A 48370-nucleotide genomic window follows, 5' to 3' on the forward strand; every position below is an offset into this window, starting at 1 on the left:
GGGTGATCTCGTCCACCGTGGCGGCGGTCTCCTGCACGGCGGCGAACTGCTGCTCGACCGAGGCGGCCTGCTCCTGCGCCGAGGCGCGGATCTCGGCCGCGGCCGCGTTCAGGTCCGCCGTCGCCGCCCGGTTCGTCCGCGCCAAGTCCGACAGACCCGAGACCATCGTGTTCAGCGTCGTGCTCAGACGGCCGATCTCGTCGCGCCCGCCGGCCGCCAGCTGGCCGGACAGGTCACCCTCGCCGACGCGGCCGACGAAGGCCATGACCGTCTCGAGCGGCCGCACCACCGCGCGGCTGATCAGCCACGTGATCAGGACCGCCAGCAGCACCGCGGCGGCCAGGGTCAGGTAGATCGAGAGGCGCGAGCGCTCGTAGACCTCCTGCGCGGCGCGCTGGCCCAGCGCCATGCCGCCGTCGAGCTGCGAGCGGAGGTTCTTGATCCCCTCGAGGAAGGGTGCCTGCAGCCGCGCGATCTCCGCGTTGCGGGCCTCGACCGCCGCGACGTCCTGCTGGGCGATGGCGGCGAACTGCGCCTCGCCCTGCGCCCTGACCTCGCGGAACGAGCCCTGGACCGCGGTCGCCGCCGCGGCGATGCGGTCCCAGGCCGCGACGCGCTCGGCGGACACGACCTGCGTCCGGTACTGGGTGGCGAGCTGGATCGTCGTGGCGAGCCGGTTCTCGACCTGGGCCGCGGTCTGGCGCCAGGCCGCCAGGGTGTCGCCGGCCTGGGTCGCGCGCCCCTGGGCCTGCATCAGCATCGTGATCACGGCCGTGCGGCGCAGGAGACCGAGGTCGCGCGCGTCGTTCCCGAGATCGTCGAGCTGGCGCAGGATCGTCATGTCCCGCCGGACGATCGCGTCGGTCGTGTCGCGCACCGCGCCGATCTGCTCCAGGGCGTAGAGGCCGAGCGCCACCACCACCACCGTGATGGCGAAGAAGCCGAGGAGGATGCGTTTTCCGATCGAGAGCGACACGGGCGGGGATGGCTCCGGTTGGGGCAGGCGGCCCGGTCAGGGCAGCGCGCGGCGCAGGAGGCGGGGGAGGTCGATGACGACGAAGTCGGGACGGCCGTCGCCCGCCGCCCCGGAGGCCGGGGCATAGACCGAGGCGGCCTCGTTGCCCAAGCGGTCGGGATCGGTCACCTCGGCGCCGGCCGCGGCGACCGCGGCGACCGCGCCAGGGGCACGGGCGATGCCCAGGACCCGGTCCACAGCAAGGGCGAGGGGCTGGGGGTGGACGCCGCGCAGCACGATCATGTGGCCCGCGGCCGCGTCGGCGTCGGACGCGGGATCCGGCCGGCCGAGGGCCCGGGCGAGGCTGAGCACGCCGACGATCCGCCCGGACAGGGCGACCAGACCGTCCAGCGCCGGCACCGCCCCGGGCATCGGCGTGGCGGGGCGCGACGGCAGGACCTGGGCGACGGCCGCCAGCGGCACGCCGTAGCGCTCGCCGCCGCAGGCGCAGACGAGGTGATCGACGCCCGAATCGGTCGCGGCCGCCGCGGCACCGCGCCGGGCGAGGGCGGCGGCGCGCTCGGCGCGCAGGTCCCGCTCCGGCCGCGGACGGCCGCCCTGTGCACTCGGGCCTGCGCCCATCAGGACCTCCTGCTGCCGGCGCCGCCGAGCGCGGCGCGGGCCGCGGCCGCGCTGGCCGCGATCTCGCCCGCGGAGGCGCCGTCGCCCTCGGGCAGCGCCGTGTCCGGCCCGAGGGCTTGACTCAAGGCGACGGCGTTGTCGAGGGCGCGGAGCGCCTCGTGCGGCCGTCGCAGCGCAATCAGCAGCAGGCCGAGGTGGTAGTGGGCCATCACGAAACCGCGGTCGAGGTAGAGCGCGGCCCGCAGCGCCCGCTCGGCCTCGGCGTCGCGTCCCAGGGTGCGGGCCAGGAGACCCTCGTAGAAGCGCAGGGCGGTGTCGGTCGGATCGCGGTCGAGGGCGCCCCGCAGCGCCCGCCAGGCCGCTCCGGTCTCGCCGGAATCGGCCAGCGCGCGGATCCGGTCGAGGTCGACGGCGTCCTCATCTTCAGGCCGGTCCTCCCGGGTCTCCGGCGCTGCGGGAGCCGGACCGGTGCCGGGTGCGGTGACCGGGTCCGGGGCGGGAACGGCCGCGGCGTCGGCCTCTGCGGCCCCGGACTGGCCCGGGCCAGGATCCGCCGGGGGCGGCTGCGTCGCCTGTCGCACCGGAGGGACGGGCTCCGGCGCGGGCGCACCGGACAGGTCGACCGGTGGCGCGACCGGCGGCGCCTCGGCGCGCGGTCGGTAGGCCACGGTCCCGGGCAGGCTGACGGCGTCGAGGAAGCTCGCGAAGGCGGGACTCGGCTCGGCGTGGCCGAGGAGCAGCCAGCCCTCCGGCCGCAGCCTGCGGCCCAGCCCGCGCACCACCGCGGCGACCGTCCGGGCATCGAAGTAGATCAGCACGTTCCGGCAGAGGATCAGGTCGAAGGGCTCGCCCTGCGGCGGCCCCGGCTCGACGAGGCTCAGCAGGTTGCCGCGCTCGAACCGGACCGGACCGCGGTATTCGGGCCGGAGGGCGTAGCCGCCCTCGCGCCGGATGCCCGGCGCGGGCGGCAGCCGGGTGAAGTAGCGGAGCCGGTCCTCCGGCGGCATGGTCCGGAGCGCCCAGCGGCCGTACTCGGCGGCGCGGGCCGTGGCGAGCGCCTCGACGCTGATGTCGGTGCCGAGGATCGCCACCCGCCACTCGGGCAGGGCGTCGCCGAGCAGCTCGTGCACCAGGATCGCTAGGGAATAGGCCTCGGCCCCGGTGGAGCAGCCCGCGCTCCAGATCCGGAGGACGCGCTCGGACGCCCGTGCCGCGATCAGCGCCGGCAGGATCGTCGCGCGCAGCGCGCTGAACTGCTCGGCGTAGCGGAAGAAGAACGTCTCGCCGACGGTGATCTCGGCCTCCAGCCGGGCCCATTCCGCCTCGCCGTCCGCGCCGCTCGACAGGAGGGCCGCGTAGGCGGCGCAGTCGGCCACGGCGGCGGCGCGGAACCGGCGGTGCAGCCGCTCGATCAGCAACTCGTCCTTGTCGGTGTAGTAGTGGTGGCCGGTGCGCGCGATGATCCGCGCCTTGAGCGGCGCGTAGGCGGGATCGGCAGCCAGGTCGGGACGGGGATTCCCCGGACGGGCCATCGCGCGGTCAGACGGCGTGCGGCAGCGCGGCGAGACGTTCGGCGGCGGCCCGCGCCAGGGCGTCGACGCGGGCCCGCTCCTGCACGGTCAGGAGGCGCTCCGGCGCCAGCGCGTGGACGAGGCGCTCGCCGAGGACGAGCTCGGCCGCGACGCAGCCGTTGAGCGTGTCGGCCGCCTCGGCCGGCCGGATCGCGGAATCCGGGACGGTCGCGAGGTCCGCCACGCGATCGACGAGGTACGCGACGGCCTCGCCCTGCATCAGCGCGAGATGGGCGTAGAGACCGGGCGTCGCGCCGGCCGGGCGCAGGCCGAGCAGCGCCGCGAGGTCGACGACCGGGACCGGCGTGCCGCCGAGATTGAGGAATCCGATGAGCCAGCTGCCGGAGGCGGGCGGCGCGTGCAGATCCGGCAGCGGCAGGATCTCGGCGACCGCGCCGCGGGGCAGGGCGCAGGCCGTGCCTGCGACATCCAGCAGGAGATAGGCCGAACCGCTGCTGGCCACCGCCACCCGCTCCCCTGTTGCTCGGTCGCGGCCGGGCCGGGACGGGTCGCGACATAGGCCGAGTTAACGCTGCCGGCAATTGTGCGCCGCACGGGCGCGATGACGCGGAACCAAGTCTCGCCTGAGCCGCTTATTTTCCGACGCAGCGGCAACGCGCCTGACGAGGCGCGGCGCTTTGCCTGCGCCGGTCTACGCCAGGGATTGACGATGAGGAAACTTCTGTTGGCCGCCGCGTCGCTGACGCTCCTCGCGGGCTCCGCCTACGCCCAGGGCAACTCGCCCTACAACGCCTCGGGCGCTCAGGCCGGCGGCCCGCGCGGCGGCCTGGAGCGCGCCGGCGAGGCGGCCGCGATGGAGCAGGGAGCTGCTCCGGCCGCGCGTCCGACGATGCGCAAGCGCATGAAGCACAAGCGGATGAAGCATCATCGCCGGATGCGCCACCACATGTGAGTGGCGAACACCGGGGCGCGCCGCAGGCGTCGTCCGGGTGGCTCGGCCTGTCGCACCCGCGGCAGGCCTTTTTTATGCCCGGTCGCAGGCGAAGTGCCGGTCGCGCGGGCCTGAAGCATAGTGCAGTCCGGACGACGCGTGCCGTCCGACGGTTGCCGGCCGGCGCGGCGCGGTCCAGAGTTGCGCGAAAGCCGCGACGCCCGAACATGTTCGCAAACGAACATCGCCCGGCAATCAGTACAGCGGTGCGACGGCCTCACGAAGGCGAGGGAGTATCGATGTCACGACCGCTCGACCGGAGATCCGACGACAGGATCGAGGCGACCGGTGTCGAGGGGCGGCGCAGCGCGATCGTCGCCTCGGTCCGCCAGCGCGGCTTCGTGACGATCGAGGCCCTGGCGGCGCAGTTCGGCGTCACCGTCCAGACGATCCGGCGCGACCTCAACGAGCTGAGCGCCGAGGGGCGGCTGGAGCGCTACCGCGGCGGCGGCGGCCTGCCCTCCAGCGTCGAGAACATCGATTACGCGGACCGGCGGGTGACCCTGCTGCCGGAGAAGAGCCGGATCGGCCGCCTCGCGGCGAGCCGCATCCCGTCGCACTGCTCGGTCTTCATCAACATCGGCACGACACCGGAGGCCGTCGCCCGCGAGCTGACCCGACACGACGATCTCAGCATCATCACCAACAACCTCAACGTGGCGATCTCGCTCGCCGAGACGACCGAGTTCCGCATCGTCGTGGCGGGCGGCACCGTGCGGAACCGCGACGGCGCGGTGCTGGGTCAGCTCACCTGCGACACGCTCAGCCAGTTCCGGGTCGACGTGGCGGTGATCGGCATCAGCGGCATCGACGGCGACGGGGCGCTCCTCGACTACGATTACGAGGAGGTGCGGGCGACCCAGACCATCCTGGCCCATGCCCGGAAAACCTTCCTGGTGGCCGACCACACCAAGTTCACGCGGCGGCCCATGGTCCAGGTCGGGCGCCTGGAGCAGGTCGACACCTTCTTCACCGACCGGGCGCCACCGGCCGAGATCGTCGCGCTCATGGAGCGCCTGGGGGTCAACCTGGCGGTCGCCGACAGCGCGGACGAACCGTAACGAACATCGATTTTTCGCTTGCGAAAGCCGACCGCCGCGTCAATATAGTGCCGAACCGCCACCAAGGCGGCCCAGGAGGAACCATGGCGGCTGCACCGCGACAGCGCGAGCCGTCCGACGCCTACGATCTCCTGATCATCGGCGGCGGCATCAACGGCACGGGCATCGCCCGGGACGCGGCCGGCCGGGGTCTGTCGGTCCTGCTGGCCGAGCGCGGTGACCTGGCCGGCTTCACCTCCTCGTCGTCGACGAAGCTGATCCACGGCGGCCTGCGCTACCTCGAATACTACGAGTTCCGCCTCGTGCGTGAGGCGCTCGCCGAGCGCGAGCGGCTGCTGCGGCTCGCCCCGCACGTGATCTGGCCCCTGCGCTTCGTCCTGCCCCACGACGAGGGCCTGCGCCCGGCCTGGATGCTGCGGCTCGGCCTGTTCCTCTACGATCACCTCGCGCGGCTGCGCACGCTCCCGGGCTCGCACGGGGTCGACCTGCGCAGCTCCGCCTACGGGGCGCCGCTGCAGCGGCGCCTGAAGCGCGGCTTCGTCTATTCCGACTGCTGGGTCGAGGACAGCCGCCTCGTGGTGCTCAACGCCATGGACGCCCGAGAGCGCGGCGCCACGGTGATGACCCGCACCGGTGTCGTCTCGGCCCGGCGCGAGGGTGACGGCTGGGTCGCGACGCTGCGCGACGAGCGCGGCGGCACCGAGCGGACGGTCCACGCGAAGGCCGTCGTCAACGCCGCCGGCCCGTGGGTCAGCGAGACGCTCGGCGGCACGCTCGGCATCAACAGCCGCGCGGCGGTGCGGCTGATCAAGGGCAGCCACATCGTGGTCAAGCGCCTGTTCGCGGGCGATCAGGCCTACATCCTGCAGCAGCCGGACAAGCGCATCATCTTCGCGATCCCCTACGAGCGCGACTTCACGCTGATCGGCACCACCGACGTCCCCTACGAGGGCGAGCCCGGCCCGGTCTCGATCTCCGAGAGCGAGACCGACTACCTCTGCGGCTGCATCAACCGCTCCTTCGACACGACGATCACCCCGGCCGACGTGGTCTGGAGCTACTCGGGCGTGCGCCCGCTCTACGACGACGCGGCCGAGAACGCGTCGGCCGTGACCCGCGACTACGTCCTCGACGTGGAGGACCAGGGCGGGGCGGCTGCGGTGCTGTCGGTCTTCGGCGGCAAGATCACGACCTACCGGCGGCTCGCCGAGCACGCGCTCGAGAAGCTGAAGCCCTACTTCCCGCACCTCGGGAAGTCCTGGACCGGCGACGCGGTCCTGCCGGGCGGCGCCATGAAGGACGCCGATTTCGACCAGTTCCTCGCCAAGCTGCGGGCCGAGACGCCGTTCCTGCCGGAGGAGACCGCCCGCCGCCTCGCCCGCGCCTACGGCACCCGGGCCCGGGACATCGTCGGGACGGCGCAGTCCATGGCGGATCTCGGCGAGGCCTTCGACGGCGGCCTCACGGCGGCCGAGGTCGACTACCTGCGCACCGAGGAGTGGGCGGTCACCGCCGACGACATCCTGTGGCGGCGCTCCAAGCTCGGTCTGCGCACCGGCGCGGAGAGCGCCGCGCGCCTCGCCGCCTACCTCGACCGCAGGGCCGAGGCCGCCTGACGCTTTCGAACCCGATCCGGCGACAGACCGGTCGGGCCATCTAGGGGAGGGAACGATGAGCCGTTACGTCGGGGCCATCGACCAGGGCACAACCAGCAGCCGCTTCATCGTGTTCGACCGGGAGGGCAGCGTGATCGCGCTCGCCCAGGCCGAGCACGCGCAGATCTACCCGGCTCCCGGCCACGTCGAGCACGACGCCACGGAGATCTGGACGAAGACCCAGAGCGTGATGCGCGAGGCCCTGGAGAAGGGCGGGCTCCAGCCCTCCGACCTCGCGGCAGTCGGCATCACCAACCAGCGCGAGACCACGCTGATCTGGGACCGGACGACCGGCAAGCCCCTGCACAACGCCCTGGTCTGGCAGGACACCCGCAACGACCGGCTGGTGGGCGAGTTCGCCCGCGACGGCGGCCGCGACCGGTTCCGCGATCTCACCGGCCTGCCGCTAGCGAGCTACTTCTCCGGCCTCAAGCTGCGCTGGCTGCTCGACCACGTCGAGGGCGCCCGGCAGAAGGCCGAGGCCGGGGACGTGCTGTTCGGCAACATCGACACGTGGCTCGTCTGGAACCTGACCGGCGGCACCGAGGGCGGCCTCCACGTCACCGACGTGACCAACGCCAGCCGCACGCAGCTCATGTCGCTGAAGACCCTCGACTGGGACGAGGGCATGCTGTCGACCTTCGGCATCCCGCGGGCGATGCTGCCGAAGATCGTCTCGTCGAGCGAGGTCTACGGCGAGACCAGGGCTCCGTTCGCGGGCGTGCCGATCGCCGGCATCCTGGGCGACCAGCAGGCGGCCCTGTTCGGCCAGACCTGCTTCGCGCCGGGCGAGGCCAAGAACACCTACGGCACCGGCTGCTTCGCGCTGATGAACACCGGCGAGGAGCCGGTCCCGTCGAAGGCCGGCCTCGTCACCACGCTGGCCTACCGCCTCGACGGCCAGAAGCCGGCCTACGCGCTTGAAGGCTCGATCGCCATCACTGGCGCCCTGGTGCAGTGGCTGCGCGACAACCTGCACATGATCAAGGATTCCGCCGAGGTCGAGACGCTCGCCACGACGGTCGAGGACAACGGCGGCGTCTACTTCGTGCCGGCCTTCTCGGGCCTCTACGCGCCGCACTGGAACGAGGGCGCCCGCGGCCTGATCATCGGCCTGACCCGCTACGTCAACCGCGGCCACATCGCCCGCTCGGTGCTGGAGGCGACCGCCTTCCAGACCCGCGAGGTGCTGCAGGCCATGGCCAAGGATTCCGGCATCCCCGTCAAGGAGTTGCGGGCCGACGGCGGCATGGTCGCCAACAACACCCTGATGCAGTTCCAGTCCGACCTGCTCGACGTGCCGGTGGTGCGCCCGAAGGTGGCCGAGACCACGGCGCTCGGCGCAGCCTACGCGGCGGGTCTCGCGGTCGGCTACTGGAAGGGCCTCGACGACCTCAAGCGCAACTGGGGCGTCGACAAGCGCTGGACGCCGAAGATGGATGCCGGCCAGCGCGAGAAGATCGCCGCCGCCTGGAGCCGGGCTGTGCAGCGCTCCTTCGACTGGAAGACCGACGAGGATTGAGACGGGCTCGGGGCGCACACGCCCCGCGCAGTCCCACTCGCGCCCGCATCCGGAGCCGCTGCGCGGCGGCCTCGAAGAAGGGCTCCAGATCGCCGCGGGATCCCCGGAGGCCTTCGAAGAGGCCTCCGAGGCGCTCCGGTACCGCAGGAGAGGGCGCCGGCCACGATCTGCGTAACCATTCGGTGACCGCCACCGGCGTTCACGCGCTCGCCAAAGCTTTGAACTTTCACAAAAAGCAGCGAACGGGGGAGACGAGACGATGACATCACCCTTCCTGGGCGAATTCCTGGGCACCATGACCCTGATCGTGCTCGGCGACGGCGTCGTGGCCGGCGCCCTGCTCAAGCATTCCAAGGGCGAGAATGCCGGCTGGATCGCTATCACGGCGGGCTGGGCCTTCGCGGTCCTCGCGGGCGTCTTCGTGGCCAACGCCACCGGGAGCGCCGACGCCCATATCAACCCGGCCGTCACCGTGGCGGGCGCGGTCAGTTCCGGCGATTTCAGCAAGATCCCCGTCTACATCCCGGCCCAGATGCTCGGTGCCTTCGTGGGCGCCGTGCTCGTCTGGCTCCACTACCTGCCGCACTGGGGCGCGACCCAGGATCCCGGCCTCAAGCTCGCCTGCTTCTGCACCGGCCCGGCGATCCGCGACGCGAAGGCCAACTGGATCTCCGAGATCATCGCGACCTTCTTCCTGATCCTGACGATCTCCGCCCTCGTGACCACCACACTGGGCTCGGCCGGCGCGATCCCGCGGGCCGTCGCGCCCTACATGGTCGGCATGCTGGTCTGGGGCATCGGCCTGTCGCTCGGCGGCACCACCGGCTACGCCATCAATCCGGCCCGCGACCTCGGGCCGCGCGTCGCCCACGCGGTGCTGCCGATCGCCGGCAAGGGCAGCTCCGACTGGGGCTACGCGCTGATCCCGGTGGCCGCGCCCCTGGTCGGGGCGGTGCTGGCCGGGCTCTTCGTCCGGGCGCTGGGGATCTGACGGAACGGCCGCACCCTCAACCACCGCGGGGCGGCCCGGCGTCGCGGCGGTTTGCGGCGCGCGGCCTTGGGCCTTAAGTCAGGGCGATCCCGACCGCGCCCCTGGGGCGCCTCCCCGCGGTGTGCCCCCGACCCATGGCCGTCGTCCTCGACACCCTGAAGAACGATCCGCGGCCGGTCCGCCTGCGCCACCCCGAGAAGGCGCACCGGCCCGACCAGCCCGTCCAGGCCAAGAAGCCGGACTGGATCCGCGTGAAGGCGCCCGGCTCCAGGGCCTGGTCCGAGACGCAGAAGATCGTGCGCGAGCACGGTCTGGTCACGGTCTGCGAGGAGGCGGGCTGCCCGAATATCGGCGAGTGCTGGGAGAAGCGGCACGCCACCTTCATGATCATGGGCGACACCTGCACGCGGGCCTGCGCCTTCTGCAACGTGCGCACCGGCCTGCCCGACGCCCTCGACCTGGGCGAGCCGGACAAGATCGCCGATTCGGTGGCCAAGCTCGGCCTGCACCACGTGGTCATCACCTCGGTGGACCGGGACGACCTGAAGGACGGCGGCGCCGAGCATTTCGCCCGGACCATCGCGGCCATCCGGCTCGCGAGCCCCGGCACGACCGTCGAGATCCTGACGCCCGACTTCCTGCGCAAGGACGGGGCGCTGGAGGTCGTGGTCGCCGCCAAGCCCGACGTGTTCAATCACAACCTGGAGACGGTGCCGGCCAAGTACCTCACGGTGCGGCCGGGTGCCCGCTACTTCCACTCGGTGCGCCTGCTGCAGCGGGTGAAGGAGCTCGACCCGACGATCTTCACCAAGTCCGGCATCATGGTCGGGCTCGGCGAGGAGCGGAACGAGGTGCTCCAGCTCATGGACGACCTGCGCTCGGCCGAAGTCGACTTCCTCACCATCGGCCAGTACCTGCAGCCGTCGAAGAAGCACCACGAGGTCGTGCGCTTCGTCCCCCCCGACGAGTTCAAGGCCTACGAGACCACCGCCTACGCCAAGGGTTTCCTGCTGGTCTCGGCCACGCCGCTCACGCGCTCGTCGCACCATGCCGGCGAGGATTTCGCGCGTTTGCAGGCGGCGCGTCTGGCCAAACTGTCGCCCGCGCTCTCGGCCTGAGGATATCCGAAGACCATGCCGTCCTTCCGGGTCACCCGCGCGGTGAAGCACACGCCGCAGCAGATGTACGACCTCGTCGCCGACGTGGAGCGCTACCCCGAGTTCCTGCCGCTCTGCGAATCCCTGCGGGTGATCCGTCGGCAGGACATGCCCGAGGGCGGGCAGGTGCTGATCGCCGAGATGGGCGTCGGCTACAAGGCGATCCGCGAGCGCTTCACCACCCGGGTCACCCTCGATCCGGCGAGTCTCAAGATCGTCGCCGAGTACATCGACGGCCCGTTCCGGCACCTGGAGAACCGCTGGCTGTTCAAGGACGGCCCCGACGGCGGCTGCAACGTCGACTTCTTCATCACCTACGAGTTCAAGAGCCGCACCCTGGGGCTCCTCATGGGCACGATGTTCGACCGCGCCTTCCGCAAGTTCACCGACGCCTTCGAGGGGCGGGCGAACCGGATGTACGGGGCGCGGGCTTAGCCGCCGTCCTCGCGCGCGCCGTGAAGCGACCCGGGGAAATGGGACGCCTCCGAATGTGGCGTTGCCCTGGATCGCTTCGCTGCGCTCACAAAGACGGTGCGCAGGGATGGCGTCAGGCCCGCAGCGACACGCGCACGTGCTCGGGCCGCACATACATCCCGATCCTCCGCGCCGGCAGGACCTGAAGCCGCGGCAGGGCGTCGAGGAGGCGCAGGGCGAGCGGCGCCCGGAACGGCACGTCGGCCGCCAGCGACGCGGCGATCACGCGGGACTGAATGGGGGAGGGCGCGGAAGCGCTCGGTGAAGCCCGGCTCGTCCATCGGCCGGAGGGGTGGATGGTCTCGCCGCGGAAGTCGCGCAGGAAGTCCGCGTGCTGCTCCAGAACGGTGACGTCGAGGCTCGCGCGGACGAAGAGCAGGCCGGCCATCGTCCGGGCGGGGCCCCCGCCGACGAGGCAGAGGCGGGTCGTCACCGTACCCGAGGGCCGTCCTTCCCGTGCCGCGATCAGTCGCCGAGGGCGTCCTCCAACAGACCGAGCGCGTCGGCCACGGCGGCGCGGCGGATGCCCGCGCGCCCGAGATCGCCGTAGCGCCGCTCCAGGTGGCGCGTGTCGCCATCTCGCCGACTGAGGCCGAAATGCACCAGCCCCACTGGCTTCTCGGCGCTCCCGCCCCCCGGGCCGGCGATGCCGGTGATCGCCACCGCGACGGAGGCCCGCGACGCGGCCAGCGCCCCGGCGGCCATCGCCCGCGCCACGGGCTCGCTGACCGCGCCGTGCCGGCGGATCAGGTCGATGGGCACACCGATCGCCTCGGCCTTCGCGTCGTTCGAGTAGGTGACGAAGCCGCGCTCCAGGACGGCCGACGAGCCCGGCACCGCGGTGAGCAGCCCGGCCACGAGGCCGCCCGTGCAGGATTCGGCGGTGGCGACGGTGCGCCCGTCCGCCGCGTAGGCGGTCACCAGCGCCTCGGCCCGGGCGAGAAGCTCTGCGTCGTCGACCATCGCGAACGGGCTCCCCTCGGGCGCCGCCGCCCTATCTCCTGTTGTGACCCATGGCCGAGCCCGGCTCAAGGACCGGCGGCCGCCGACTGGAGACAGCCCTTCCATGATCTTCCCCGCGACCACGGCCTTCTACGCCGGGCTGCTCGCCCTCGTGTACCTGGGCCTCTCGGGATGGGTGATCGGGGCCCGCGTCTCCGGGAACGTGCTGCTCGGCGACGGCGGCGACGACACGGTCCTCAGGCGCGTGCGCTCGCACGCCAATTTCGCGGAATACGTGCCGCTGGCCCTGATCGTCATCGGCCTGCTGGAGGCGAGCGGCGGCAGCCACGGGCTCGTCCGGGCGCTGCTTGTCGCCCTGCTGGTCGCCCGGATCCTGCACCCGATCGGGATGTTCGCGCCCCCGAACTCGCCGCGCCAGTTCGCCTGCCGGGGCGGCGGCATCCTGCTGACGATGGCAGTCCTGGGCGTCGCGGCGATCGCGCTGCTGGTGCGGGTGGCCTAACACCGAGCGCGACGCGCCCGGTCCTGGCCGCCCAGCCCTGGCCGCCCAGCCCTGGCCGCTCAGCCCTGCCGCATCGTCGTCTCGGCCTGCGCGTCGAGGGCGGGGCCGTCCTCCTCGGGCAGCCGGACAGTCGCGGCCGCCTGGGCGGCGAGCCCCTCCGCCCGGCCGACGAAGCCGAGCTTCTCGGTGGTCGTCGCCTTGATGGAGACCGCCGAGAGCGGGACGCCCGCGATGGCGGCGATGCGCGCGCGGATCTCCTCGCGGTGCTTGCCGATGCGGGGAGCCTCGGCGAGCACGGTGATGTCGAGGTGGTCGATGCGGCCGCCGCGGGCACGGACGAGGTCGCAGGCATGGGCCAGGAACTGGTCCGAGGAAGCCCCGCGCCAGCGCTCGTCGGAGGGCGGGAAGTGGGTGCCGATATCGCCGTCCGCGATGGCCCCGAGCAGGGCGTCGGTCAGGGCGTGCAGCGCGACGTCACCGTCCGAATGGGCGAGCACGCCGCGGTCGGCGGGGATCTTCACTCCGCCCAGCCAGACATGGTCGCCGGTGGTGAAGGCGTGCACGTCGAAGCCGGTGCCGAGGCGGGTCACGTAGGTGGTCATGGCGCGGGCTCCCGGCGCTGGCAATGCGGTGGTCTCGGTCGCGAAGGCGCGGTCCGCCTCGATCAGGTCGGCGGGCTGGGTGATCTTGCGGTTGGCGACGTCGCCCGCGAACACCACCACCGGCAGGCCGGCCCATTCGGCGAGGGCGCCGTCGTCGGTGAAACCGTCGAGGCCCTGCGCGGCGGCGTCCCGGTGGGCGCCGAGCAGGGGGCCGAACACGAAGGCCTGGGGTGTCTGGACCGCGCGCAGGTGCTCCCGCGGCGGGGTCTCGTGCACCCGGCCGATGCCGGGCGCGATGTCGACGACGCGCTTGACCGTGTCGGTGACCGGCACGCCGGGAACGGCCGCCCCGTGGTCGCGGCCGGCCGCGATCGCCCGGGCGATCAAAGCGGAATCCACGTAGGGGCGAGCGGCATCGTGGACGAGCACGATCTCGGGCGCGTCGCCGGCGGCCAGGGCCTCGAGACCGGCGCGCACGGAGAGCTGGCGGGTCGCGCCGCCCTCGACCGGCGGCGTGATCTTGGCGCGGATCGCGGGCGCGAGCTCCTCCAGGCAGTCGCGGAAGAACTCCGCCGCGTCGGCGGCGATCACAGGCTGGATCCGCGCGATCGCGTCGTCCGCCGCGAGCGCAGCCAGGGTGCGGGTGAGGACCGCCTGGCCGCCGACGCGGCGGTACTGCTTGGGGGTGCCGCCGCCGATGCGGATGCCGCGTCCGGCCGCCACCACCACCGCGGCGACGCCGGCTCCCGCGCTGGCGGGTCCGGTGGCTGGCGTGCCGGTGGCGGGCATGGGCAACGAGCTCGTGACGTCCTGAGGGGCGGAATGGCGGCCAGCGCGCGGGCCAGGCGTGCCGCCGTGACCCTGCCGCGGAGGGTGCCCGTCGTTTAAGCGGGGGAGGGCCCGAAATCAACGCGCGGTCCCGCTTGCCAGCGGACCGGCTTTGCCTCATTGTTGTGCAGAATGACGACTGACCAATATTTGAGCGCGCTGCGCCGTGCGGGAGCGACCGCGGAGGGGGCAAACGGGACCGATCCCGCCCCGCTCTGCCTGCTCGCGCCGCTCTCGGGCGTCACCGACCTGCACATGCGCCGCATCGCCCGCCGCTGCGGCGCCGACGCGGTCGTCTCCGAGATGGTGGCGGCCCGGGAACTCGCGCGCGGGTCCGGCGAGGCCGCGATGCGCGCCGAGGGCTCCGGGGTCGACCTGCACGTGGTCCAGCTCGCGGGCTGCGAGGCGGGCCCGATGGCGGAGGCCGCCCGGATCGCGGAGGCCGGGGGCGCCGACGTGATCGACGTGAACATGGGCTGCCCGGCCAAGATCGTGACGGGGATCGCCTCGGGCTCGGCCCTGATGCGCGACCTCGACCACGCCGAGCGCCTGCTCGCCGCGGTCCGGTGCGCGGTGTCGGTCCCGGTGACGGTGAAGATGCGCCTCGGCTGGGACGACGCGAGCCGCAACGCCGCGGATCTCGCCGCCCGGGCCGAGCGGCTGGGCCTGAACGCCGTGACGGTCCACGGGCGCACCCGGCAGCAATTCTACAAGGGCAGCGCCGACTGGTCGGCGATCCGGGCCGTCGTCGCGGCGGTGTCGATCCCGGTGATCGCCAACGGCGACGTGACCGACCTCGCCAGCGCCCGCGCCTGCCTGGACGCCTCCGGCGCCGCGGGCGTCATGATCGGCCGTGCGGCGACCGGCCGCCCCTGGCTGGTCGGCCAAGTCGCCGCGGCGCTCGCGGGCCGGCCGGCCGCGGAGCCGTCCCGGGCCGCGCAGGCCGCCCTGGCCGCGGAACACTACGCGGGGCTGCTGTCGCTGTACGGCCGCGACATGGGCGTGCGCCACGCCCGCAAGCACCTCGCCGCCTACGCCGAGACCGGCGGCGCGCTGGGTTCCGCGGAACGCGCGACCCTCCTCACCACCACCGACCCGGAGATCGCGCTCAACCTGCTGGCCCAGGCCTTCGCGGGCGCGACGAACCCCGTGCAGGAGGCCGCGTGAGCGACGAGCCCCTCCCGCGCGAACCCGGCACCCGGCGCGACACGGCCGCCGAGGCCGTCCTGAACGCGCTGCCGCTGCCGGTCCTGACCATCGGCGCCGACGAGCAGATCCTCCACTGCAACCACGCCGCGGAGGCGTTCTTCGACTACTCGGCGCGGCTGATGCAGCGCCGGCGGCTGCGCGACATCATCCCGTTCGCCTCGCCGATCATCGCGCTCGTGGCCGAGGTCCGACGGCGCCGCGCGAGCGTCAGCGAGTACCGGGTCGAACTGACCCAGCCGCGCCTCGGCCTGGAGCGCAGCGTCGACGTGTTCGCGACGCCGCTCGGCGACGACGGCGAGGCCGTGGTGATGATGCTCCAGGAGCGCACCATCGCCGACAAGATGAACCGCCAGCTCACCCATCGCGGCGCGGCGCGCTCGATGGTGGCGCTCGGCGCGATGCTGGCCCACGAGATCAAGAACCCGCTCGCCGGCATCCGCGGCGCGGCGCAGCTCCTCGAGAGCACCGGCGCCGAGGAGGACCGGCTGCTCACCCGCCTGATCTGCGACGAGTCGGACCGGATCGTCCGCATCGTCGAGCGCATGGAGCTGTTCGGCGACGAGCGCCCCTCGGATCGCGGCGCCGTCAACGTCCACGGGGTGCTCGACCAGGTGAAGCGCTCGGCGCAGTCGGGCTTCGCGCGGCACATCCGGTTCATCGAGACCTACGACCCATCGCTGCCGCCGGTGCTCGGCAACCGCGACCAGCTGATCCAGGTGATCCTGAACCTCGTGAAGAACGCCGCCGAGGCGATCGGCCCGGACGCGGTCGAGGGCGAGATCACCCTGTCGACCGCCTTCCGCACCGGCCTGCGCCTGCAGGTTCCGGGCTCCCGCGAGCGGGTCAGCCTGCCGATCGAGGTGGCGGTGCGCGACAACGGCCCGGGCATCTCGGCCGACCTGCTGCCCGACCTGTTCGACCCGTTCGTCACCACCAAGGCGCAGGGCTCCGGCCTGGGTCTTGCTTTGGTGGCCAAGATCGTCGGCGATCACGGCGGGATCGTCGAGTGCGATCCCGCCCCGCGCCGCACGGCGTTCCGCATCCTTCTGCCGATGTCGAGTGCCCGGGACGGGCGCGAATCGGCGGTCGATCCGTGATGTCGATCCCCGAATCCGGCCCCCCGTCGGAGGTCTGAGTAGAGAGTCATGCCGAACGGCCACATCATCGTCGCCGACGACGACGCCGCCATCCGCACCGTGCTGAACCAAGCGCTGTCCCGGGCGGGCTACGAGGTCCGCTCGACGGGCAACTGCGCCACCCTCTGGCGCTGGGTCGCGCAGGGGGAGGGCGACCTCGTCATCACCGACGTGGTCATGCCCGACGAGAACGTGTTCGACCTGCTGCCGCGCATCAAGCGGGTGCGGCCGGAGCTGCCGATCATCGTGATGAGCGCGCAGAACACCTTCATGACGGCGATCCGCGCCTCGGAGCGGGGCGCCTACGAGTACCTGCCGAAGCCCTTCGACCTGAAGGAGCTGATCGCCATCGTGGGCCGGGCGCTCTCGCGCCCCCGCGGCGCGGCGCCGGCCGGGGCGCCCCCCGAGAACGAGGACATCCCGCTGGTCGGCCGCTCGCCGGCCATGCAGGAGATCTACCGGGCGCTCGCCCGGCTGATGCCGACCGACCTCACCGTGATGATCACCGGCGAGTCGGGCACCGGCAAGGAGCTGGTCGCCCGCGCGCTGCACGATTACGGCCGCCGCCGCACCGGCCCGTTCGTGCCGGTCAACATGGCGGCGATCCCGCGCGACCTGATCGAGTCCGAGCTGTTCGGCCACGAGAAGGGCGCGTTCACGGGGGCGCTCCAGCGCTCCGCCGGCCGGTTCGAGCAGGCCGAGGGCGGCACGCTGTTCCTCGACGAGATCGGCGACATGCCCATGGAGGCGCAGACCCGGCTGCTGCGCGTGCTCCAGCAGGGCGAGTACACGACGGTGGGCGGGCGGGTCCCGATCCGCACCAACGTCCGGATCATCGCGGCCACCAACAAGGACCTGCGGGTCTCGATCCAGCAGGGCATCTTCCGCGAGGACCTGTTCTTCCGCCTCAACGTCGTGCCGCTGCGGCTTCCGGCCCTGCGCGAGCGCTCCGAGGACGTGCCGGACCTCGTCCGCCACTTCTTCGTGCTGGTCGAGCGCGAGGGCCTGACCCGGAAGACCCTCGACGGCGACGCCATGGAGCGGCTGAAGCGCTACCGCTGGCCCGGCAACGTCCGCGAGCTCGAGAACCTCGTCCGGCGGCTCGCCGCCCTCTACCCGCAGGAGACGATCACCGGCCCGGTGATCGAGGCCGAGCTCGACACGCTGCCGCTGGCGACACCCGCGGCGCCGGCCGCCAACGGCGCCGCCCGCAAGGCCAACGGCGAGTCGGAGACCCTGTCCAGCGCGGTGGAGCGCCACCTCTCGGACTACTTCTCCGGCTATCGCGACACGCTGCCGCCCCCCGGGCTGTATCACCGGATCCTGCGGGAGATCGAAGGCCCGCTGATCGGCGCGGCGCTCGCCGCCACCCGCGGCAACCAGATCCGGGCCGCGGAGCTGCTCGGCGTCAACCGCAACACCCTGCGCAAGAAGGTCCGCGACCTCGACCTGCAGGTCTTCCGGACGGCGCGGTAGGGCGATCCCAGGCCGATCCGGCCAAGATCCCTCATCCCGAGGCGCCCGACGCGCCTCGCGATGAGGTCCGAAACGGGATGAGCGCGCTCCGGCCCGCTCTCAGCGGCCCGGCAGGATCGGGTCGCCGCGCATCAGCGCGTGCAGCCGCTCCGTGTCGAACCCGTTGGGGATGCTGGGCACGGCCGGCTTCGGCGCCGGTGCGGCCTTCGCCGGAAGCGGGATCGACCCCGTCGCCGACGGCTCGGCCTGGGCGGCACGGACCACCGGCGCCGGCGCCAGATGGGCGAGCCGGTCGGCGCTGACGAGGGCGACGGTCGCCGTCGAGACGAGGACGAGGACGGCGCCGAGGAGGGAACGCAGGATACGCAAGCGACCACCCGGGACGCGACTTGAGACGGCAACAGATTTACGGCGCGGCCGTTAACGAAGCCCCACTCCAAGTCTTCGGGAGGCGATATTGACCAACGTCCAGGCCACCGCGAGCGACAGCCCGTTCATCCAGGGCCGCAACGCGCGCCTCTACGGGAAGCCCGTGAGCGAATGCCCCTATCCGGAGGGCTCCCAGGAGCGCGCCGCGTGGATGGAGGCCTACGAGGAGGCCGTGGTCTCGGATCCGCCCGAGAAGCCGTGACGGCGGAAAACGCGGCGGCCCGGCACTGCGAGCCCGCGCGTCCGGCTTGACCTCGCCGGGCGCGGCGCGCTTCGTGCGGTGCACCGCAACGCGATCTCCGAGCCTCGATGTCCCTGAAGCCCTCGCCCGACGCCACGCAGACCTTCGCGCCCGCGACGCGCCTCGTCCACGCGGGCCGCGACCCGGGCGAGCAGCACGGCTTCGTGAACACGCCGATCTACCGCGGCTCCACGGTCCTCTACCCGACCTACGACGCGATCAAGAACCGGCGCGGGCGCTACAATTACGGCACCTCGGCGACGCCCACCATGGACGCGCTGACGGGGGCCTGGACGGAACTCGCCGGCGCCGCCGGCACCGTCGTGACGCCCTCGGGCCTCGCGGCGCTCACCGTCGCGCTGATGGCCGCGGTGTCGGCGGGCGACCACCTGCTCGTCACCGATTCCGCCTACCGGCCGACCCGCCAGTTCTGCGACGGCGTGCTGGCGCGCTACGGCGTCGACGTGACCTACTACGACCCGGTCATCGGGGCCGGCATCGCGGCGCTGATGCGCCCGAACACCCGGGCCGTGCTGGTCGAGGCGCCCGGATCTCAGAGCTTCGAGATGCAGGACATCCCGGCCATCGCCGAGGTGGCGCACGCCCACGATGCCTGCGTGATCATGGACAACACCTGGGCGACGCCGCTGCTGTTCCCGCCGCACGCGCGCGGCGTCGACATCGCGGTCGAGGCCGGCACCAAGTACCTGAGCGGCGGCTCGGACCTGCTGATCGGCCTGACCTCCGCGAATGCCCGGTACTACCCGGCCGTGCGCCGCACCTTCGACCATTTCGCCATGTGCGCCGGCGCCGAGGACATCTTCCTGGCGCTGCGCGGCCTGCGCACGATGAATCTGCGGCTGCGCGAGCACGGCCGCGCCGGGCTGGAGATGGCCCAGTGGTTCCAGGCGCGGCCCGAGGTGCTGCGGGTGCTCCATCCCGGCCTGCCGGAGGATCCGGGCCACGCGATCTGGAAGCGCGACTTCGCGGGCGCCTCGGGTCTGTTCGGAGTGATCCTCAAGCCGGTGCCCGAGGCGGCGGTGGCGGCCATGCTCGACGGGCTGCAGCTCTTCGGGATGGGCTTCTCCTGGGGCGGCTTCGAGAGCCTCGTGATCCCCTTCGACTGCGCCGGCTACCGGACCGCGACCCGGTGGGCCCCCGGCGGACCGGCGCTCCGCTTCCACATCGGCCTCGAGGACACCGCCGATCTCAAGGCCGACCTCGACGCCGGCTTCGCGCGCCTCCGGGCGGCGTCGTAGGGCGGTCCCGTCCCCGACAGGCGGGGACCGGCGAACCTCGGGCCGGGACGCGCGGCGGGAGCGGCGCCACATCCGCGCATCGTGATGTGCGCGCGCGCCGTCGCGACCGGCGACGGCACCGCCGTATTTGACCTCGCGCCGCGTTCCTGATTGACCGGCCCGGCATGACCACGAGCCTCTCCGCCGGCGGCGCGCCGCGCCTTGCCCCCGTCGACCGGATCGGCCGCGGGCTCGACGCGCTGAGCCTCACCCATGCCAGGGCCGCCGCCGCCCTGCTGGCGCTGTGCCTGCTCCTGTTCCTGCCGGGCCAGATCTCGCTGCAGCCGATGGACCGGGACGAGCCCCGCTTCGCCCAGGCCTCGAAGCAGATGCTGGAGAGCGGCGACCTCGTGGATATCCGCTTCCAGGGCGAGGCGCGGCACAAGAAGCCGGTGGGGATCTACTGGGCGCAGGCCGCCGCCGTGGCGGCCGGCGAGGCGCTGGGCGTGCCCGGCGCCCGCACCCAGATCGCCCTGTACCGCATCCCGTCGCTGATCGGCGCCGTCGCCTCGGTCCTGCTCGCCTACTGGGGGGCGCTCGCCTTCCTGCCCCGACGATCGGCGCTGCTCGCCGCCGCCCTCTACGGCGCCTGCCTGATGCTCTCGGCCGAGGCCCACCTCGCCAAGACGGACGCGCTGCTCGCCGCCTGCGCCACCGCGAGCCTCGCCGCGCTCGCCCGCGCGTGGCTGGCGCCGCGGGACGGCAGGCCGGTCTCGCGGCCGACCTTCGCGGCGTTCTGGCTCGGCATGGCGGTCGGGATCCTGGTGAAGGGGCCGATGGTGCCGCTCTTCGTCGCGCTGCCGGCGCTCGGCCTGTCGCTCGTCGCGCGGTCCGGCCGCTGGCTGCTGCCCCTGCGGCCGTGGCCGGGCCTCGCCCTGACGCTCCTGCTGGTGGCGCCCTGGTTCGCGGCGATCGCCTGGAAGAGCGGCGGCGCCTTCTACGCCGAGGCGGTCGGGCACGACATGCTCGGCAAGGTCGGCGGGGTGGCCGAGCGGCACTGGGGACCGCCCGGAGCCTACGCGCTCGTGTTCTTCGCGACCTTCTGGCCCGGGGCGGCCTTCGCCGCCATGAGCCTGCCCTTCGCGTGGCGGGCGCGGCGGGAGCCCGCCGTGATCTTCCTGATCGCCGCGGTGCTGCCGGCCTGGCTGATCTTCGAGGCGGTGCCGACCAAGCTGCCCCACTACGTGCTGCCGCTGATGCCCTGGCTCGCGATCCTGACCGTGCTGGCGCTGAACCGGGGGGCGCTGGACCCGCGCCTGCGGGGCGCCCGCCTGACGGCCCTGCTGCTGCCGGCGATCCCGGTCGCCCTGACCCTCGGCCTCTGCCTCGCCGGCTGGCGCCTCGACGCCCACACGATCCCGTGGCCGGCCCTCCCGCTGCTCGCCGCGGCCTGCGCGGTCGCATTCCTGGCCTGGCTCGCCTTCGCGCACGGGTCGGCCGAGCGCGCGCTCGTCCTCGGCGTGCTGGCCTCCGCCCTGCTCGGGCCCGCGGTGCTCGGCGTGGCGCAGCGCTCGCTGCCGGCCCTGAAGGTCTCGCCGCGGCTCGCGGCCCTGCGCGAGCGGATGCCCTGCCCGAACCCGCTCGTGGCGAGCCTCGGCTACCGCGAGCCGAGCCTCGTCTTCCTCGTCGGCACCGGCCTCGCCCTGCCGCCCGACGGGGCCGCCGCCCGGTCCTTCCTCGAGGGCGGCGGCTGCCGCCTGCTCTTCGTGGAGTCCCGGGACCGCGACGATTTCAACGCGGCCTGGCCGGTGGGACGCGGCGCGCCCGCGCCCCTGGCGGAGGTCGAGGGCTTCAACCTCAACACCGGCCGCCGGGTCTTCGTGACGGCCTACGCGGTGGCGCCGTGAGCGGATCCCCCCATCTCAGCGTCGTCGTTCCGGTCAAGAACGAGGCCGGCAACATCGCGCCCCTGGTGGCCGAGATCGAGGCCGCCTGCGCGGGCCTCGCCTTCGAGCTGATCTACGTGGATGACGGCTCCACCGACGGCACGCCGGCGGCCCTGGCGGCGGCCCGGGCGGGGCGCCCCTGGCTGCGGGTGCTGCGCCACGCGCGGAGCGGCGGCCAGTCGGCGGCGGTGCGCAGCGGCGTCCTGGCGGCCCGCGGCGGGATCGTCGCGACCCTCGACGGCGACGGCCAGAACGATCCGGCCTTCATCCCCGCGCTGCTCGGGGCCCTTGAGGCGGCGGGACCGGGGGCCGGCCTCGCCCAGGGCCAGCGGCGCGGCCGCAAGGACGGCCGCTTCAAGATGCTCCAGTCCCGGATCGCCAACGGCGTGCGCGGCCGGATCCTCAACGATTCCACCCGCGACACCGGCTGCGGCCTGAAGGTCTTCCGCCGCGCCGTGTATCTCAGGCTGCCGTATTTCGACGCCCTGCACCGGTTCATGCCGGCCCTGGTCGCCCGCGAGGGCTTCTCCGTCGTCCACCGCGACGTGGTCGACCGGCCGCGGCTGACGGGCGTGTCCAATTACGGCCTGTTCGACCGCCTCTGGGTGGGGCTTCTGGATCTCGCCGGCGTCTGGTGGCTGATCCGGCGCAAGCGCGCGGACCCGCGACCCGAGGAGATCGCCGGCCCCGCCGGCGCGCCGGCGGAGCCGCCGACCGGCCAACCCGCGGACCAGGACGTCGGATGCTGATCCAGCTCGCCCACGATCTGCCGGCCTATTTCTACGACGTGTTCGTCACCCGGCTCGACTTCTGGCTGGTGTTCGGAATCGTCGCCCAGGTGGTGTTCGGATCGCGCTTCATCCTGCAATGGATCGCCAGCGAGCGGGCCGGGCGGAGCGTGATGCCGCTGTCGTTCTGGTTCCTGTCGATCCTCGGCGGGATGATGACGCTGGTCTACGGGTTCGTGCGCCGCGAGCCGGTGATCATCATCGGCCAGAGCCTCTCCACCGGCATCTACCTGCGCAACCTCGCGCTGATCTTCCGCGAGCGGCGGAGGAAGCGGGGCGCCGCATGACACGGACGCCGCTGCCCGCCTTCTACGACGACCTCGACGCCACCTTCGCGGAGCTGTGGCGGCTGCTGGCGGACGGGGCCGCCCATGGCCGTGGCGGCTTCCACCTGCCGACCCTGGCGACGCTCGGGGCCGATGGCGGGCCGCGGCTGCGCACCGTGGTCCTGCGCGCCGCCGACCCGGCCGAGGGGACGCTCCGGTTCCACTGCGACCGCCGCTCCGACAAGGCCGCCGAGATCCTGGCCGATTCCGCCTGCGCCCTCGCCGCCTACGACGCGGCCGCGAAGATCCAGATCCGCGTCGAGGGCCGCGCCGCGCTGCACACCGACGACGCTCTGGCCGAGGCGGCCTGGACCGGGTCCCGGGCGATGAGCCGGGTCTGCTACGGGGCCGAGCCCGGCCCCGGCACGTCGCTTCCGGCGGGGGACGCCTACAGCCTGCCGGACGAGACCGCGGCCGCGACGCTCGGCCGGCCGCACTTCGCCGCCGTTCTGGTTCGGGCCGAGCGGCTGGATTTCCTCTATCTCGACCGCCGCGGACACCGCCGGGCCGCCTGGCATCGGCTGGCCGGCGGGTGGTCCGGTGGCTGGATCGCGCCGTAGCCGGAGCGCCGTCCGCGAGCCGGGCCGCCCCGGGGTCGGCCCGCCGGTCCGGATGGCAGCCCTGCACCGCCCGGCCTGTCGCGATCGGGCCGTCCGGGCTAAAGCCCGCGGACCCGGCCGCCCATCCGGGTCGACCGGGAGGACTCCGTGGGCCTCGTCTACGCGCTCGCCGCCTACCTGAGCTGGGGCCTCGTGGTCCCGGTGCATTTCCGGATGCTCGGGGCCTACACGCCGTACCACATCCTGTCGGAGCGGATCGTCTGGTCGAGCGTGTTCGCCGGCGCGCTGGCGCTGATCCTCGCGGCCCGCCACCGCCTCAACCTGCCGCTGCCGCTCCGGAAGCGCCACGCGCTGCTGGTGCTCTCGGCGGCGATGATCGGCGTGAACTGGCTGCTCTACCTCTACGCCGTCAGCGGGGGTCACCTGCTCGACGCGAGCCTCGGCTACTACATCAATCCCCTGGTGAGCGTGGCCTTCGGCCGGGTGGTGCTGGGCGAGCGCCTGCGGCCGGCGCAGGCCGTCGCGATCGGCATCGCCGCGACGGGCGTCGCCGTCGCGGTGGTGTGGGCCGGGGAACTGCCCCTGATGTCGCTGTCGCTGGCGGTGAGCTTCGCCCTCTACGGGCTCGCCCGGAAGATCGTCGGCGTCGACGCGCTGGTCGGCTTCCTGGCCGAGACCCTGCTGCTGCTGCCGGCGGCGATCGTCTGGCTCGTCCTGTCGCCCGAGCCGTTCCTGCCGGCCGCGCCGGGGGACCGTGCCCTGCTGATGCTCACGGGGCTGACCACCGCGCTGCCGCTGATCTGGTTCGCCGCCGCGGCGGTGCGCCTGCGGCTCACGACCCTGGGCCTCCTGCAGTACGTGGCGCCGACCTGCCTGCTCGTCCTGAGCGTCCTCGTCTACGGCGAGCGCGTCGAACCGCATCGGGCGCTGATGCTCGCGCTGATCTGGGTGGCGCTCGCGCTCTACACGATCGACGCCCTGCGGTTTCGCCGGCCGCCGGCTCCCGCGGCCCCGCGGTCGGATCCGGACGCGATGCGTGTATAAGGAATACTGGTTCGAGCCGCCGCGGGGCGGGTGACGGGACAGCGTCGGGTCGATGAGCGAGACTGAGAGCGGCCCAGGATCCGTCACGGAGGCCGATTACCGCAACCTCGCCGAGACGCTGCCGCAGCTCGCCTGGATCGCCGAGGCCGACGGCACCATCGTCTGGTACAATCAGCGCTGGTACGACTACACGGGCACCTCCCTCGACGAGATGCGGGGCTGGGGCTGGCGCACGGTCCACCACCCGGACCACGTCGCGTCGGTGACCGAGCGCTACCGCGCCGCGATCACGCTGGGCCGGTCCTGGGAAGACACGTTCCCGTTGCGCGGCCGCGACGGGAGCTACCGCTGGTTCCTGTCGAAGGCGCTGCCCCACCGGGACGGATCCGGGCGGATCCTGCGCTGGTACGGGACCAACACCGACATCACCGTCCGCCGCGCGGTCGAGGAGCGCCTGCGCCATTCCGAGCAGCGCTTCCGGGCGCTGGTGGACGCCTCGGCGGCGGTGATCTGGAACACGGACGCGGCCGGCGAACTGATGCCGCCGCAGGTCCGGTGGAGCACCTATACCGGCCAGACCGAGGAGGCCTACCAGGGCTGGGGCTGGCTGGACGCCGTCCATCCCGACGACCGGGGTCACGCGGCCGATGCCTGGGCCGCCTGCGTGGAGGCGCGCGCGACCTACGAGGTCGAGTACAGGCTGCGCCGACACGACGGGGCCTGGCGCGCCATGGAGGTGCGCGGCGTGCCGGTCCTCGCCGAGGACGGCTCCCTGCGGGAATGGGTCGGCACCTGCGTCGACGTCACCGAGCGCAAGGAGGCCGAGGAGGCGGTGGAGCGCGCCCGGCAGGCCGCCGAGGCGGCCAACCGGGCGAAGAGCCAGTTCATCGCCAACATGAGCCACGAGCTGCGCACCCCGCTCTCGGCGGTGATCGGCTACTCCGAGATGCTCGGCGAGGAGCTGGAGGATATCGGCCAGGCCGCCCTCCTGCCGGACCTGCGCAAGATCGAGGCGGCCGCCCGTCACCTGCTGTCGCTGATCAACGACGTCCTCGACATCTCGAAGATCGAGGCCGGCCGCATGACCGCCTCGGCCGAGACCTTCACGGTGGCCGACCTGCTCCGGGACGTCACCGACTCCACCGGCTCCCTGGTCGAGAAGAAGGGCAACCGCTTCGTCCTCGACGCCGGCGCGGCGGGCGAGGCCGGCCTCGGGTCCATGCACCAGGACCAGACCAAGATCCGCCAGTGCCTGCTGAACCTGATCGGCAACGCCGCGAAGTTCACCGAGCGGGGGACGATCACCCTGACGGTGCGGCGGCACCGGGACGCGGGGGCCGACTGGCTGTCCTTCGCGGTCGCCGACACCGGCATCGGCCTGACCGAGGCCCAGATCGACCGCCTGTTCGAGCGCTTCGTCCAGGCCGACGATTCGACCACCCGGCAGTTCGGCGGGACGGGCCTCGGGCTCGCCATCACCCGCGCGTTCTGCCGGACGATGGGCGGCGATATCGGCGTCGCCAGCACCCCGGGCGCGGGCGCGACCTTCACGATCCGCCTGCCCGCGACGCTGCGGCCCGAGGACGCGCCGCCGACGGAGGCCGAGGCGCACGCGCCGGTGGAGCCCCACGAGGAGCACGAGACGGTGCTGCTGGTCGACGACGACCCGGCCGCCCGGGAGCTGCTCCAGCGCTTCCTGGAGCGCGAGGGCTTCCACGTCCGCAGCGCCAACGACGGCCGCGCCGGCCTGACGCTCGCCCGGGCCCTGAAGCCGCGGGCGATCCTGCTCGACGTCGAGATGCCGCGCATGGACGGCTGGGCGGTCCTGCACGCGGTCCGCAACGACCCCGACCTCGCCGGGACGCCGGTGATCATGACCTCGGTGGTGGCCGAGCAGGGCCTCGGCCAGGCGCTCGGCGCCACCGACTACTTCGTCAAGCCGATCGACTGGGACCGGCTCAAGGGCCTGATGGAGCGCTACCGGCCCGCGGCGCCGAACGAGGCGCGGGTCCTCGTGGTCGACGACGACGCGGATGCCCGGGAGCGCCTGCGCCGGTCGCTCGGCCGCGAGGGCTGGACCGTCGACGAGGCGGAGAACGGCCGGATCGCCCTGGAACGGGTCAGCCAGGCGCGGCCGAGCCTGATCCTGCTCGACCTGATGATGCCCGAGATGGACGGGTTCGGCTTCCTGCGGGCGCTGCGGTCGCGGCCCGACGGCGACGTGCCCGTGGTGGTGCTCACCGCCAAGGAGGTCACGGCGGCCGAGAAGGAGAGCCTGAACCGGCAGGCCGACCGGGTGATCGCCAAGGGCTCCATGAGCCTCGCGGAGATCGGCCGGCAACTGCGCGTCCTCTACGCGCGTTCGGCGACCGAGCCGGTGCCGGGGCAGCTCCAGGGTTTGCTGGATCGGCTCGCCGAGAAGGACGCGGGAGAACCACGATGAGCGCGGACGGGATCGATCCGGAGAAGGCGGTGGACATCCGGCTGCGGGCGCGGCTCGCGGTGGTGGAGCGGGCGGCGTGGTTCGGCTTCGTCCACGCGATGAAGACCCGGCCGGTCGAGACCGAGGCCTACATCGCCTCGGAGCGGGCGCGCTGCACGGACGGGTTCGGCAGCGGCGCCTGGGCCAAGGACCTCACCGACGCCGAGCGGACGATGCTCGCCGAGGAGGTCGACAGCGGGCTGGCGCAGCTGCTGGAGGATGCCCGCGCCGAGCTGTGAGGCTCGGCCGGCGGCGCGGAGCTGGTCCGCGCGTCCCGATGGCAACGAAAGACGATCTCCCGCTTTGACGGCGTGACGTCGACGGGACGACGTCGCCGAGGCGCCCATGCTGTACGAACTCGCGACCCTCTCGTGCCCGCTGCTCGCGGTGGGTCAGGTCTCGGCCGGCGTCGAGGCCTGGCTGGACGATCCCGACGCCAAGGGCGAGCTGGTCGGCTGCTGGCGCACCGAGATCGGGACGCTGGGGCGCCTGATCGTGCTGCGCGGCTTCGCGGCGCCCGAGGACATGACCGCCGAGCGCCGGCGCGCCCTCCTCAGCGCCAACCCGTTCAACGCCGGGCACGTGATCACCGCGCTGGAGATGGACAGCTACGCCCCGTTCCCCTTCCTGCCGCCGATCCGGACGGGCGACCGGGGCGGGGTGTACGAGATCCGGACCTATCGCCAGAAGCCGGGGGGCCTGCCGCCGACCCTCGCGGCCTGGGAGGCCGCGATCGAGCCGGCACGCGCCTACACGCAGCACCTCGTCGTCAACATGTACGCCCTCGACGGCGCGCCGCGCATCACGCACATCTGGGGTTTCCCGAGCCTCGAGGAGCGGGCCGCGCTGCGGTCCCGCGCCTACGAGGCGGGAATCTGGCCGCCGAAGGGGGGCCCGGACCAGATCGCCGAGGCGACCGCGACGATCGCGCTCCCCCAGGGGCGCTCGCCCCTGCGCTGACCGCCATCCGTCGAGAGCCGCAACCCGCTCTGGCGCCACCCCAGGGGGCGGCGCCAGCGCCGTCACTCAGCGGCGGCAGACGCCCCGCGGGCCGCGATAGAGGCCGGGCGGGCAGCCGCGGGGAGCGCCGGTGACGGCGCGGCGGATCGCACCGCGCGGGCCGCGATTCAGGCGGCAGCCGCCGTAGGCCCCGCGATGGGCGCCGAACCCGCAGCCGCCGCGGACGAGGGTGACGGCGGCGTCGCCGCCGGTCAGCGGTGCCACGGGCATCGCCTGGGCTCCGCCGGCGAACAGGGCGACGGACGCGGCGACGATCAGGCCGGTCATTCTCATGAGGTTCTCTCCCGCTGGGCACTCGGCGCGGCCCCGGGCGATCCGGACCGCGTCACGGCCTCCGGCCGCGGCCGGTAACCCCGTGCCCGCGGCATCGTTCCGCGCCGGGGCGGGCCGGCGCCGTCGCTCAGGCGCCGAACAGGTCGCGCCAGGCCGGCGGAAGGCCCGTGCCGGCCAGGGGCGGCGACGGCGCGTGTCCGGGCAGGCTCGTCGCCGAGAACACGCCGCGGGCCACCGCCCGGGCCAGGACGCGCGCGGCGACGTCGCCGAGGCGGGCGAGGTCGACCACCGGTTCGGCGAGGGGCACGGCGCCGGTCGCCGCGGCGAAGACTAGGTCGCCGTCGAGGGGCGTGTGCGCCGGCACGAGCGCGCGGGCGAGTCCGTCCTGCGCGGCCACCGCGAGGCGCCGGCACTGCGCCTTGGTCAGCGCCGCGTCGGTCGCCACCACGACGAGCGTCGTGGCGGCGCCCGGCAGCGCCCGGGCCGGGAAGGCGAGGGCTTCCGGCGGCACCCGGACCGGCACGCCGAGACCACCGAACTCGTCGCCCTCTTCGAAGGGCGCCGCCCAGAAATGCGGCCCGGCGCCGATCGTCGCGTTGCCGAAGGCGTTCACGGCCGCGAGCGCCCCGACGCGGAAGCCCGTTCCCGGCACGTGCGCCGAGGCGGATCCGATCCCGCCCTTCAGTCGCCCGGTGCGCGCGCCTGTCCCGGCCCCGACCGAGCCCAGGGCGAAATCCTCCGCCGCGGCCGCGGCGGCCTGAAAGCCCAGCTCGCGATAGGGCGGATAGCGGCCCCAGGCCTTGTCCCCGCCGTTGGGGAGATCGAACAGGACCGCCCCGGGGACGATGGGCACCCGCATGGCGCCGACCGGGAAGCCGCGCCCGGCCTCGGCGAGCCACGCCGCCACGCCCGCCCCCGCGTCGAGGCCGAAGGCCGAGCCCCCGGAGAGCACGAAGGCGTCGACCCGCTCCACGGTGCGCTCGGGATCGAGCAGGTCGGTCTCGCGGGTGCCCGGCCCGCCGCCGCGCACGTCGACCGCGGCGATGGCCGGCTCATCGAACACGATCGCGGTGACGCCGCTGGCGAGCCGCAGGTCGGTGGCGTGGCCGACCCGCAGGCCGGGAATGTCGGTGATGCGATTCTGCGGCATGGACCGAGCTTGCCACGCCGCGTCATCGCCGCAAATCCGGCCGGGGCCGTTGACCGTCGGCCGGGGTTTCCCAGGTTGGCAGACGGCACAGCGCGTCGAGGAGCACGGCATGGACGTCGGATTCATCGGAATGGGGCGGATGGGTCGCGCCATGGCGGCCAATCTCGCGCGGGCCGGCCACGCGGTCCGCGCCTGGAACCGCTCGCCGGAGGCCGCGCGCGGCATCGACGGCGTCACCCCGGTGGCGAGCGCCGCCGAGGCGTTCGCCGGGGACGCCGTGATCACCATGCTGGCCGACGACGCGGCGCTCGAGGCCGTGATCGTGGCCGGCGGCCTCCTCGACCGGCCGGAGCGCCCCGGCCTGCATATCGGGATGAGCACGGTCTCGGTGGCCCTGGCGAAGCAGCTCGCCGCCGTCCACGCGCGGGCCGGCGTCCCCTACGTCTCGGCCCCGGTCTTCGGGCGGCCGGACGTGGCGGAGGCCGGGAAGCTCAACATCGTTGCGGCGGGAGAGGGAGCCCTCATCGACCGCGCCGGCCCACTCCTCGACGCGATGGGCGCCAGGACCTGGCGCTTCGGCGACGACCCGACGCGGGCGAACGCCGTCAAGCTCGCCGGCAACTTCATGCTGATCTCGGCCATCGAGGCCATGGCCGAGGCCTGCGCCCTGACGGAGGGCCACGGCGTCCCGGGCGCCGAGTTCCTCGACCTGATGACCAACACGCTGTTCGCCTCGCCGGTCTACAAGGGCTACGGCGCCTCGATCGCGCAGAACCGCTACGAGCCGCCGGGCTTCATCCTCAGGCTCGGGGCCAAGGACGTGCGGCTCGCCCTGCAGGCGGCCGAGGGCGCCGGGGTGCCGATGCCCTTCGCCAGCGTGCTGCGGGACGGTCTCATCGAGGCGATCAGCCACGGCGACGGCGAGAAGGATCTGGCGGCGCTCGCCCGCGTCTCCGCCCGGCGCGCAGGGCAGGGTTGAAATCTGCGGCAATGGCTCGCCTTTCTGGCGAACCTTAACCCGTCGTTTCAACCTCACGACAGAGTGTTCGGCCGGCTATAGGCACGGATACCAATAAATGCGCACACATTCCTATTCGTTGCGCAAGATGACTCTGTCTACGAAAGTCATCCTGCTGGCGATGCTCGCCGTGACACTCACCGCCGGCGCCATTTGGATCACGGTCTCGCGGCAGACCTGGTCGCAGATGGAGGCGCGTCAGCGCACCAACGGCGAGCGCAACCTGAGAACTCTGGCGCTCGTGCTGGCGGCGCGGGTCGAGGGCGCGGCGGCGGATCTCGATGGCGCGCGCGTCGCCCGGGTGTCGACGCCGAGCCTGTCGGGCTTTGCCGATGCCGGCGTCGTGGACGACGCCGTCGCCTACTCGGGCGGCCTGGCGACGGTATTCAGCTACGAGCCCGCCTCCGACAGCTTCGTGCGGCGCCAGACCACGGTGCGCCGGGAGGACGGGACCCGCGCGGTCGGCACGGCGCTCGCCGCCGACAGCCCGGCCCAGGCCGCGATCCGCGCCGGGCGGACCTACGAGGGGCCGGCGACCCTGTTCGGGCGGCGCTACTACACGGTGTATCAGCCGACGGTCGACGCCGCCGGCAAGGTGAACGGGATCCTGTTCGTCGGTCTGCCGATCGAGATGTACTTCGACGCCCATGCCCAGACGATGACGAGCCTCAGCGTCGCCGCCCTGATCATCGCGGTGCTGGCCTGCGCCCTCGTGGGGCTGGCGGCGGCGCGACTGTTCCGGCCCTTCGCGACGATCGCCGCGCGGATCGAGGCCCTCGCGGCCGGCGACCTGGACTCGGCGATCCCCCACGCGGCGCGCGGCGACGAGATCGGCACGGTGGCGCGCGCCCTCGAGGTGCTGCGCGTCTCCGGCCTGCGGACCCGGGAACTCGAGAGCCTGCAGAGCGCGGGCGCGGCCGACGAGACGCGGCGGCGGGCCGCCCTCGACCGCGCCATCGAGGCGTTCCGGGGCCAGATCGTCCGCCTGAAGGACGCGCTGACCGCCAGCACCGGCGCGATGCGCGCCCGGGCCGGCGAGATGGCGGCCAGCTCCGCCGAGGCGGAGGCCGCCGTCGCCGAGACCGAGCGCGGCTCGCACGAGACCTCCGCAAGCGTCCAGACCGTCGCGAGCGCCGCCGAGGAGCTCTCCGCCTCCATCGCGGAGATCGGAACCCAGCTCGACCAGGCCGAGGCCCTGGTAACCACGGCCGCCGCGGAGTCGGACGCCATGAACGCCGAGATCGGCGAGCTCGCCGAGGCCGCAGGGCGCATCGGCGCGGTGGTCGGGCTGATCCGCCAGATCGCCGAGCAGACCAACCTGCTGGCGCTCAACGCCACGATCGAGTCCGCCCGGGCCGGCGCCGCCGGCAAGGGCTTCGCCGTGGTGGCCGCGGAGGTGAAGGCGCTGGCGTCGCAGACCGCGCGGGCGACCGAGGAGATCGGCAGCCAGATCGCCGGCGTGCAGGCCTCGACGACGGCGGCCGTGGCGGCCATCGGCCGGATGGGCGAGCGGATGCGGGCGGTCAGCGCCACCACGGGTGGGATCGCGTCGGCGGTCTCGGCCCAGGGCGCGGCCACCGCCGAGATCTCCCGCAACGTCGCCGACACGGCCGGCGCCACCGAGGCCATCGCGGGCGGCCTGACCACGGTGGCCGGCGCCGCGCGGCGCTCGGCCCGCATGGCCGCCACGGTCACCGAGGCGGCTCAGACCGTCGACGCGGTCGCGGCCGACCTCGAGGGCGAGATCGAGCGCTTCCTCGGTCAGGTCGCGGCCTGAGCCCTCAGAGCCCGTAGCGGGCGAAGGCCGCGCGCTCCGCGAACGCGGCCATCGCTCCCTCGGCCAGGTCGATCCCGCCCGGCGCGCCGCCCCGGCGCAGGATGCGGGAGAGCAGGCCGCCGCGCGCCTCGGCGACGAGGCGCAGGTCGACCTTCTCGCCGAAGCGCGCGCGCATCGCGGTGCGCACGTCGCCCAGCGCGTCGACGAGGCCGAGGGGCAGCGCCTGCCGCCCGGTCCAGACCGCGCCGGTGAACAGGTTCTCGGACGTCGACAGGCCCGGGCGCCGGGCCGTGACGAGCCCGGTGAACAGGTCCTGCACGTCGGCCTGGATGCGCTTCAGGCGCTCCACGTCGGCGGGATCCTCCGGGCGGAACGGGTCGAGCATCGACTTCGCCTCGCCCTGCGTGTGCACCCGGCGCTCGACGCCGAGCTTCTCCAGGAGGCCGTGGAAGCCGAAGCCGGCGGAGACCACGCCGATCGAGCCGACGATCGAGGTCGGGTCGGCGACGATCTCGTCGGCCGCGCAGGCGATCATGTAGCCGCCGGAGGCCGCGACATCCTCCACGAAGGCGATCACCGGTACGCCCTTCTCCTCGGCCAGCGCCCGGATGCGGCGGTGGATCAGGTGCGACTGCGCCGGCGAGCCGCCGGGCGAGTTGATCACCAGGGCCACCGCCTTCACCCCCGGCATCCCGAAGGCGGACTCCAGGCTGCCCGCGACACCCCCGATCGAGAGCCCCGGCCGGAGCGGCGAGACCGCCCCGATCGTGCCCGACAGCCGGACCACCGCGACCCGCGGGCGTCGGTCCCGGAAGCGGCGCGGGAGGAGGGCACGGAATGTGTCGGGGAACGCGAACGCCATGGGGTCTTACGCGGCTCGTCGGGAAGCCGGGCGGGAGACGGCCCGGAAGCGCCTGTCGTCGGAAACTGGGCGCTTTCCGGCCCCGCGCAAGGGCGGTGCGCGAGGGTGGTGCGCGAGGGCGGCGCATCTGCGCAGTCGGAACGGATCGAACCGTTTGCCGACCTTGGCCGTTTCAGGCGACGGCGCGAGCCTCGTGCCGGCCCGGATCCGCTGGACTCGGACGGGCGCTCACACGGGAGAGAAACGATGCGACCCTGGCCGATCCTGGTCCTCCTCGCCGCGCTGCTCGGCGGGCTGGCGAGTGCGCCCGCGCGCGCGGCGCCCCTGCCGGTCCCCGCGAGCGCCGAGGCCGCCGCGCCCGCCCCCGCGGTGCAGCAGGCCCACTGGCGCCACCGCCGCCACTGGCACCGCCGCCACCACTGGCGCCGCCACTGGCACCACCGCCGCCACCACTGGCACCGTCGCCATCACTGGCACCGGCACCACCATTTCCGCCGGCACTGGCACCGCCACCACGTCTGGCATGGCCGCCCGTACGCCCGTCCGTACGGCCACCGGCACGTCACGTTCTACTGAGCGCGGCCCTGCGCGTCCCGGCCCGATCCGGCCGGGACGCATCCCTGCCGGGACGCGCGCCGGCAGCCGCGCTGCGACCTTGCGGGCGGCCTCGGAAAACCTTATTTAACCGTCTGATATCACTGCTCTTCCGAGAGGCCGTTCCGGCGCATCGCGCGCCACCCGGGAACGACCGTGAGCACCGCCCGTCCGGGCTTCAGAACGGATACCGACTTGGCCGAGAACGATCCGACTGGCGCCGCCCCGCCCGCCAGCGACATCCGCCCCGTCTCCATCACCGACGAGATGCGCCGCTCCTACCTCGATTACGCGATGAGCGTGATCGTGAGCCGGGCGCTTCCCGACGCCCGCGACGGTCTCAAGCCGGTGCACCGGCGCATCCTCTACTCCGCCTTCGAATCCGGGCACCTGCCCGAGCGGAAATACGTCAAGTCGGCCCGCATCGTCGGCGACGTGATCGGTCTGTACCACCCGCACGGCGACCAATCGATCTACGACGCCCTCGTGCGGATGGCGCAGGACTTCTCCATGCGCCTCATGCTCATCGACGGGCAGGGCAATTTCGGCTCGGTGGACGGCGATCCGCCGGCCGCCATGCGCTACACCGAATCGCGGCTGGCCAAGCCCGCGACCGCGCTGCTCACCGACATCGACAAGAACACCGTCGATTTCGGACCGAACTACGACGAGTCGCGCGAGGAGCCGACCGTCCTGCCGGCCCGCTTCCCGAACCTGCTGGTCAACGGCGCCGGCGGCATCGCGGTCGGCATGGCGACCAACATCCCGCCGCACAATCTCGGCGAGCTGATCGACGCCTGCGTGGCGCTGATCGACGACCCGGGCCTGACCATCGAGCAGCTCACCGAGATCGTGCCCGGCCCGGACTTCCCGACCGGCGGCATGATCCTCGGCCGGGCCGGCACGCGGCAGGCCTACGCGACGGGCCGCGGCTCGGTGATCATGCGCGCCAAGTCGCATGTCGAGGAGCTGCGCAAGGAGCGCGAGGCGCTGATCTTCACCGAGATCCCCTATCAGGTGAACAAGGCGACGCTCGTCGAGAAGATCGCCGAGCTGGTGAAGGAGAAGCGCGTCGAGGGCATCTCGGACCTGCGCGACGAATCCGACCGGACGGGCATGCGCATCGTCGTCGAGATCAAGCGCGACGCCATGGCCGACGTGGTGCTGAACCAGCTCTACCGGTTCACGCCGCTGCAGAGCTCCTTCGGCTGCAACATGGTGGCGCTGAACGGCGGCCGCCCCGAGCTGATGAACCTGAAGGACCTGCTCCAGGCCTTCGTGGACTTCCGCGAGGAGGTCGTCTCCCGCCGGACCAAGTTCCTCCTCGGCAAGGCGCGCGAGCGCGCCCACGTCTTGTGCGGCCTCGCGATCGCGGTCGCCAACATCGACGAGGTGATCCGCCTGATCCGGACCTCGCCGGACCCGAACACGGCCCGCGAGGCCCTGATGGCCCGCGACTGGCCGGCCCACGACATCGCGCCGCTGATCGCGCTCGTGGACGACCCGCGCCACCGCGTCGCCGAGGACGGCACCTACCGCCTGTCCGAGACCCAGGCCCGCGCCATCCTCGACCTGCGCCTGCAGCGCCTCACGGCTCTCGGCCGCGACGAGGTCGGCGACGAGCTGAAGACCCTGGCCGACGAGATCGCCGACTACCTCGACATCCTGCGCTCGCGCGCCCGCATCCAGGGCATCGTCAAGGGCGAGCTCGCCGAGGTCCGCGAGCAGTTCGCCACCCCGCGCCGGACCGAGATCGTCGATTTCGACGGCAGCGTCGAGGACGAGGACCTGATCGCCCGCGAGGACATGGTGGTGACCGTGTCGCACGCCGGCTACGTGAAGCGCGTGCCGCTCTCGACCTACCGGGCCCAGCGCCGCGGCGGCAAGGGCCGCTCCGGCATGGCGACCCGCGACGAGGATTTCGTCACCCGCCTGTTCGTGGCCAACACCCACACGCCGGTGCTGTTCTTCTCCAGCCAGGGCCAGGCCTACAAGGAGAAGGTGTGGCGCCTGCCGATGGCCGCCCCGAACGCCCGCGGCAAGGCGCTGGTGAATATCCTGCAGTTGCAGGACACCTCCGAGCGCATCACCACGATCATGCCGCTGCCCGAGGACGAGGCGTCCTGGGAGACGCTCGACGTGATGTTCGCGACCGCGCGCGGCAACGTCCGGCGCAACAAGCTCTCGGACTTCACCACGGTGAACCGCAACGGCAAGATCGCCATGAAGCTCGACCCGGGCGACCACATCGTCCACGTCGAGATCTGCCGGCCGGACCAGAACGTGCTGCTGACCACCGCTCTGGGTCAGTGCATCCGCTTCCCCGTCGAGGACGTGCGCGTCTTCAAGGGCCGCGACTCCACGGGCGTGCGCGGCATCCTGCTGGCCAAGGACGACCGGGTCATCTCGATGACCATCCTGAACGCCTTCGACGCCAGCGCCGAGGAGCGGGCCGGCTACCTGAAGATGCGCCGCGCCGTGACCGGCGAGGCCGAGGAGAACGGCGACGCGGAGCCCGAGGACGGCGCCGAGGCGGCGGCGATCTCGCTCGACCGCTACAACGAGATGGGCGCGGCCGAGCAGTACGTGCTGACCCTGTCGGAGCGGGGCTTCGGCAAGCGCTCCTCGTCGTTCGAGTACCGGACCTCGGGACGCGGCGGGAAGGGCATCACGGCGATGCGGGTCAATGCCCGCAACGGCAGCCTCGTGGCGTCCTTCCCGGTCGAGGCCTCGGACCAGATCATGCTGGTCACCGACGGCGGCCAGCTGATCCGCGTGCCGGTGGACGACATCCGCATCGTCGGCCGCGCCTCGCAGGGCGTGACGGTGTTCAACACCGCCAAGGACGAGAAGGTCGTCTCGGTGGAGCACATCGAGGGCGAGGACGAGGGCGCCGAGGCCGGTCCCGAGGGCGGCGAGGAGGCCTGAGGCGCCGCCCGGTTCCGTCCGGCGCGAAAATGCTCTAGGTCGGGTCGCGATGACCCGCACTGCCCTCTACGCCGGCTCGTTCGATCCGGTCACGAACGGCCATCTCGACGTGGTCCGCCAGGCCTGCAGGCTGGTGGACCGCCTCGTGATCGCCATCGGCGTCCACCCCGGCAAGGCCCCGCTGTTCTCCGCCGAGGAGCGGGCGGCGCTGCTGAGCGAGACCTGCGGGCCAGTGGCCCAGGCCGAGGGTGCGGCGCTGGAGATCGTTACCTTCAACGATCTCGCCGTCTCGGCCGCCCGGCGCTGCGGCGCCGCGATCTTCATCCGCGGCCTGCGCGACGGCACGGATCTCGACTACGAGATGCAGCTCGCCGGCATGAACGGCGCCATGGCGCCCGAGGTGCAGACCGTGTTCCTGCCCGCCTCGACGCAGGCCCGCCCGATCACCGCGACGCTGGTGCGCCAGATCGCCGGCATGGGGGGCGACGTCTCGCCCTTCGTGCCCGCGGCGGTCGCCGCGCGCCTCCGGCAGCGCTTCGCCGCCCATTCCTGACACCGGCCCGACCCTGGAAGGACTTCGATGAACCGACGCCACGCCCTCCTCGCGCTCGCCCTGACGCTCGGCACCGCCCAGGCGGCCCGGGCCGCCGACGCCAACACGGTCTATCTCCAGACCAAGGACGGGCGGATCACCATCGAGCTGCGGCCCGACATCGCGCCCAAGCACGTCAAGCAGATCAAGACCCTCGTCTCGCAGGGCTTCTACAACGGCCTCAAGTTCCACCGCGTCATCGACGGGTTCATGGCCCAGACCGGCGACCCGAAGGGCAACGGCACCGGCGGCTCCAGCCTGCCGAACATCCCGGCCGAGTTCACGCAGTCGGCCCAGTTCCGCCGCGGCACCGTGGGCATGGCCCGCTCGCAGGATCCGAACTCGGCGAACTCGCAGTTCTTCATCTGCCTCGGCGACGCGCCGTTCCTGAACGGCCAGTACACGATCGTCGGTAACGTCACGGACGGGCTCGACGTCCTCGACAAGATCAAGAAGGCCGCCCCGGGCGCGCCGGGCGGGGCCGTCCAGGATCCCGACAAGATCGTCAGCATGACGCTCGCCGAGAAGGCCAAGTAGCGGCCGCATGCCGGGCCGGCGCGCCGCCTCGATCCTCCTGCTGAGCTTGATCCCGGCGGCCGCCGCGGCCTATGACGGCGCGCCGTTCTACGGCTACGCCGACGAGCCCGGGGGCGGCTACCCGCTGAGCCTGCCCCAGACCCTGCGCGCCACGGTCCCGGTCCCGGTCGCCCGGATGGCGACCAAGCCCGCCGACACCCTGGCCGAGCTCTACCCGGCGCTCGCCGCCTGCTGGCAGGCACCGGGCGGCCTCGGCCGCCCGAGCGCCGGGTCCGACGACATCGAGATCACCCTGCGGCTCGCGCTGCGGCGCGACGGCAGCCTGATCGGGCCGCCCCGCGTCACCTACGCGGCGGGGGTCGCGGGCGATCGGCGGAATACCCTGGTGCGCGGGACCCTCGACGCCCTCGCGCGCTGCACCCCGGTCCACATCACGCCGGGTCTGGGCCGGGCGATCGCGGGGCGGCCGGTGGCGCTCCGCTTCGTCTACCGCCCGCCGGCCTGAGCGCCGGCGAGACCGACACGGGCGCTGGCCGGATCCGGCACGCGCCGATACAGTTCCCCCAACCGGAAGGAAAGACTATGGCCGACAACGAGACCATCGTGCTGGAGACCACCAAGGGCCGCGTCGTGATCGCGCTGCGCCCCGACCTCGCCCCGGGCCACGTCGAGCGCATCAAGACGCTCGCCGCCCAGGGCTTCTACGACGGCGTGCCGTTCCACCGGGTGATCGACGGGTTCATGGCCCAGACCGGCGACCCGACCGGCACCGGCTCGGGCGGCTCCGACCTGCCGGACCTGAAGGCCGAGTTCAACGCCGAGCCGCACGTGCGCGGCACCTGCTCGATGGCGCGGACGAACTTCCCGCACTCGGCGAACTCGCAGTTCTTCATCTGCTTCGACGACGCCCGCTTCCTCGACAAGCAGTACACGGTGTGGGGCAAGGTCGTGGAAGGCATGGACGTGGTCGACACGATCAACAAGGGCGAGCCGCCGCGCTCGCCGGACAAGATCGTGAAGGCGACCGTCGCGGCGGCCTGAGCTCGGATCAAGCCTCACAGCCGAAGCCATCTCTCGATGGCTTCGGCTGTACCGTCTTTGCGAGCGGAGCGAAGCAATCCAGTAGCGCCGCGTCTTCACGCGTCGCGCTGCCCTGGGTCACTTCGCTTCGCTCGCGATGACGGCGGGCCGCATCACCCGCGGTCCAGGGCTTCCGCCGCCGCCAGATCCGCCGGCGAATTGATGTTGAGGAACGGGTCCACCGGCTCGACCGGCCAGGTCGCGACCGCGGCCCCGTGGCGCGCGATGAAGGCGCCGACGCGCCGCTCGCCGCGTTCGAGATAGTCCCGAAGCGCGTCGCTCAGAGCCGTCGGCCAGAGCGCGATCGTGTAGTGCTGCCGCTCCCCTGAGGCCGCGAGCGCGATGCCGGTCTCCGGTCCGGCCGCGCCGAGGCGCGCTACCAGATCCTCCGGCAGGAACGGCGCGTCGCCCGACACGCTCACCACCCGCGCGATACCCCGCGCGCCGGCGTGCTCCAGCCCGGCGAGGATGCCGGCGAGCGGGCCCGGCTGATCCGGCACGGGGTCCGGCAGGACCGGACCGGGAAAGCCGGAGAACCGCGCCGGGTCGCCGTTGGCGCTGAGCGCCAGTCCCGCCCCGCATTGCGGCCCGAGCCGCTCGACCACCCGCTCCAGCAGGGTCCGCCCCCCGAGCCGCAGCAGCGGCTTGTCGCCCCCGCCCATCCGCCGCGCCCGCCCGCCGGCGAGGATCAGGCCCAGGACCGGCGGCGGAAGAGGCGGGGAGGGCACAGGATCACTCGAAGACGATCTTCGGCGCCGTCCGCCCGGCCGGAGCGCCGGACAGGTTCGCCCAGAGCTGGGCGGCGATGTCCCGGTAGACCTTGGCGTGCGGCCCCTCCGGATCGGTCGCCACCACCGGCCGACCGGCATCCGAGGTCTCGCGGATGATCATGTTCAGCGGCACCTCGCCGAGGAACGGCACGCCGAGCCGCTGCGCCTCGTTCCGCGCGCCGCCGTGCCCGAAGATGTGCGAGGCGTGGCCGCAATTCGGGCAGACGAAGGTCGCCATGTTCTCGATCACGCCGAGGATCGGCACCGCGACCTTCTTGAACATGGTCACGCCGCGCCGCGCGTCGATCAGCGCGAGATCCTGCGGGGTGGAGACGATCACGGCGCCGGAGAGCGGCGTCGCCTGCGCCATGGTGAGCTGCGCGTCGCCGGTGCCGGGCGGCATGTCGACGAGCAGCACGTCGAGCTCGCCCCAGAGCACGTCGCGCAGCATCTGGGTGATGGCCGACTGCACCATCGGGCCGCGCCAGATCATGGCGGTCTCAGGCTCGATCAGGAAGCCGATCGACATGACCTTGAGGCCGTAGCCGACCATCGGCTCCATGGCCTTGTTGTCGACGACGTTGGGCTTGCCCGAGAGCCCGAACAGCTTCGGCACGGAGGGGCCGTAGATGTCAGCGTCGAGGAGGCCGACCTTCAGCCCCTGCGCCTGGAGCGCCAGGGCGAGGTTGCAGGCGGTGGTCGACTTGCCGACGCCGCCCTTGCCGGAGGCGACCGCCACGATGTGGCGCACGCCCGCGATCTGCGGGCCCTGGTTCGGCGGCGCGCCGGGCCGCGGCGGCGCGACCGGAGGCGGCGTCACGGGCCGGGGAGCGGCGCCGCTCTGGGCCGGGTGGCTCTGGTTCCGCTCGGAGGTGAGGCTCGCGAACACGCCCGAGACGCCCGGCATCTTCAGGACGCGCCCCTCGGCCTGGCGCCGCACCGGCTCGAACCGCTCGGCCTCGCTGGGATCGACGAGGATCGAGAACATCACGCGGCTGTTCGGATCGACCACGACCTGGGACAGCCGTCCCGAGCCGGGCAGGGTGGTGCCGGCGGCATCGACGGTGACGTCGGCGAGCGCCTTCAGCACGTCGTCGCGGGTGATCGCCAAAATCGTTCTCCACCGGGGCAAGCAGGTATGCCAGTGCATGTAACCGAGCGGGCCCAGAACACCAGACCCCGGGCCCGAGATCGGCGCGCGCCGGTGGCCCGCGTCCCCGCGGCCATCCCGCGCTGGAGCGGGGCGCCGCCCGGACCGGGCCGGCGTCAGTGCGGCCGGGCGATGAGGTTGCACGCCTCCATCGGGCCGCGGACCACGGTCCCGTCGCCGCGCCGGTAGACCCCGTGCCGCAGGCGACGGCAGCCGAGGGGGCCGCGCAGGCGCTTCACGCGCTCGATGTGGACGCTGCCGTAGCGGCGGTTCGAGAAATCGTGGCCGCCGATGCGCACGCCCGGGCCGAAGCGCACCTCGGCGCCGGCCGGCCGAGCGCCGAGACAGAGGGCGCCGAGACAGAGGGCGCCGAGCGCCAGCGCCGCGACCGTACGCCCCAATCTCCGAACACCTCGCATACGAACCTCCTCACCGCACGGGCAAGCTGAACCAACCGGAGACTGATCCGTTGTCGGGGCAGCCTTCGGGCGGGGCACCCTTCGGAGACCCCGCCGGGACCGAAACGACGCGTAGGAGACCACTTTCATGCATCAGGGCAACCACCGCGACCACGAGGGCGCGAAGAAGCTGTTCGAGCTCATCAAGGACGTGAAGATCGCCATGATGACCACCGTCGACTCCGACGGCACGCTCAACAGCCGCCCGATGTGGAACAACGACGCCGACGAGAACGGCGACCTGTGGTTCTTCACCAAGCTGCACTCGCCCAAGACGGCCGAGATCAGCAAGGATAACCAGATCAACCTCGCCTATTCCGACCCGTCGAGCCAGAACTACGTCTCGGTGGCCGGCAAGGCGGAGATCGTCCGCGACCAGTCGATCATCGACGCGAAGTGGAATGAGAGCCTGAAGACCTGGTTCCCGAACGGGAAGAACGATCCCGAAGTCGCGCTGATCCGCGTTCACCCGGAGAAGGGCGAGTACTGGGACAGCCCCAACAGCACGATGCTGCACCTCTACGGCTACGTGAAGGCCTCGCTCACCGGGGAGAGCCCGAAGACCGAGACCAAGAAGGTCGACCTCGCCTGAGGATCGGTCGTCAGGATCGGCGGTTTCGCGGGCGGTCTCCGGGCGGAGGCCGCCCGTCTTCTTGACGTGTGCGGTCCCGGCATGCGCTCTGCGCGTTCCAAGCGCGGCAGAGTGCCTGACGAATGCTCGATCTGGCGAAACGGGTCTACGATCACAGTTTCCGCATCGACCCGATCGTGCGGTCGCTCCTCGACACCGATTTCTACAAGCTCCTGATGGCGCAGACGATCCTGCGCCGGCACCCCGACATCCAGACCACCTTCGGCATCACCAACCGCACCCGCCGGATCCGGATCGCCGACGAGGTCGATGCCGGGCTGCTGCGGGAACAGCTCGACCACGCCCGGACGCTGCGCCTCAGCAAGGGCGAGATCACGTGGCTGCGGGGCAACGTGTTCCGCGGCCAGGGACGCATCCTCGGCCCCGAATTCGTCTCCTGGTTCGAGACCTTCCAGCTCCCCGAATACGAGCTCGCCGTCCATGACGGCCAGTACGAGCTGACTTTCCACGGCCCCTGGGTCGAGACCACCATGTGGGAGGTCCCGGCGCTCGCGATCCTGAACGAGCTGCGGGCGCGGGCCGTGCTGCGGGGCCTCGGCAAACTCGACCTGCAGGTGCTCTACGCCCGCGCCATGACCCGGGTCTGGGAGAAGATCGAGCGGCTGCAGAGGCTTCCGGACCTGTCGGTGGCGGATTTCGGCACGCGTCGGCGCCACGGATTCCTGTGGCAGGACTGGTGCGTCCAGGCCATGGCGGAGGGCCTGGACGGCGCGTTCCTCGGCACCTCCAACTGCCTGATCGCGGCCCGGCAGGAGGTCGAGCCGGTGGGGACGAACGCCCACGAATTGCCGATGGTCTACGCGGCGCTCGCCGAGGACGACGCGGCGCTCGCCGCCGCGCCCTACGCGGTGCTCGCCGACTGGCAGGAGGATTACGGCGGCAACCTGCTGGTGATCCTGCCCGATACCTACGGAACCACCGGATTCCTGGCGAACGCCCCGGACTGGGTCAGCGACTGGACCGGCATACGCATCGACTCGAAGGACCCGATCGAGGGCGGCGAGGAGGTCATCCGCTTCTGGCAGGATCGCGGGCACGACCCGCGGGAGAAGCTCGCGATCTTCTCGGACGGCCTCGACATCGACGAGATCGAGCGCATCCACGCCCGGTTCCACGGGCGCATGCGCATCGGCTACGGCTGGGGCACGCTGCTCACCAACGATTTCCGCGGGCTGCTGCCGGACGGCAAGCTCGACCCGGTCTCCATCGTCTGCAAGGTCACGCAGGCCGACGGCCGGCCGACCGTGAAGCTCTCCGACAATCCCACCAAGGCGCAGGGCCCGTCCGACGAGGTCGCCCGGTACCGGCGCGTCTTCGGCGTGGGCGCGCAGGAGGCGTTGCCGGTGGTGGTGTGAAGGAAGTTCGTACCGTTTCCGGTTGATCAGATCGTTCCGCCGTCCTTGCGAGCGGAGCGAAGCAATCCAGATAGCGCCACGCTCCCTGCTGTCCCGCAGCCCTGGGTTGCTTCGCTGCGCTCGCAAGGACGGAGCGGGCCGCACCGACCGAAGCGTTCAACCGGAAACGGTATCAGACCCGCCGCGGTGAAACACGGAGGCCGCCGCCCCAGGGATGAATTCATTATCATGCCCGGCAATCGGGGCGCCTCGGGCGGCCCTGTCCGGGAGAACGCCATGTCGATGAATCGCCGCTCGCTCATCGGGGCCGCGGGCCTCGCCCTGGCGGCGCCCGCCCTGCAGGGCGCGCAGGCGGCCGAGGCCGCGAAGCCGGCCGCGAAGGCAGCGCCGCCGCACGTCACGAAGATCCTCGCGCAGTGGATCCTGGGATCCTCCTACGACACCCTGCCGGAGCCCGTCCGCCGCGAGGGCGTGCGTAGCTTCCTCAACTGGGTCGGGGTGGCGATCGGCGGCTCGCACCACGAGACCGTCGACGTGGCGGTCTCGGCGCTGCAGCCCTTCTCCGGGCCGCCGCAGGCCGGGCTGTTCGGACGGACCGAGCGGTTCGACATCATGAACGCCGCCTTCCTCAACGGCGTGTCGAGCCACATCTTCGACTTCGACGACACCCACCTGAAGACGATCATCCACCCGGCCGGCCCGGTCGCCTCGGCGATCCTGGCCTACGCGGCGATGAAACCGGTCTCCGGCAAGGACTTCCTCGAAGCCCTGGTGGTCGGGATCGAGGCCGAATGCCGGATCGGCAACGCGGTCTACCCGAACCACTACGATGCCGGGTGGCACATCACCGGCACCGCGGGCGTGTTCGGATCGGCCGCCGCCGCCGGCAAGCTGATGGGGCTCACCGAGCAGCAGATGGTCTACGCCCTCGGCCTCGCCGCCTCGCAGCCGGTGGGCCTGCGCGAGTCGTTCGGCTCGATGAACAAGAGCTTCAACCCGGGCCGGGCCGCGTCCAACGGACTGTTCGCGGCGATCCTGGCGGCCAAGGGCTTCACCTCGTCGGACGGCATGATCGAGGCCAAGCGCGGCTGGGCCAACACGATCTCCACCAAGCAGGACTGGTCGCAGATCACCGACGGCCTCGGCACCCGCTACGAGGCGCAGCTCAACACCTACAAGCCCTTCGCCTGCGGGATCGTCATGCACCCGACGATCGACGCGGCGATCCAGATCCGCGACCAGGACCACGTCAAGCCGGAGGACATCCAGCGCGTCGACCTGAAGGTCCACCCGCTCGTCCTGGAGCTGACCGGCAAGACCGCGCCGAAGACCGGCCTGGAGGGCAAGTTCAGCATCTACCACGCCGCCGCGGTGGCCTTCGTGGAGGGCGCGGGCGGCGAGAAGCAGTTCAGCGACCGGTCGGTGAACGATCCGCGGGTGGTGGCCCTGCGCCAGAAGGTGGTCCCGGCAATCACCCCCGGCGTCGATCCCGCGCAGGTCGACATGACCGTGACGCTGAACGACGGGCGGACCTTCCACCGGCATATCGAGCAGGCGATCGGCAGCGTCGAGAAGCCGATGTCGGACGCGCAGCTGGAGGCGAAATTCACCGACCTCGCCGCCGGGATCCTGCCGGACGCGCAGGCCAAGCGGGTGATGCAGCTGTGCTGGTCGCTGCCGGAGCTGAAGGATGCGGGCGACGTGGCGCGGGCCGGCGTCGCGGGGGCCTAACCTGAACGCGAAACCCTCGGGATCGATTTCGCGTCCTGTGCCGTTCCCCGTCCGCGAGGCTTCCGCCGCTCCCGGCGGCCGCCCGCGCGTGGCGTTCGGGACGTGGATCACGGTATGGGCACGAGAACCCCGGTCGGGGTCGAACCGGCAGCGCGGCCCGGGACTCCCCTGATCCCGCCGCGGCCGACCCGCGTCGCCGCGGCCGAGACGCCGCGGGCCGCCATGGCGTCGCCGGTCGTGGTCGGCGCCACCATCATCGCCGCCCTGTATTTCGGCCGCGAGATCTTCATCCCGATCGCGATCGCGCTGCTGCTGTCGTTCGTGCTGACGCCGCTGGTGAACCGCCTGCGGCGGCTGCGGCTGCCGCGGCTGGTGGCAGTGGGCGTCAGCGTGCTCCTGACCGTGGGCATCGTGGCCTCCCTGGCGACGCTGATCGGCATCCAGGCGGCCGATCTCGCGGGGGACGTCCCGCGTTACCGGGCCACGATCGAGCGCAAGATCAACGGCCTGCGCGACTCGCCCGTGGGCCACGTCACGGAATACGTCGCCAATATCGGCCGGGCGCTGCACGGCGGCGCCAAGGAGGCCGGGAGCCCGGAGGCGCAGCCGGCCGCGCCACCGCCGTCAACGTCGCCGGCATCGCCGCCGTCGACGCCGCCGTCGACGCCCTCGGCGGCTCCCGAGCCGGCCCAGGCCGCGCCCAAGCCCGTCCTCGTCGAGGTCGCCACGACCCCGCCGGGCTCCCTGGAGATGCTCTCGACCGTGCTCACGCCGGTGATGCATCCCCTGGCCACGGTCGGCATCGTCTTCGTGGTGCTGCTGTTCGTGCTGATGCAGCGCGAGGACCTGCGCGACCGCATGATCCGGCTGGCCGGATCGAGCGACCTGCACCGGACCACCGTGGCCATCGACGACGCGGCCAAGCGCCTGAGCCGCTACTTCGTGGTCCAGCTCGCCCTCAACGCCGCCTTCGGCGTGGTCATCGGCATCGGCCTCTACCTCATCGGCGTGCCGAACCCGGTGCTCTGGGCGATCTTCGCGGCCCTGATGCGCTTCGTGCCGTATCTCGGGGCGGTCCTGTCGGCGATCCTCCCGATGGCGCTCGCCGCGGCGGTCGATCCCGGCTGGAACATGATGATCGCCGTGGCGATCCTGTTCGTCGTCCTGGAGCCGCTGACCGGCCAGGTCTTCGAGCCGATCTTCTACGGGCAATCCACCGGGCTCTCGCCCTTCGCGGTCCTGGTCTCGGCCCTGTTCTGGACGTGGCTGTGGGGGCCGGTCGGCCTGCTGCTCTCGACGCCCCTGACCGTCTGCCTCGTGGTGCTCGGACGCTACGTCGAGCACCTGGAGTTCCTGGATGTGCTGTTCGGCGACCGGCCAGCGCTGACGCCGGTCCAGAACTTCTACCAGCGCATCCTGGCGGGCGATTCCGAGGAGGTGCTGGGCCATGCCGAGCTGATCCTGCAGCAATGCTCGCTCTCGTCCTACTACGACGACGTCGTGCTCAAGGCGCTGGAACTCGCCGCCCGCGACGCGGCCCGCGGGGTGCTGACCGCGCAGCAGAAGGGCGCGATGCGCGCCGCGCTCACCGAGCTGATCGCCGACCTCTCCGACCGCAGCGACGCCGTCGCGGGGGCGACGGGCGATGGCGAGGAGAGCGCCTGCAGCCCGCTCCCGATGGGGCCGGCCCCGGACGCGCTGCCCGCCGCCTGGACGCGCGAGGGCGCGGTGCTGTGCGTGGCGGGGCGCGGCTTCCTGGACGAGGCCGCGGCCGCGATCCTCGCGCAGATCCTGGAGAAGCGCGGCCTCGGCGTCCGCACGGTCCCGTTCGCCGAGACGGCCTCCGTGCGGATCGGCCGGTTCGAGGCCGGGCCTGCGCGGATCGCCTGCGTGGTCTCCCTGGCACTCGACGGCGAGCCGACGCACCTGCGCCGCCTGATCCGCCGGCTGCGCGGCCGGGTCCCGGGCGTTCCGGTCCTGCTCGGCCTGTGGCTCGCCCAGGACAGCGGGGCGAAACGCCTCGCCGGCGGGCCGGGGGGCGCCGAGGCCGACGCGCAGGTCGGATCGCTGCGCGAGGCCGTCGAGGCTATCCTGGCGGCCGCGCAGGAGGACGCGACCTGCGCGACCGCGACGGACGCATCGACGGACGCATCGGAGGGCACGTCGGACGCCTGCGGCCAGGCGGCGCGTCTGCCCGCGCCGGCCGGGGCGTGAGTCGCGGATGCGCGGGGGCGGGGGCTTGACGGGCAGGGGCGCGCGCCGGTTTCGTCGGGACGGGCCGTTTGGCCGGGCGGCCTTCGGGCGCAACAGGGGACGGAACGGATGAGTGTCGTCGAACTCGGCCGGTTCATGGACGACCTCGCGGACGCGTCCGGGAAGGCGATCCTGCCGTTCTTCCGCGCCCAGTTCGGCCTGGACGACAAGGCCCGCGGCGGGGCGCCGTTCGATCCGGTCACCGAGGCCGACCGGGCCGCCGAGGTCGTCCTCCGGGCGATGATCGGCCAGACCTTCCCGGGCCACGGCATCCTCGGCGAGGAATTCGGCGCGGAGCGCACCGACGCCGAGTGCGTCTGGGTCCTCGACCCGATCGACGGCACCCGCGCCTTCATCGGCGGCCTGCCGACCTGGGGAACCCTGATCGGGCTGACCCGCAACGGCGTGCCGGTGCGGGGGATGATGCACCAGCCCTATCTCGCGGAGCGGTTCACCGGGGACGGGCGCAGCGCCAAGCTCCGCGCGCCGGCGGGCGAGCGGACCCTGCGCACCCGCCGCTGCGGTGACCTCGCCCAGGCGATCCTGGCGACCACGGATCCCCGGCTGTTCGCGGCCGGCGACGAGGCCGAGCGATTCCGGGCGCTGGAAGGCCGGGTGCGGATGTCCCGCTACGGCGCGGATTGCTACGCCTACTGCATGCTGGCGGCCGGCCAGATCGACCTCGTGGTCGAGGCCGGGCTGAAGCCCTACGACATCGTCGCGCTGATCCCGATCGTCGAGGGAGCGGGGGGGCGGGTCACCGCCTGGGACGGCGGCTCGGCCGCCGGCGGCGGCCGCGTGATCGCGGCCGGCGACCCGCGGCTGCACGAGGCCGCGCTCAAGGTCCTGAACCCGTGACGCGCGTCGGCATCCAGGCCGTCCGCCGCCACGAAGGCCCGACCGCGTGCTGCTGAACGCGCTCATCCTGATCACGACCCTGGTGCCGAGCGCCGAGGCCAGCGCGGACGCCCTCGCGCGCGCCCTTCCGCCCCGCGCGACGGTCGCCGCCCCGGCGGACAGCCGGCCCCCGCGCTTCGACCCCGCGACCCGCTCCGTGTCCAACTGGCACGCCCAGACCGGCGCGCAGCTGACGCCGCGGGCGCTGGCGATCACCGCCTCGCTGGCCGACGATCCGCCCTACGTCGCCCGCTGCGTGCGGCTCAACAACGGCTGGTGCATCAAGTCCGCCCGCTGGTCCGGCGAGATCGGCGCCGACGGGGAGGGCCACACCGCCTTCGCTACCCTCGACGACGGCGCCGACGCCGCCGCGAGCCTGCTGCGGCGCTACTACCGCGACTACGGCCGCCGCACGGCGCTGGCCATCGTGCGCCGCTGGGCGCCGGCCGAGTGCCGCGTCGGTGCCGCCCCCGCGCGGCCGGGCCGGCCGGCGGCGGCGCCGGTCGTCTCGGCGGCCCTCGCG

The 48370-nt window shown here is 72.8% G+C and carries 48 protein-coding genes and 1 pseudogene; 35 read left to right on the forward strand and 14 right to left on the reverse strand.

What is annotated here, in order from left to right:
• The 4 genes from ACLBX8_RS28125 to ACLBX8_RS28140 all read right to left on the reverse strand — a co-directional run.
• Positions 1 to 976 (reverse strand): HAMP domain-containing protein (locus tag ACLBX8_RS28125; RefSeq protein WP_447716175.1); only part of this gene is annotated, 976 nt, incomplete at its 3' end.
• A gap of 36 nt (positions 977 to 1012) precedes the next feature.
• Complete coding sequence (locus ACLBX8_RS28130; protein ID WP_447716176.1) at positions 1013 to 1597, reverse strand: chemotaxis protein CheW; 585 nt, start codon at positions 1595 to 1597, stop codon at positions 1013 to 1015.
• Positions 1597 to 3129, reverse strand: coding sequence for a CheR family methyltransferase (locus ACLBX8_RS28135; RefSeq protein ID WP_447716177.1), 1533 nt, complete (start codon positions 3127 to 3129; stop codon positions 1597 to 1599). The genes ACLBX8_RS28130 and ACLBX8_RS28135 overlap by 1 nt, the downstream gene beginning before the upstream one ends.
• A 7-nt stretch (positions 3130 to 3136) precedes the next feature.
• Positions 3137 to 3631: a chemotaxis protein CheW gene (locus tag ACLBX8_RS28140; protein WP_447716178.1), complete on the reverse strand. Its 495-nt coding sequence runs from the start codon at positions 3629 to 3631 to the stop codon at positions 3137 to 3139.
• A 207-nt stretch (positions 3632 to 3838) separates the two neighbouring features.
• Here ACLBX8_RS28140 and ACLBX8_RS28145 point away from each other — a divergent pair, with 207 nt between their 5' ends.
• From ACLBX8_RS28145 to ACLBX8_RS28175, 7 genes are all read left to right on the forward strand, one after another.
• Positions 3839 to 4081 carry a hypothetical protein gene (locus tag ACLBX8_RS28145; protein WP_043343441.1) on the forward strand — a complete coding sequence of 81 codons (243 nt, stop codon included), beginning with the start codon at positions 3839 to 3841 and terminating at the stop codon, positions 4079 to 4081.
• Positions 4082 to 4359: 278 nt separating this feature from the next.
• A complete protein-coding gene (locus tag ACLBX8_RS28150; protein ID WP_020095420.1) occupies positions 4360 to 5181 on the forward strand; it encodes a DeoR/GlpR family DNA-binding transcription regulator in 822 nt (273 codons plus the stop codon).
• Positions 5182 to 5264: 83 nt separating this feature from the next.
• Positions 5265 to 6797 (forward strand): glycerol-3-phosphate dehydrogenase, encoded by a 1533-nt coding sequence (gene glpD, locus ACLBX8_RS28155; protein ID WP_447699201.1) that lies wholly within the window; start codon positions 5265 to 5267, stop codon positions 6795 to 6797.
• Between the two features lie 55 nt (positions 6798 to 6852).
• Positions 6853 to 8358, forward strand: a complete 1506-nt coding sequence (gene glpK / locus ACLBX8_RS28160) for a glycerol kinase GlpK (protein ID WP_100252358.1) — start codon at positions 6853 to 6855, stop codon at positions 8356 to 8358.
• Positions 8359 to 8617: 259 nt separating this feature from the next.
• Positions 8618 to 9349 carry an MIP/aquaporin family protein gene (locus ACLBX8_RS28165; RefSeq protein WP_020095417.1) on the forward strand — a complete coding sequence of 244 codons (732 nt, stop codon included), beginning with the start codon at positions 8618 to 8620 and terminating at the stop codon, positions 9347 to 9349.
• A gap of 134 nt (positions 9350 to 9483) precedes the next feature.
• Positions 9484 to 10467 carry a lipoyl synthase gene (gene lipA / locus ACLBX8_RS28170; protein ID WP_447699199.1) on the forward strand — a complete coding sequence of 328 codons (984 nt, stop codon included), beginning with the start codon at positions 9484 to 9486 and terminating at the stop codon, positions 10465 to 10467.
• 15 nt (positions 10468 to 10482) lie between these two features.
• On the forward strand, positions 10483 to 10941 hold the full coding sequence (locus ACLBX8_RS28175) for a type II toxin-antitoxin system RatA family toxin (protein WP_020095415.1): 459 nt from the start codon (positions 10483 to 10485) through the stop codon (positions 10939 to 10941).
• Positions 10942 to 11053: 112 nt separating this feature from the next.
• Here the strand turns inward: ACLBX8_RS28175 and ACLBX8_RS28180 are convergent, their stop codons facing one another.
• A complete protein-coding gene (locus tag ACLBX8_RS28180) occupies positions 11054 to 11413 on the reverse strand; it encodes an FAD-dependent monooxygenase (RefSeq protein WP_447716179.1) in 360 nt (119 codons plus the stop codon).
• A gap of 32 nt (positions 11414 to 11445) precedes the next feature.
• Entirely contained in the window at positions 11446 to 11943 is a 498-nt protein-coding gene (locus ACLBX8_RS28185) for a CinA family protein (protein WP_447681042.1), read from the reverse strand.
• 103 nt (positions 11944 to 12046) lie between these two features.
• Between ACLBX8_RS28185 and ACLBX8_RS28190 the strand changes: the two genes are divergently transcribed.
• On the forward strand, positions 12047 to 12445 hold the full coding sequence (locus tag ACLBX8_RS28190) for an MAPEG family protein (protein ID WP_020095413.1): 399 nt from the start codon (positions 12047 to 12049) through the stop codon (positions 12443 to 12445).
• 59 nt (positions 12446 to 12504) lie between these two features.
• On the opposite strand, the gene ACLBX8_RS28195 is transcribed toward ACLBX8_RS28190, so the two are convergent.
• A complete protein-coding gene (locus ACLBX8_RS28195) occupies positions 12505 to 13836 on the reverse strand; it encodes a bifunctional 2-C-methyl-D-erythritol 4-phosphate cytidylyltransferase/2-C-methyl-D-erythritol 2,4-cyclodiphosphate synthase (RefSeq protein ID WP_447699198.1) in 1332 nt (443 codons plus the stop codon).
• A gap of 171 nt (positions 13837 to 14007) precedes the next feature.
• Here ACLBX8_RS28195 and dusB point away from each other — a divergent pair, with 171 nt between their 5' ends.
• Genes dusB through ntrC form a run of 3 tightly spaced genes read left to right on the forward strand, consistent with a single transcriptional unit; the run spans position 14008 to position 17696 of the window.
• Positions 14008 to 15042 (forward strand): tRNA dihydrouridine synthase DusB, encoded by a 1035-nt coding sequence (dusB, locus tag ACLBX8_RS28200; protein ID WP_447699197.1) that lies wholly within the window; start codon positions 14008 to 14010, stop codon positions 15040 to 15042.
• Complete coding sequence (locus tag ACLBX8_RS28205) at positions 15039 to 16181, forward strand: two-component system sensor histidine kinase NtrB (RefSeq protein ID WP_020095410.1); 1143 nt, start codon at positions 15039 to 15041, stop codon at positions 16179 to 16181. Before dusB ends, ACLBX8_RS28205 begins: the two co-directional genes overlap by 4 nt.
• A gap of 48 nt (positions 16182 to 16229) precedes the next feature.
• Positions 16230 to 17696 (forward strand): nitrogen regulation protein NR(I), encoded by a 1467-nt coding sequence (ntrC, locus tag ACLBX8_RS28210; protein WP_012319142.1) that lies wholly within the window; start codon positions 16230 to 16232, stop codon positions 17694 to 17696.
• 99 nt (positions 17697 to 17795) lie between these two features.
• On the opposite strand, the gene ACLBX8_RS28215 is transcribed toward ntrC, so the two are convergent.
• A complete protein-coding gene (locus tag ACLBX8_RS28215) occupies positions 17796 to 18065 on the reverse strand; it encodes a hypothetical protein (RefSeq protein WP_056532366.1) in 270 nt (89 codons plus the stop codon).
• An 88-nt stretch (positions 18066 to 18153) separates the two neighbouring features.
• Between ACLBX8_RS28215 and ACLBX8_RS28220 the strand changes: the two genes are divergently transcribed.
• The 10 genes from ACLBX8_RS28220 to ACLBX8_RS28265 all read left to right on the forward strand — a co-directional run bounded on the left by ACLBX8_RS28220 (position 18154) and on the right by ACLBX8_RS28265 (position 27710).
• On the forward strand, positions 18154 to 18327 hold the full coding sequence (locus tag ACLBX8_RS28220) for a ribosome modulation factor (protein WP_012319140.1): 174 nt from the start codon (positions 18154 to 18156) through the stop codon (positions 18325 to 18327).
• A 107-nt stretch (positions 18328 to 18434) separates the two neighbouring features.
• Positions 18435 to 19625 (forward strand): cystathionine beta-lyase, encoded by a 1191-nt coding sequence (gene metC, locus ACLBX8_RS28225; protein ID WP_091977351.1) that lies wholly within the window; start codon positions 18435 to 18437, stop codon positions 19623 to 19625.
• A gap of 164 nt (positions 19626 to 19789) precedes the next feature.
• On the forward strand, positions 19790 to 21511 hold the full coding sequence (locus tag ACLBX8_RS28230) for a glycosyltransferase family 39 protein (RefSeq protein ID WP_042674883.1): 1722 nt from the start codon (positions 19790 to 19792) through the stop codon (positions 21509 to 21511).
• Positions 21508 to 22299 carry a glycosyltransferase gene (locus ACLBX8_RS28235; protein WP_447716180.1) on the forward strand — a complete coding sequence of 264 codons (792 nt, stop codon included), beginning with the start codon at positions 21508 to 21510 and terminating at the stop codon, positions 22297 to 22299. Before ACLBX8_RS28230 ends, ACLBX8_RS28235 begins: the two co-directional genes overlap by 4 nt.
• Entirely contained in the window at positions 22293 to 22625 is a 333-nt protein-coding gene (locus ACLBX8_RS28240; protein ID WP_020095404.1) for a lipid-A-disaccharide synthase N-terminal domain-containing protein, read from the forward strand. The genes ACLBX8_RS28235 and ACLBX8_RS28240 overlap by 7 nt, the downstream gene beginning before the upstream one ends.
• Positions 22622 to 23224, forward strand: a complete 603-nt coding sequence (locus ACLBX8_RS28245; protein ID WP_447716181.1) for a pyridoxamine 5'-phosphate oxidase family protein — start codon at positions 22622 to 22624, stop codon at positions 23222 to 23224. Before ACLBX8_RS28240 ends, ACLBX8_RS28245 begins: the two co-directional genes overlap by 4 nt.
• Before the next feature lie 147 nt (positions 23225 to 23371).
• Positions 23372 to 24268: an EamA family transporter RarD gene (gene rarD / locus ACLBX8_RS28250; protein ID WP_020095402.1), complete on the forward strand. Its 897-nt coding sequence runs from the start codon at positions 23372 to 23374 to the stop codon at positions 24266 to 24268.
• A 52-nt stretch (positions 24269 to 24320) separates the two neighbouring features.
• Positions 24321 to 26711: a response regulator gene (locus ACLBX8_RS28255; protein WP_447716182.1), complete on the forward strand. Its 2391-nt coding sequence runs from the start codon at positions 24321 to 24323 to the stop codon at positions 26709 to 26711.
• Positions 26708 to 26989 carry a hypothetical protein gene (locus tag ACLBX8_RS28260; RefSeq protein WP_447716183.1) on the forward strand — a complete coding sequence of 94 codons (282 nt, stop codon included), beginning with the start codon at positions 26708 to 26710 and terminating at the stop codon, positions 26987 to 26989. The genes ACLBX8_RS28255 and ACLBX8_RS28260 overlap by 4 nt, the downstream gene beginning before the upstream one ends.
• Before the next feature lie 106 nt (positions 26990 to 27095).
• The gene (locus tag ACLBX8_RS28265) at positions 27096 to 27710 is read left to right on the forward strand and encodes an NIPSNAP family protein (protein ID WP_020095399.1); all 615 of its coding nucleotides are present in this window, start codon (positions 27096 to 27098) and stop codon (positions 27708 to 27710) included.
• 66 nt (positions 27711 to 27776) lie between these two features.
• Here the strand turns inward: ACLBX8_RS28265 and ACLBX8_RS28270 are convergent, their stop codons facing one another.
• Both ACLBX8_RS28270 and ACLBX8_RS28275 read right to left on the reverse strand, forming a co-directional pair.
• The gene (locus ACLBX8_RS28270) at positions 27777 to 28043 is read right to left on the reverse strand and encodes a GCG_CRPN prefix-to-repeats domain-containing protein (RefSeq protein WP_100252347.1); all 267 of its coding nucleotides are present in this window, start codon (positions 28041 to 28043) and stop codon (positions 27777 to 27779) included.
• A gap of 127 nt (positions 28044 to 28170) precedes the next feature.
• Complete coding sequence (locus ACLBX8_RS28275; protein WP_447716184.1) at positions 28171 to 29193, reverse strand: P1 family peptidase; 1023 nt, start codon at positions 29191 to 29193, stop codon at positions 28171 to 28173.
• On the opposite strand from ACLBX8_RS28275, the gene ACLBX8_RS28280 reads away from it, so the two are divergent.
• Entirely contained in the window at positions 29192 to 30172 is a 981-nt protein-coding gene (locus ACLBX8_RS28280; protein WP_447716185.1) for an NAD(P)-dependent oxidoreductase, read from the forward strand. The two genes, ACLBX8_RS28275 and ACLBX8_RS28280, sit on opposite strands and share 2 nt — an antisense overlap.
• Before the next feature lie 127 nt (positions 30173 to 30299).
• Positions 30300 to 31988, forward strand: coding sequence for a methyl-accepting chemotaxis protein (locus ACLBX8_RS28285; RefSeq protein WP_447716186.1), 1689 nt, complete (start codon positions 30300 to 30302; stop codon positions 31986 to 31988).
• Positions 31989 to 31992: 4 nt separating this feature from the next.
• Here ACLBX8_RS28285 and ACLBX8_RS28290 read toward each other — a convergent pair whose 3' ends face one another.
• Positions 31993 to 32850, reverse strand: coding sequence for a S49 family peptidase (locus tag ACLBX8_RS28290; protein WP_447716187.1), 858 nt, complete (start codon positions 32848 to 32850; stop codon positions 31993 to 31995).
• Positions 32851 to 33096: 246 nt separating this feature from the next.
• Between ACLBX8_RS28290 and ACLBX8_RS28295 the strand changes: the two genes are divergently transcribed.
• The 6 genes from ACLBX8_RS28295 (at position 33097) to ACLBX8_RS28320 (ending at position 38542) form a co-directional block, all read left to right on the forward strand.
• Positions 33097 to 33426, forward strand: coding sequence for a hypothetical protein (locus ACLBX8_RS28295; RefSeq protein ID WP_056532391.1), 330 nt, complete (start codon positions 33097 to 33099; stop codon positions 33424 to 33426).
• A gap of 213 nt (positions 33427 to 33639) precedes the next feature.
• On the forward strand, positions 33640 to 36372 hold the full coding sequence (gene gyrA, locus ACLBX8_RS28300; RefSeq protein WP_091927538.1) for a DNA gyrase subunit A: 2733 nt from the start codon (positions 33640 to 33642) through the stop codon (positions 36370 to 36372).
• Between the two features lie 49 nt (positions 36373 to 36421).
• Positions 36422 to 36925: a pantetheine-phosphate adenylyltransferase gene (gene coaD / locus ACLBX8_RS28305; protein ID WP_020095391.1), complete on the forward strand. Its 504-nt coding sequence runs from the start codon at positions 36422 to 36424 to the stop codon at positions 36923 to 36925.
• A gap of 27 nt (positions 36926 to 36952) precedes the next feature.
• On the forward strand, positions 36953 to 37501 hold the full coding sequence (locus tag ACLBX8_RS28310; protein ID WP_020095390.1) for a peptidylprolyl isomerase: 549 nt from the start codon (positions 36953 to 36955) through the stop codon (positions 37499 to 37501).
• Between the two features lie 7 nt (positions 37502 to 37508).
• Positions 37509 to 38006, forward strand: a complete 498-nt coding sequence (locus ACLBX8_RS28315) for a hypothetical protein (RefSeq protein ID WP_447699190.1) — start codon at positions 37509 to 37511, stop codon at positions 38004 to 38006.
• Between the two features lie 77 nt (positions 38007 to 38083).
• Positions 38084 to 38542, forward strand: a complete 459-nt coding sequence (locus tag ACLBX8_RS28320; RefSeq protein ID WP_010686120.1) for a peptidylprolyl isomerase — start codon at positions 38084 to 38086, stop codon at positions 38540 to 38542.
• A 152-nt stretch (positions 38543 to 38694) separates the two neighbouring features.
• Here the strand turns inward: ACLBX8_RS28320 and mobA are convergent, their stop codons facing one another.
• The 3 genes from mobA to ACLBX8_RS28335 all read right to left on the reverse strand — a co-directional run bounded on the left by mobA (position 38695) and on the right by ACLBX8_RS28335 (position 40920).
• Positions 38695 to 39243 (reverse strand): molybdenum cofactor guanylyltransferase MobA, encoded by a 549-nt coding sequence (gene mobA, locus ACLBX8_RS28325; RefSeq protein ID WP_244534938.1) that lies wholly within the window; start codon positions 39241 to 39243, stop codon positions 38695 to 38697.
• A 70-nt stretch (positions 39244 to 39313) separates the two neighbouring features.
• Positions 39314 to 40462 carry an Mrp/NBP35 family ATP-binding protein gene (locus ACLBX8_RS28330; RefSeq protein ID WP_447699189.1) on the reverse strand — a complete coding sequence of 383 codons (1149 nt, stop codon included), beginning with the start codon at positions 40460 to 40462 and terminating at the stop codon, positions 39314 to 39316.
• Between the two features lie 155 nt (positions 40463 to 40617).
• Positions 40618 to 40920, reverse strand: a complete 303-nt coding sequence (locus ACLBX8_RS28335) for a hypothetical protein (RefSeq protein WP_447716188.1) — start codon at positions 40918 to 40920, stop codon at positions 40618 to 40620.
• A gap of 127 nt (positions 40921 to 41047) precedes the next feature.
• Between ACLBX8_RS28335 and ACLBX8_RS28340 the strand changes: the two genes are divergently transcribed.
• The 6 genes and pseudogenes from ACLBX8_RS28340 to ACLBX8_RS28365 form a co-directional block, all read left to right on the forward strand.
• A complete protein-coding gene (locus ACLBX8_RS28340) occupies positions 41048 to 41551 on the forward strand; it encodes a pyridoxamine 5'-phosphate oxidase family protein (protein WP_010686116.1) in 504 nt (167 codons plus the stop codon).
• Between the two features lie 122 nt (positions 41552 to 41673).
• Positions 41674 to 42966, forward strand: coding sequence for a nicotinate phosphoribosyltransferase (gene pncB, locus ACLBX8_RS28345; protein WP_447699187.1), 1293 nt, complete (start codon positions 41674 to 41676; stop codon positions 42964 to 42966).
• Positions 42967 to 43242: 276 nt separating this feature from the next.
• Positions 43243 to 44697 (forward strand): MmgE/PrpD family protein, encoded by a 1455-nt coding sequence (locus ACLBX8_RS28350; RefSeq protein ID WP_447699186.1) that lies wholly within the window; start codon positions 43243 to 43245, stop codon positions 44695 to 44697.
• A 114-nt stretch (positions 44698 to 44811) separates the two neighbouring features.
• Positions 44812 to 46911 (forward strand): AI-2E family transporter, encoded by a 2100-nt coding sequence (locus ACLBX8_RS28355; protein ID WP_447699185.1) that lies wholly within the window; start codon positions 44812 to 44814, stop codon positions 46909 to 46911.
• A 108-nt stretch (positions 46912 to 47019) separates the two neighbouring features.
• Entirely contained in the window at positions 47020 to 47808 is a 789-nt protein-coding gene (gene hisN, locus ACLBX8_RS28360; RefSeq protein ID WP_447699184.1) for a histidinol-phosphatase, read from the forward strand.
• A gap of 46 nt (positions 47809 to 47854) precedes the next feature.
• Positions 47855 to 48370: pseudogene (locus ACLBX8_RS28365) on the forward strand (hypothetical protein); the annotation flags it as partial.

The sequence above is a fragment of the Methylobacterium sp. D48H genome, assembly GCF_053345715.1.

Coding starts and splice junctions, on each gene's coding strand:
- ACLBX8_RS28130 (WP_447716176.1), bottom strand. CDS start 1,597: ATGGGCGCAGGCCCGAGTGCACAGGGCGGCCGTCCGCGGCCGGAGCGG.
- ACLBX8_RS28135 (WP_447716177.1), bottom strand. CDS start 3,129: ATGGCCCGTCCGGGGAATCCCCGTCCCGACCTGGCTGCCGATCCCGCC.
- ACLBX8_RS28145 (WP_043343441.1), top strand. CDS start 3,839: ATGAGGAAACTTCTGTTGGCCGCCGCGTCGCTGACGCTCCTCGCGGGC.
- ACLBX8_RS28150 (WP_020095420.1), top strand. CDS start 4,360: ATGTCACGACCGCTCGACCGGAGATCCGACGACAGGATCGAGGCGACC.
- glpD (WP_447699201.1), top strand. CDS start 5,265: ATGGCGGCTGCACCGCGACAGCGCGAGCCGTCCGACGCCTACGATCTC.
- glpK (WP_100252358.1), top strand. CDS start 6,853: ATGAGCCGTTACGTCGGGGCCATCGACCAGGGCACAACCAGCAGCCGC.
- ACLBX8_RS28165 (WP_020095417.1), top strand. CDS start 8,618: ATGACATCACCCTTCCTGGGCGAATTCCTGGGCACCATGACCCTGATC.
- lipA (WP_447699199.1), top strand. CDS start 9,484: ATGGCCGTCGTCCTCGACACCCTGAAGAACGATCCGCGGCCGGTCCGC.
- ACLBX8_RS28175 (WP_020095415.1), top strand. CDS start 10,483: ATGCCGTCCTTCCGGGTCACCCGCGCGGTGAAGCACACGCCGCAGCAG.
- ACLBX8_RS28185 (WP_447681042.1), bottom strand. CDS start 11,943: ATGGTCGACGACGCAGAGCTTCTCGCCCGGGCCGAGGCGCTGGTGACC.
- ACLBX8_RS28190 (WP_020095413.1), top strand. CDS start 12,047: ATGATCTTCCCCGCGACCACGGCCTTCTACGCCGGGCTGCTCGCCCTC.
- ACLBX8_RS28195 (WP_447699198.1), bottom strand. CDS start 13,836: ATGCCCGCCACCGGCACGCCAGCCACCGGACCCGCCAGCGCGGGAGCC.
- dusB (WP_447699197.1), top strand. CDS start 14,008: ATGACGACTGACCAATATTTGAGCGCGCTGCGCCGTGCGGGAGCGACC.
- ntrC (WP_012319142.1), top strand. CDS start 16,230: ATGCCGAACGGCCACATCATCGTCGCCGACGACGACGCCGCCATCCGC.
- metC (WP_091977351.1), top strand. CDS start 18,435: ATGTCCCTGAAGCCCTCGCCCGACGCCACGCAGACCTTCGCGCCCGCG.
- ACLBX8_RS28230 (WP_042674883.1), top strand. CDS start 19,790: ATGACCACGAGCCTCTCCGCCGGCGGCGCGCCGCGCCTTGCCCCCGTC.
- ACLBX8_RS28240 (WP_020095404.1), top strand. CDS start 22,293: ATGCTGATCCAGCTCGCCCACGATCTGCCGGCCTATTTCTACGACGTG.
- ACLBX8_RS28245 (WP_447716181.1), top strand. CDS start 22,622: ATGACACGGACGCCGCTGCCCGCCTTCTACGACGACCTCGACGCCACC.
- ACLBX8_RS28255 (WP_447716182.1), top strand. CDS start 24,321: ATGAGCGAGACTGAGAGCGGCCCAGGATCCGTCACGGAGGCCGATTAC.
- ACLBX8_RS28260 (WP_447716183.1), top strand. CDS start 26,708: ATGAGCGCGGACGGGATCGATCCGGAGAAGGCGGTGGACATCCGGCTG.
- ACLBX8_RS28265 (WP_020095399.1), top strand. CDS start 27,096: ATGCTGTACGAACTCGCGACCCTCTCGTGCCCGCTGCTCGCGGTGGGT.
- ACLBX8_RS28270 (WP_100252347.1), bottom strand. CDS start 28,043: ATGAGAATGACCGGCCTGATCGTCGCCGCGTCCGTCGCCCTGTTCGCC.
- ACLBX8_RS28280 (WP_447716185.1), top strand. CDS start 29,192: ATGGACCGAGCTTGCCACGCCGCGTCATCGCCGCAAATCCGGCCGGGG.
- ACLBX8_RS28275 (WP_447716184.1), bottom strand. CDS start 29,193: ATGCCGCAGAATCGCATCACCGACATTCCCGGCCTGCGGGTCGGCCAC.
- ACLBX8_RS28285 (WP_447716186.1), top strand. CDS start 30,300: ATGACTCTGTCTACGAAAGTCATCCTGCTGGCGATGCTCGCCGTGACA.
- ACLBX8_RS28290 (WP_447716187.1), bottom strand. CDS start 32,850: ATGGCGTTCGCGTTCCCCGACACATTCCGTGCCCTCCTCCCGCGCCGC.
- ACLBX8_RS28295 (WP_056532391.1), top strand. CDS start 33,097: ATGCGACCCTGGCCGATCCTGGTCCTCCTCGCCGCGCTGCTCGGCGGG.
- coaD (WP_020095391.1), top strand. CDS start 36,422: ATGACCCGCACTGCCCTCTACGCCGGCTCGTTCGATCCGGTCACGAAC.
- ACLBX8_RS28310 (WP_020095390.1), top strand. CDS start 36,953: ATGAACCGACGCCACGCCCTCCTCGCGCTCGCCCTGACGCTCGGCACC.
- ACLBX8_RS28315 (WP_447699190.1), top strand. CDS start 37,509: ATGCCGGGCCGGCGCGCCGCCTCGATCCTCCTGCTGAGCTTGATCCCG.
- ACLBX8_RS28320 (WP_010686120.1), top strand. CDS start 38,084: ATGGCCGACAACGAGACCATCGTGCTGGAGACCACCAAGGGCCGCGTC.
- mobA (WP_244534938.1), bottom strand. CDS start 39,243: ATGGGCGGGGGCGACAAGCCGCTGCTGCGGCTCGGGGGGCGGACCCTG.
- ACLBX8_RS28335 (WP_447716188.1), bottom strand. CDS start 40,920: ATGCGAGGTGTTCGGAGATTGGGGCGTACGGTCGCGGCGCTGGCGCTC.
- ACLBX8_RS28340 (WP_010686116.1), top strand. CDS start 41,048: ATGCATCAGGGCAACCACCGCGACCACGAGGGCGCGAAGAAGCTGTTC.
- pncB (WP_447699187.1), top strand. CDS start 41,674: ATGCTCGATCTGGCGAAACGGGTCTACGATCACAGTTTCCGCATCGAC.
- ACLBX8_RS28350 (WP_447699186.1), top strand. CDS start 43,243: ATGTCGATGAATCGCCGCTCGCTCATCGGGGCCGCGGGCCTCGCCCTG.
- ACLBX8_RS28355 (WP_447699185.1), top strand. CDS start 44,812: ATGGGCACGAGAACCCCGGTCGGGGTCGAACCGGCAGCGCGGCCCGGG.
- hisN (WP_447699184.1), top strand. CDS start 47,020: ATGAGTGTCGTCGAACTCGGCCGGTTCATGGACGACCTCGCGGACGCG.